The sequence below is a fragment of the Glaciecola sp. SC05 genome (genome assembly GCF_041380235.1).
In the GTDB taxonomy this organism is placed as follows: Bacteria; Pseudomonadota; Gammaproteobacteria; order Enterobacterales; family Alteromonadaceae; genus Glaciecola.
Genome location: NZ_JBGIYY010000016.1, coordinates 57672 through 109544, shown reverse-complemented (window position 1 = coordinate 109544; position 51873 = coordinate 57672). Strand labels below are relative to the sequence as shown.

Sequence of the window (51873 nt, the reverse complement as noted above, 5' to 3'; positions counted from 1 at the left end):
GAATGCGAAAAATGCCAAAAGCGCAATACAAGAATGTGGTAGCAAAAAACTAAAAGATTTACTGTAAACATATTTAGTCGCAACTAAGGGTTGTACTTTGAATAATCTCGGCGGTCTTGTACACCTTGAACAATTCGAGGCTTTGGTCAGGTTTCAGGCGCTTAGCGGACATTAAACGATACTTTTTTGAGGGTCTCTTTTGTGCCATAGGCCGCCGTTTCAGTTCCATTCAAATTTGCTCGATTGAATAAAGCGGACGTTTCTCGCCGCTCATTTGAAGGGCATATATGGCTACTGGTAGCCGTTGCGAATTCTCGGGATAATTCTATCGAAAATGTATTGGTATAACGCCTATCACAAGATATTGTCATATCTAGACAAGCAAGGCTCACCCATCACTGCCCTCAAATACAGCTGTGACAATGACTAGTACATAGTGTTAATTCGTTATACTCCATCATGCCCAGTTACTAGTGGCTTAGGGTTTCACCTGCAAATCCAGTAAGTGAAAATATACATGTTTGTTATCACCGTAATAGGCCGCTTCCCAAGCGCATGAATACTGCGATTAAATTAATTAAGACGGGTTTAAATGGTGAGCATTAAAAATGCTGAATAAGAACATCCCGAAACTAAGCAGTGGGTAATGCATAATTCTACGCTCTTAGACAATGGCGAAGATTTATGCTTCCTTTTTTGTCACTCTTTTTTCAAAAACTCCTTTGCTAACGAGCACCACACCGTAATCCCTGTTTCCAGAATATTGTCGTTGAAATCATAGTCTGGAGTGTGCAGTGATGCACTATTCACCCCGTTTCCTATGCCAAAATAGCAGCCGGGTTTGACCTCTAGAAAGTATGAAAAGTCTTCCGAGCCCATAAGTGGTGAAAACTCAGTTATCATTTCAACTGACGGCAAATGTCTTTCTATTGCATTTACAAATTTTTGAGTGGCTTTCTCATCGTTTATAACAGCCGGATATAGCGTTTTATAATTACACTTAACAGACACGTCGTATGCTTTACCTATCCCTTCACAAATATTGCTTATTTGTTGTTGCAATATTGCTTGTACTTCGCCGTTAAACGACCGGCACGATCCCATTAAGTGAGCAGAGTTTGGGATAACATTATAGGTCTCCCCCGACGATATCTTACCCATAGACACAACCGCGCTTTCAAGCGGGCTTACCTTCCTAGACACTATTGTATTTAGTGCTTGTACTAATGCACTAGCGGCTAAAATTGGGTCTTGGGTTAACTCAGGAATAGCACCATGACCACCTTTACCTAATACCTCTATCTCAAATGTATCGAAAGCCGCCGATATTGGCCCAGGTTGAGCTAATATTGTACCAGCAGGAATATTGGGAAGATTGTGTAAAGCATAAATATAGTCAACGTCAAATTTAGTAAATAGCCCTTCTTCAACCATCTGCTTAGCACCGCCCTCATTTTCTTCAGCCGGTTGAAATATAAATGTTATCTTGCCCTGTAAGCCTTCTGTTTTAGCTAACATTGCAGCTGCGCCGAGCAACATTGTTGTATGACCGTCGTGGCCACAAGCATGCATAACGCCGGGCACGTTTGAACAATACGCTAGTTCATTGTCTTCATGTATTGGCAGGGCATCCATATCGGCGCGCAAGCCTAAGCGAGGACCTTCTCCACGATCGAGCACCCCAACAACACCTGTAGAGGCGATGTTGGTAGTCACTGTTAAACCATAACTTTCTAAAAGTGTGCTAACTTGTTTGGCCGTTTGAACTTCTTTGTAGGCCATTTCTGGATGCCTATGGAACTCTCTGCGTAAGGCTTTCATGTTTGCAACGGTTTTTTCAAGCAATTCTATGTCGTGTTCCATCATTTTTCCTTGTTAAAACAGCTATGCGCAAATGTCAAAATATACTGATTGAAAACTATTGGCTGTTCTAAAAATGGAGAATGGCCGGCATTTCTTACTGACAGTATTTTATTCTTCCACAAATTTTTCCATATCAAGTTAGTTAGGTAGTCTAGGTTAACAAACTGGTCATTTTCACCGTGTATTACCGCAATCGGTCTGTCCCAACTGGCAATAAGAGCTTTTTCATCTACACCATCTACTCCAGCGCTCCAATGGGCAACCATCGCCTCTCGTGCAATTGGGTCGGTTCGTTGGGCTGCTATCACAAAGTTATTTATGATACTGGTCGAATATAATGCGGATAAATACTTAGCGGCGTCGTCATCGGTAAATGCTTGCTTGCCAGTCAATGCCATAACTTCGTTAGCTTGGAATGCATGTTCAAAATCGCTTAAGCCTCTGCCAATCGGCGGTGTTCCGGTTATTAGTAACCCGCAAGCTGAATAACCTTGTCCCACCATTTCAAGTGCAACATGACCGCCTAAAGACCATCCCATAATTATCGGATTCACCACCTTTATTGACTGTAAAAGACTGATACAAGCAACTGCGTATCCTGGAATAGTATAGTCTTGCATTGGCTCATTCGAGTTACTCGATTCACCATGCCCAGGTAAATCTAGTAATATTAGTCTATATTCATCGCTTAGTGCTTCAATTTGCTGCTCGAAGACTTCTTTACATGCGCTGTTGCCGTGAATAAATACGATAGTTTGTTTTCGTATTTCTGTATGCTGGTAGGCAATTTTTGTACTTCTGTGCGAGTAAAATAGAGTCTCACTAAGCAATTTTTCAGATTTACGGGTAAACATATTCAGCCTCCCTTACTCAAACCGAAATCGTAGAGTCATGCCATACATGCGAGGTGCACCAAAGCTTTCAGTTGTTGGCACAAAAATACCGCTACGATCGTCAGCAAAGTTCACATACTCCTCGTCCAATATATTATTTGCCCATAAGAACACATCCCACGCGCCCACATCATCAGTCAGACCGACTCGTACATTCAATAAACTTCTAGATTCACCCGACAAACGAGTCTCGTTTTGAGGTTCAAAGAACACTTCTGAGCGATAATTCCAGTCGGCTCTAACGACTAGGTCCATTTCTAGATCGGTTAGGGGATATACCATTTGAGCGCCAAATGCGGTGGTCCATTCAGGTGCTAAATTTAAGAAATTGCCACTACAATTTTCTTTGGGTGGCATTTCAATAGCGCCCGCAGCAGGACAGCCAGGAAAGTCGTCATAGGTAGCGTCAAGAAAACCAACTGACCCATAAATATCAAAATAGTCACCTAACAATGCAGAAAAGTCAGCTTCAATACCGCTAATGTCTGCTTGTGCAGCGTTATTTAAAGACACGCCTGCCCCCACAATTTGTGCTAATTGTAAATTATCATACTGGGTATTAAACACCGCTAAATTCACCCGTAAAGCACGGTTAAGAAGCATTGTTTTTACGCCCGCTTCTACCGAAGTCGCCGTTTCTGGCTCAACTTCTAAATTGGCACCTTGTGACACAAAGTCAGTGTTAAACCCTGCACTTTTGAATCCTTCTGCGTATCGCGCATAGGCAGTTAATGTAGGGGATACCTCATATGACAATGAAACAATAGGTGAAAAATCGCTATCGGTGCGGTCTATTTGAAAGTCGGTAGAGCCAAAGATACCCGTCATGTCATCTTGTTTGTGAAATGCCGACTTTTCTTCGCTTACATAACGACCACCTATCTCTAGCGCTAATTGCGCTGTAAGTTGTGTGTCGGTGTTAAAAAAGAGCGCTATACTATCGGTGTCAACCGAACTAGTTAAATCAATAGGCGGCTCGACACCTGGCACGCCAGTTAAAAAATCGCCTAGCGCAAAATTCGATATATTGTTAGCATCTTGTGAGAACCAATACAAACCCACTTGATAATCGGTATTGTTAAGCGAGCCACTAAAGCGGGTTTCAGCAGATGTAAAATTAGCGTCGCTCGCAAACTCGTCAATAAAGAATCTGAACGGGAGTTTATCGTCGTCAATGCCTGCTTCAAATGAAGTATCTCTTATCGCTACCACGGTTTCCCATAGGCCGCTTTGTAGTTGCACATTAGACTGCAATGATGCCCCCCAAATGTCTCTATTTAAGAAGTTGGGTTGGTCAGAATTTACGGTGAAGGGAGTACTTTCTGTTGGATCGTCGATAAAGGCTGCATCTCGTACTTCAAAGAATGCAGGCTTGCTCCGGTCTCTTAAAACATCAGCCGCAAATACAAATTCAATATTATCCGCCGCTTTAAATAGTAGCTTGGTGCGTGCAGAGACTAAATCAGCATCATCAAGGTCGTCGCCACCTGGGAAGCTATTTTTCACTACGCCGTCGCGGGCAAAGTAGCTGCCTGACACACTACCGAATATGTTTTCGCTTAATTCGCCACTGATACTAGCCTTTAATCGAGTGTGCCCGAAGTTTCCGTATTGCGCTTCAATTGTCGCTTTGGTATCTTCGGTCGGCGTATTGGTTATAATGTTAATAGCACCGGCAATCGTATTTTTACCAAATACCGCGCCTTGCGGGCCTCGCAACACTTCTACCCTGTCTACATCCATCAAGTCCTGATTGAAGTTTTCTGGTCGGCCAACATAAACGCCGTCTACATAGTACCCAACGCCAGTCTCCAAACCTACAAATCGCACTAGTGTAGATATACCTCGAATACTCACTAAGCCTTGCAAACCGCCTCCAATACCACCTGATTGGCTAGCATTAGGGACTGTAGCCAACACATTTTCAAAGCCGTCAACGCCCGCCCGCTCTAGTGACAATCCGTTGAGTACCGATACTGAAAGGGGAGCTGATTGCGCTGTTTCAGTGCGTTTTCGCGCGGTTATTTCAATAACCTCTATTTGGCGATTGTCAGCGCTTTGTGATTCGCTCTGTTCCTGAGAGAAGCTTGTGCTTACGGGAAAAAGCCCAGTGATAAGAAGCGATGTAGCGATTTTTGATAACTTCATAATTGCCTCAAGATAATGTTATTTAAAAATAGGAAATAATGTATTTGCATTATCAGAATGGTTTATTAACAAATAATTTACTTTTGTTGAGAGCATTTTTTGTTTTGCGCAACACATTAATTAACAAAAAACTATGCTCTAAATAGCGTATGCTTATGTAAGTATATTGACGTGTTTTGGCAAAAGGATTATATGATTATGGCAAAGCAAGCAAGCCGTAATAGTAAAAAAGTTAAGTTTGATTGGACCAATTTAGAAGTAGTAAATGCTCAGTTATTTCAGGCTGCGAGTGATTCTCAATTACGCTGTGAAAGTACTTTAGGAAGCTCACTAATTAACCATTATGATAATGATATTTTAAGTGGTCGTATCGAATTTTTCGAATTATTAGCAGACCTAAAATTACTCATAATGGATTGTCATTGGAAAAAAGACCAGACTTTCATTACTTGCGATAATGACTGGATAAGATTCAATTTTAGCCTGTCGATCGATATGGATATGGCAGTGTCAGCGAAAAACACTATTTCTGCTTTGTCGCCTTCTTGGCGAGTCATTAATAACCCACGTGACTCTCAAATAGAGGAACATGTAAAAGCAGATACTACTTCTGTTTGGGCAACACTGTGTTGCAAACCCGCGTTACTAGAGAAAATCACGGGCTTACAACTCGATAACATGCCCGAGCTATTGCAAGATGCGCTTATTGGCTATGAGATAGATTCTTTTCACCGATACTTTTCGTTTTCTCAAGATTTAAATGCAATGACAAACGACCTGATTCATTCAGAAATGTCGGGACCTATGCGTATCGCACTTATGAACGCAAAGTGCACTGAGATTTTATGTAAATCAATTAATGAGGTTCAGAAGTTACGCTTAAAGCCGTCTTTAGTAAAGCTCACCGACGCCGACGTGGAAGCGATTAACAAAGCCCATTATATATTACTAAATGATATAAAAGCATCTCCAACTATCGCAGAGTTAGCCTCTCGAATTGGAATAAATCGAAATAAATTGTTTTATGGGTTTAAAGAACTTTTTGGACTAAGTATATCTGAGTTAATTCAAGACAAACGCTTAGAACTTGGTTATCAACTGTTGACACAATCAGACTTGCCTATTATTGAAATAGCTGACCAAGCAGGTTTCAAACATCAATGTAATTTCTCTACCGCCATAAAGCGTAAATTCGGTTTGTCGCCTAGCAAAATAAGAGTACAAATACGTTGTTAATTACAGTAGGAGTATAAGGAGAATTAAAGCTATTTACTACCCCCCTTAACAGCTGTACTTTTGATAAGGTTGGTTTGTTTAAATGTTTGGTTGAGGACGTTTTGCATGGCATTTGAATCTTCAAATTCATACGTAGATAGGCCTTTGGTACAGAAAATTGGTGAGCAGCATGTCAAAACTCCTACCATGAAATACTTAGTTTCGTAGTAATGTTGACTTGTTGTCTATGCACCAAAGTTGAAGTCGCGTTGGATTTTGAAATCTTTTGCATACCCTTCGTTAGGTGGAGCACGCAAAGGTGGTAATAGCGATGCTTGTATAGAAATGGGGTGTTTTTTATCTAAATGCGCCATTATTTTTTGAATTACGACGGTGTCAATAATGCAGGCAATGATGGTCACATTGTGCTTTTGACATTTTTCGCACTCGGTAATGTCAATATTGAATACTCGCCTCAAACGCTGGGCCCACGTCATCCCCCTCGCATGATAGGGCTTATCTGATTGCGCATTTCCCTCGTTAATCAGCCTTGGACTATTCTTCCCTCGCTGCGATGCAGTAACTTGAGCTCTTAAATTACTGTTTGGTGCGAAAACACCAAAAAATCGAGTGAGGTTGAGTCGCGGTGGTGGAACTAGAGCGGCCAGCGAAATAAACCGTATCGTGTTTACACGCTAAAAAAATGAGTCAAAAACATTTATGTTAACCCAACAACGAGCGCATCATAAATACATTACTAAAACGGCGACTCTCTGTAATAGAAATCGACTTAAAAAACTTTAACCTCGGTTAAAACAAATCACTTTTGACTGAGTCATTTCTTGTAATGCATAGCGTACACCTTCTCGCCCTAAACTACCGCGCTTATAACCACCAAAAGGCATCGCGTCAAAACGAAAGTCTGACGAATCGTTAATCATCACACCACTTGCCTCTATGCGATCAGCTGCTTTTAACGCCGTTTCTAAATCCCGCGTAAAGATACCTGCGTGCAAACTGTAATCTACGCAATTTGCCCAAGAAATCACCTCATCAAAACTATCAAACGGTTCAAGAATTACAACTGGAGCAAAGACTTCTTGCATACATAACGCTGATGTACCTGGCACATTAGTGAGTACCGTTGGGGTATACATATTCTCGTTACGTTGATGTCCCGTTAACAATGTCGCCCCTTGGTTAATAGCATTCGCTACCCAAGATTGAATACGCGTAGACTGCGCGGGTGTGATCATCGGCCCTACATCTGTCACATCATCCATCGGGTCGCCTACGCTAAGCGCTTGTGTTTGAGCAACAAACTCCGCCGAAAACTGGTCGAACACACTACGCTCAATAAAAATACGCTGCGTGCCAATACAGTTCTGTCCCGATGCCCAAAAAGCACCTGAAACCGTTGCACTTACCGCCTCATCAAGATCACTATCGGCCATCACAATTACGGGGGCATTGCCGCCTAAATCCATTGTCATTTTTTTTAAGCCTGCAGTACGTGTAATTGCCTCACCGGTTTCCATACCACCGGTAAAAGACACCATACGAATATCATCAGCAGATACCAATGCGTCCCCTATTTTTGCATCGCCGATCACCACAGAAATAATCTGTTCATCTAATCCCGCACGAAAAAACGCATCAACCAGTTTAATAGCCGATAATGGCGCAAGCTCTGACGGTTTTAGAATGACGGAATTACCGCCTGCAATTGCGGGTCCTAATTTATGTGCAACCAAATTAAGAGGATCGTTAAACGGAGTGATCGCCAAAATAATACCAAGAGGATCACAGTGAGTGTAACCCTGCCTCCCCATAGCGCCCTCGTAAGAATCAAACGGAATCACCTCACCACTTAATCGCTTCGCTTCTTGGGCCGACAACTCCAGAGTGTTAACACAACGAGAGACTTCTTTGCGCGCCTGCACAATGGTTTTTCCTGCTTCGCTCACAATCAATATGGCAAATTTTTCTAGCTCCTCACGCACAATAGCTGCTGTTGCCGCCAAGATGTTAGCGCGCTGATAGCGTGCTAATTTGCGGCATACCTCAAGACCACGCTTAGCATTGACCAATGCGGTTTCCACATCGGCCATTGTTGCTGCGGGAATGGAGTCCACGATGTCATGTGTAAATGGGTTGATCACATCAATCATTTGCTGATGCTGTTCATTTTGCTTGGGCGATATAACCTGTAAAGATTCCATGCTATCCCTCCTTGCGTTGATGAATCGCAATAATGTCTGACAAAATAGCGTAGGCCGTTTCAATACGCCCCGCACCAGGACCAGAAACCGTCACATCACCTAACATGCCCGAAGTAAAAGTAATCGCATTGACCGCACCACCGATACCCGCAAGTGGATGCTCTATCGGTAATTTTTCTGGTGACACACTAGCAACAATAGAGCCATCGTCTTGCTTGCTCGCCTTACCTATTAACTTCCAATGACAACCTTCTGCCACGGCTTCTTTCACCATCGTTTCAGTCAAACCAGTAATGCCTTCGCACTGAACATTATCTTGTGTCAAATTCGCATTCCATAAACGATTCGCTAAAACAATCACCTTTAGCATCACATCTTTGCCTTCAATATCTGCACTAGGATCAGCCTCTGCATAGCCTTGCTGCTGTGCAGACGTAATGGCATCAGCAAAACTCTGGCCCTGTTCAACCAAACCTAAAACATAGTTCGCTGTACCGTTCACAATACCGGCGAATCGATTAATGTTACTGCCCTTTAGTAATTTATCTGCAAAACGTAGTACCGGCGTGCCACTCATCACCACACCTTCGTACTCAAAACCAACATTATTGTTAAGCGCTAAATCTATTAACTCCTTCTCGGCAAAAGCAAGAGGGCCTTTATTGGTTGTCGACACATGCTTACCACTAGACAATGCCCAACGACAATGAGAAGTAGCAGGCTGACCCGTCACCGAATTAGTCACCGTTGCTTCAACAACAATATCCGCATTACTGTTTTTAATAATATCTTCATTATCTGCAGTTGCTTTGCCATTGGGTAAATTAGCACAAGCGCCTTGAGCTGCTGGCAATCCGATTAGCAGAGCCATATCGATACCTTCTGGCGAATACACTGAGCCCAAAAACATATCTGAAACCGCGATAATACGTAAGTTAAAGCCCATTTCATGATAGAACGCTTCTGGATCTGTCGCAATAATGTTAGCCAGTGCTCGGTTTACACCACCAAAACCAATAAGTGCAATGTTGTAACTTGTGCTGACATTCGTGTTGTCATTCATAGCGCCATCCTCGATAAGTTATTTTCAACACTAGTATTACAAATGAGGATGTCAGTCTATATACACGCATTCACCAAAGGCGTGGTTAAAATGACGATACATGCGGGCAATATGCATAGATAAAATGGATGCAAAAAAGAAAGCGCTTTAGCTACAGATACAAATACAAAAGGAGGAAAAAGGAAAAAAAGTGAGGAACAAACAGATCAGAAAAAACAGTTACATTTTTACCGTAGATAAAGCAAAGGTCGTATGCGTATCATCAACGCTTTTCAAACTACTCACTGCTTGCCATATTTCGTGAATACGCTCATGGGAGCGCGCCTGTACATTCAGTATCACATCATAATCGCCACTCATAACGTAACACGATACGATTTCGGGCACCTTCGCTGCATACTTAATGACCTCGGTATCTCGCATACGGTCTTTACGATAGACCATCATAATGGCAACTACCTTGTCATTAACTGGCAAGCCATCACCCAAGATCACTTGATAACCGTTAATAACGCCAGACTTTTCTAGCTTACTCATACGATGAGTAACCGCATTGCGTGACAAATTAACATGGCGAGATAAGTCGCTCACCGATATACGCGCATTGCCTGTTAATGCTTGGATAATCTTATTATCAACATCATCTAATTCTATGTGCACAACGATAATCCACCTGAGAAACGAATATATTATGCTGAGTATCACGCAATAAATAAGTAAGTACAAGAGTACGAGACTAGCAACAATCACCGGAAAAAGTAATGGTATCGCTTACTTTCAATAGAGCTAGCACAGACTCAAACAAGCGCGTAACGATATTTAGTATAGATTACAATACACTGCCTACAAAACTATTAAAAATACCTTACAAGGTCGAGAAGCTAGACCGAAAGTCGATAGCATTAATTTGTCCTATATTCATTTATGGCTCTCTCAAAAGAGTAATTGACCAAAGATAGGGATAATCGTCAAGATATTTTGTATCTTGGTCTAGAAATTAATTTATCATCAGTTATTACATTTGGGCTGCTGATTGGATTCAAACTTACACCTAGTACTTCGTTATTTACTTTTATAGTTTAAATCGCCCCACTATGGATGCCAGTTGACTGTTCACATTGGTAATTTCTCCTGCATCAAGTAATACTTGATGACCATTCGTATCTAGTTCAACTACAATACCGTTGATAGCTGTCATATTACGATTAAGCTCTTTAGTTACGCTACTTTGCTCTTCAGCAGAAGCCGCAATTCGACCACTTAGAACGTTAATTTCATCAACAAAGTTTGTCATAGTTTTCAAACTAGTCGCCACTTCAGTGGAACCATCGGCGGTTTCCTGACATCGAATTTTGGTACTATTTATCGCCGTTACAACCATCTTCGTTATACTCAAGAGACTATCTAGCCCCGCCTCAACCTCTTCAGTACTGTTTTTAGTTCTGCTAGAAAGGTTGCGAACTTCATCAGCTACCACGGCAAAGCCTCTTCCCTGTTCGCCAGCGCGAGCTGCTTCAATAGCGGCATTGAGTGCTAACAGATTCGTTTGTTCTGCAATCGCATCTATCACTTGCAAAATGGTGTTGATATTTTCTGTCTCACTGTTCATATCGTTAACATTAGATGAAACCTGATCTACTTCATCTATCAACGTAGAAACTGTCTGTTGAGATTGTTCAACGATTCGACGAGAATCAATGCTAAGAGTATAGGATAAATTAACGCTATCGACTAGCCTCGGTGACAGCTGCATTTGAGGGTAGTTTTGTGTCTACTCATTTGTGGTGTTGAAGAAGTTAGCGAAATATTTGTAGTTGGGGTGAACGAGTAAGCTGGCTGTTAGTACTGAAATCTTGATAGTGAGATGCTAAGGGCCTTGCCTCAGAATATGGAATATTCAAGCCCCTTATGCTCCTCGTGTGTTAAGCGCCAAAGTCAAAATCTCTTTGGATGGTGAAATCATCAAACCTAACCGTTTGCTCGAAAGCTTCAAGTGGCGGTGCTCTGGTATTGTTGCCAGTGATGGGTGAGCATTGTTTGTCTAAATACGACAATATCTTGTGTATGATGGCAGGTTCGATTATGCAGGAAATTATCGTCACATTGTGCTTTTGGCATTTCTCACATTCAATAATGTCTATGTTGAAGACACGTTCTTACTAGCCGGTTACCGGACTTTGTGCCCAACTCATGCTCCTAGCGTGATAAGGCTTGTCAGACTGGCTATTTTCTTGATTGTTTAGTTTAGGACTATTTTTTCCTCTCTGTGACGACGTCACTTGTGCGCGAAGATTGCTATTGGGAGCAAACACGCCAAAAAATCTAGTCAAATTTAGTCGTGGTGGCGGAATAAGAGCGGCTAACTTGCCAATAAAATCGATGGTGTCGAAGAATACATGAGTTGTTCCATCACGATATGGGGTCTTCAATTCATATCGCACTTTTCCATGGTCAGTCGTGCTCAAACGCCGCTCACTTATAGCAGGGCGACTAATGTAACGGCAAAGTCTTTCTAGTTTTTCAGGCTCGTGTGCATTGGCGAATACGCCTGCATGTAGAGAAAATCCACTTGTATTGGCTAACTGACCATATTCACCTTTGTTGCTCGCAGGCAGGGTTTGTAAGGTAAAGACCTTTTGCCCTTGTTGAGGCCCCATGGCGATGCGATAGCTGACGGAGGCGCCTTGCAGTTGCAGTAGACTATCTTCATCATCGAGTGGTAGATTAAGGTAGCTATTTCCCATATCGCGTTGTACTAAACCGACTTTTTCTAAATATCGAGCAATGCGTTGGCTGACGGTATGGACTAGCTCGACCATGTCGTCATGAGATGGCGCTTTAATGCGGGTAAATGTGGTGCCACCCCATGGATTTTCACTTATTGCGCCTTCCAAAAACAGCATATGGAAGTGGATATTCAAATTGAGTGCGCTGCCAAAACGCTGAATCAGCGTAACAGCGCCTGTTTTCGCTTGTTTATTGGAAAAACCGCCTTTGCTAACAATGTGAGTAGAAATAGCGCGGTGAATAATCCCCATCACCTTGCTTAACTCACTTGGGTATCTTGCCAATAGCAATCGAAGTGGAATGGGTAAGCTCAGCACCCATTGGCGAACTGGATAGCCGCGTAGCACATCATCTACCAACAATGCTGCACTTTCAGCCATTCTTCTAGCACCACAGCTCGGGCAGAAGCCCCTACGTTTGCAGCTAAACGCGACTAACTTTTCATGTTTGCAGTCGCCGCATACCACTCGTAAAAAACCATGTTCAAGCCGGCCGCAGCGCAAGAATTCATCAAACTCACGCTCAACATATTTGGGTAAGTACTTGCCTTGCTCGGCTAAGTTTGCAGTAAACTCAGGGTAATAACGTTCTACCAACTGATACAGTAAGGTAGTTTCAGGGCGATGTCGTTTGTACTTTTGTTCTTGCTGTATTGCCAGCACATCCTTCATCCTTGAATAGTGGCATTCTAGGATGTCAAACAATCGCTTCGAAAACGACTGAACAATGAGCCTGATTTTGGGTGTGTAGTATTGCCGCTTTACCTTGAACGTCCGCTCCAGGGAGTGACAACTCAAAATTTCAATATGACCCCTTATCGAGGGCTATGCGGTCATTTCAACTGACAGAGAAAGAGCTTAAAAGCATCTTTATTGATCGACTTGGTATTCGTTTGTAGAGGTTTTTTTCAAAGCTTGCATAAAGTCTAGATGCACTTTAAATGTCTCGGAGAAGGTACTTTGACGTCTTGCTACATTTTCTAGTACTACCAAATGTAGTTTGTCTGTTGGGTAGTAATATAACGCTGACACAAAGCCAGGCGCATAGCCAAGTGCACCAATTTCTATTTCAGCTTCACATTTCTTGAAAAGCACACCATAACCGTATTCGACACTGTACTGCGAATATTTTTGGCACCATTTTTGACATTAATAATATCCAACATAGCCTAACGCACCACGCTTTCAAATATCTATTTTTTGTAATAAGCAGCCTTGCTTTTTGGCTCTGCCTGCAGACTAAAATCCTGATAAGTAATTGACTGACCATTGCCAATATAGGCATCCACTAATTCACCTGTTGGCCTAACGCTAATCACAGCAAACCTACCAACAAAAGACAGCCCTATTTCTGTGTTCTTGTATTCATCATCAATAGATTCTTGCAGCAATACATATTGAGTAAGTGATTTACCATCTACCTTAGCAAGTACTTTCAGCCCTTTAAACACATCATTATGCATGATTCGTTCAACTGATTGCACTGCTGCCATGTTGCTTTCTTGCTGTGTATAAGATTCATAAACCACCGCAAAAGGATTGGTCCATGCGTCCCCCTTTCGTCTCAATATAAAAGTCGGTAACGGTTTTTGATTATAAGGCGCTTTAGCCGCGGTAGAATTTGGGGCATTTACTTGTGAAATTTGCATGTTTTCACCCGCCGGAATAAGCGCGCGCATCACAACAGGGAAGTCACCCAAGTGGTTCGCAGTAAAAGTAGCTTCATATCCATGTGTTGATATTTTGCTGCTCATTACGTCTTCGAAAAAGTGCCAGCCGGGGTGCTTATAGGTTTTATGCTTCACCCATTCTAAATTATCTGAATTCTGGTAGCGCTTAGGATCGTCCTTCATCACGGCTGGCTTGCCATTTGTGCTAATGTCGAGTGAATCGCCAATGTTATGATAAACATAATCGTGAAACTGCTCTGGGGTTTGCGAGCGCGCACGGAATATATCAAGGTAATAACCTTGTTCATCATTTAGTCTAATCAACCCGATGGTACGCTCGTGTTGGGCCGGCGCTACTAGGTTAAACTCGTCATAAAAAGTACTGGTTACGAACGAATGATGGTTTGAAACGCCATCTTCACCAGCCTCAGGCTCAAGCGCGACAGGAGTGACCTGATTAATCCCCATGTTTATCCAGCCTCCATTGGAGCCAGATGCGCCATTACTGATAACCGTATTATGCGCAGCAAATAGACGATAATAGTTTTCATGCTTGTCGGTGCGATAGGTGCCTTTTCCGCCATCTATGCCTAGAACAAAACCCTGTCCATAAAGTTCCATATCCATACCTGAAGCATGGGCATGAATATAACTTCCGCCCGCCATCCATGCCATTAAGCTATGTTGATTTGGATTGTTTTGACTAATATTACGCTGAATGGTCATGCCTGCGTGAGGTAAATAATTGGTTCGTGGGCGCGCCGGCGCAACATTTTGTGCGCTATTCACTTCCCCTTTCTCTACCGAATTAATTTCAGCATTTTCAACAGACCATAGCAGTGCTAATGGCGTAACATACGGTGTAGGCTCGTACGCTCTTGGTTTTAATTCTCCTCTTTTGTATTCTCCGTTGCCAAGACTCGATGATAAAAAGTCAGAGAATTGCTGTATCTGGGCATCGTTGCGATTAATTTTCGCTAGTTGCAAAGCCATCTCGTAAGCTTGGTAATCTACCTTCATTATGCGGTTGGTATCACCAATGTATGGATAGCCATTATTTGGAAATTGCAAATTATACATTGCGGTAAGTGACTGCGGGATATTCTGATATCGAGTGCCCACTTTATATTGTGGATAAATACGATCTATAAGGGTCATTAAATACACGCTTAAACTCGTCACATGCCTCGAGTAGCTAATCGATTCAGGCCAAATATCACCGGGCTGTTGAAACATGTCAGCAATCATATTTAATGAAGCTTGATTTTTTGTATTGGTATTTAAGTAATAAGGCAAATAAGAAGCTACTTTTTCGGGGTCATCAAGCGCATGCATATTGTGCAACAGGCTAGCCGACTCTAGCACTGGCCAATTTGAGTCAAGTAGCCCTCTGTTAAGCGCCAAATTAACATAAGTTTCAAATACCTGCTGAGCAGCTTCGAAATCAAAATCAACTAGGGAATTGGATGCTAAATCTAGTACTTGGCCGCCATCTTTAAGATACGAATACACAAAGTCATAAATAATGGGGAGTTGTGCGCCTAACACTCGCGCCTCTAGTAAATGATCATCAGCATACAACCAACCACTATTCATAAAATCGTTGTCGTTAATTGGGGTTTGCACAAGCGCATTTACAAAAGTAGAAAGCATGTCAGCGGCACATTGGGCGTAGCTATTCTGTTCGGTTAAATAATACATAACCGAACAATCAACGCCGTCTTGCAGTCCGTTTAGCATTTTTTCTTGCGGCGCTCGAGGGTAACCCCATTTCAGCTTATCGTCGGTATGATTCCCGAGTCCTTTTTTATAGACTACCAAGGTAGGCTTTTTGCCTTTGGTTTGCGGATTTTCTTCAGGCCATACTAATGGTAATTTGAGTAATTTTTCTCTGCGCGCTTCTACGGTGCTAGATATGGCCCCATCCGCACGACTTTTTAAACTCAGGAACAACGAATTAGCCCATTCATTTTTGTTTATTTGATAGAGAATGTCGTCGCGTTGTGCTGCGTTAACCCAAATGGCCGGTCTTGTTGCTTGATTAGAAGCGACTAAAACATCGCGGTTTACTGCGGAAGTAGCATACTTGTCGGCAAGAGGCTGCTTGGCAGACAATTCGACATCAGGCTTGGGGTCGGCACATGCGCTCACAATACAAGCCCCAACAACTAAAATCGTGGTCTGGAAAATTCGGTTCATAATAATTACCTTCTATTTAGGGTAGATAAATTTTATATTTTACGTTTTATAGCGAGGATATTTTATATAGTGCTAACGTCACGCCAATGCCTTGGCTCATAGAATTCCTATCGATTATTTTTTAGAATGACTCAGCAACCATTCAACAAGGTCGACCGAACCGAAAAAAGCCGCATTTGCTTGAGGGTGATTCGCACCAGGAAACGCTGTGTAGCCCACCTGTTTGTGCCCCGCTTTTTTAAGATCTGTAGCAAATCCATAAACGTCCGAAGGTCGCATCCCATCTTCTGCGCCCACCATCAGCCAGATGGGAAGCTCAAGTAATCTATCAATATCTTCAAGTTTTGACCGAAGACGAAAGCCACTAGGAGATATTGCAGCAAATCGCTCAGGGTTGGCCAAAGCCCAGGCTAATGTACCTGTTCCACCCATACTATGACCAATAAGATACATGCGTTTTGTATCAACGTGCGGGTGTTGCTTTAAAAAATAGTCTAGCGCGAGGTTGAGCGTGACCGGATCCCAATTATCAGATGAATTGGGAGCAAACAACACAAGTTCGCGATTGGCTTTTTCGGCCAAAGCCAAGCCTTTCACCTTGGCCGACCTTGCCAACTGCTCTGCCACTGTCCAGTTTTTTCCACCGCCACCATGCAGACTTATCAGTAGGGGGAGTTTTTTAGTTGATGCATTAATGGGCATGGCTACAAATGCCGTCGTTTTAATAGCCCCTAGTTCTGAAGCTAATGAAGCAGGAAAATCAAAAGCCTCGACTTGCAAATACTGAAGGTCAGCATTTATTTGTTTTACGGTCGCGTCTAGTGGAGTAGAGGCAAACGTTGTACCAACGTGCATAATTAGCGCGAGCACAGTCACCAGCGAAAACTCTGATTTTACTAAAAATAATTGACGCAAGATAAAAGTAAACATAACTATCCTTGGTATTAACTGCGACCCTTTACTTCCCATTATTAAAAACACTATCACAGCGTTTGGCAAGCTAGATTTTATATTTACCCGGTATTGTCAACTTGTCGAACCCATCCTCAACCTATGACATAATTTCCCGATGAACAGAAATAAAATCTACGCTGGCTATCGTTATCCAGCTCAAATCATTAGTCATGCAGTTTGGCTTTATCATCGTTTTACTCTGAGCTTTCGTGATGTTGAAGAATTGCTTGCTTATCGTGGCATTAATGTAAGCTATGAAGCTATACGAAAATGGTGCCTTAAGTTTGGTCAGCAATATTGTGGGCAGCTTAAAAAGAGACGTGGCACAGTCGGCGACATTTGGTTTTTGGATGAAGTGTTTATCAAAATTAATGGGCAGTTGCATTACCTTTGGCGTGCGGTTGACCAAGATGGTGAAGAGCTGGATATCCTCGTTCAAAAGCGAAGAAATAAAGCCGCTGCCACCAAGTTTTTTAAGAAGTTATTGAAGGGCCAGCAGGCAACGCCATTAAAGATAATTACTGATAAACTGCGGAGTTATTCGGCTGCGAAAAGAGAGCTTATACCTAGTGTTTTCCATTCAACGCAGCAGTATGAAAACAACCGGTGTGAAGTGTCACACCAGCCTACTCGACAACAAGAACGGCAGATGCGGAAATTCAAGTCACAGGGCCAAGCCCAGCGATTTTTAAGTTGCCACGGGGTAGTAAATAACTTATTTCGTTTTGGCCGTCATTTAATGCAAGCGAAACACTATCGTCTTTTCCGTGAACGATCATTTATAGAATGGAATAGGGTTAGTTGTGTCCAAAATTTAGCTTAAGTAGAATTTGCTCAATATTATTCGGCTCAGGTTGATAAGTTGACAATACCACCTATGTATATTATCGCCATACTATCCTTATTCTTTAGGGCTTGAGTTTATCGTCTGGGCAATAGATATAGGTGCCGCGATTTGGTATATAACGGATGCCTGCGTGTCTTTGTTACCTGTACTTAGAAGTAAAAGTAGCAGTTTCTTTATTAGCGATATTATTTGCTAAGTGCTCGCTAGTACACTTCAAATAAATTGTTACCCTATAACCGAACTTTAAGTTAACTTAACATAATAATCTTCGTTGTCTTTTAACGTGGTTTCTGCAAAATAATCCATGGCATCAAAGTAGTGTTTTGCCATGCCTTTTTGATATGTCTCATAGATATCAACAACTACTTTGTCTTTTCTCCCGCCTTCGTTTGTGCCCTTTAAAAACTCATAGTTAGCGCCTTTAAAATTATCAATAGTCTTGTATAGCATGCTATTCATCATTAAGTATGCCTCCTTCATAAGAGCTTGCACTTTTGTATCACTCACGGGTAAGTGGGTAACTTTCATATAATTCAAGGTCCACTGGTCAGCATCATGTTTATAGTCATGAATTTCGTTGTCTGATATTTTACCGTAAGCTTCGAAGACGTCTTCGCCATTTTCATCCTGCTTAATTTCAGACTTCCACCCATCTACTTTCTCTTGTGGCAATCCTTTCAATATTACGTCAAAATTTTCTTCACCTTTTGCCATCATAATTGATACCTCGATTCGTTTAATCATTTCGTCAGTGTTTTAGTCGAGAGCGAACACTGGTTTACTGAACTTCGAAACTGGAGTCTCTAATACAAATCCATTTGATACCCCTACAGAAATCTAGCGTACCATATCATCATATTGATAAACTCATCAGCTCCATGATGAAGACTATGATGAAGAAGATGACGAAAAAAATGATAGGAGAACATCGTGTCGCTCGGCGGAGCTTCTCGACAGGCCCAGTGGCAGCGGCTTATAAACTCAAGGTGGACGCGGGGGAGGTGCGACGAGATAACGCACAAATTGCTCTGGCAGCAAAATTTGATGCCTTGCATGAGTCTCTTGCCTCACTCCCACCAGTGCCCGTGCGCGCCGACGACCCCACACAGAGCAACTGTAAAAGCAGCAGTCCACTGTTACTGGCGCGACCAATGGCATCCGCCCAGTCCTTGCTTCGAAAGAAGCTCCATTTGTGGTCTTTTGGCCCACCACCGCGAGGCATGTACATTCATGGACCGGTCGGGGTCGGCAAGAGCTTTCTAATGGATCTCTTTTACGCGTCGGTTACTGGTGCTGATGATGATTCTTGCTGTAATAATGACAGCCACAGCCAAAAACACGCAACGATTACCAAACGCCGCGTCCACTTTCATGAATTCATGCTAGACGTTCATCACCGAATCTTTGTTTACAACCAGAAGCACCCACGAAGTGATGCAATACCTATCATTGCACACCAATTGGCACAAGAAGCCCAACTCCTGTGTTTCGATGAATTCCAAGTGACAGACGTTGCCGATGCCATGATTTTGAAGCGACTATTTTTATTATTATTGGATAACAATGTCGTGGTGGTGGTCACCTCTAATCGCCCCCCCGATGCCTTGTATGAGGGCGGCATTAACCGCTCCCTCTTTTTGCCATTCATCGATATGTTGAAAGACACGTCCGACATTATTTCCATGGAGGATTCCCCCAAGGATTATCGACTCGAAACTCGAGCGGATGGTCAATCCTATTTTTGGTCAAACAAGGATGTTCATGGCGATAATACTAGTTATAACAAGATACAGGCGCAGTTGGAGGAAATGTTCGGTGGCACAGCATCCACAACTGAGGCCGAGAGCATTCCCGTCCTCTTTGGTCGCAGCGTTCAGGTCGCCCGATTGAATGACCGGTGCGCCTGGTTTGACTTTTGTGAGTTGTGCGACCAAGCGCTCGGGGCGGCCGATTATATTTCCCTCTGCGACCGATTTTCGGTCCTCATTCTGGACCGCGTTCCCCAACTGGACGCCAATCGCCTCAACGAAGCGCGACGATTCGTGACCCTCATTGACGCGTGTTATGAATCTCGCACCCGCTTGGTACTGGCGGCACAAGTTCCGCTCGACGAATTGTTTGTCGATTTTGAAGCGCAAGTGCAAAGCAGTGATGGAGATGAAGAATTAATTGTCAATGACAAGGGGGGAAACTCGAGTTCCTTTGCGACGACTATGATTCGCACCAAAGAGGGGGAATATTATGAGTGGTCGGCGACGGGTCTAGTTGGCGTGTCACTGGCACAATTATCGTCCGCCAATGATTTGGCCTTTTCCTTTCGACGAGCCGCGTCTCGGTTGGTAGAAATGGGTGGAAAGGAATGGGGACGGCAATAACGACTTACGGTAAGGTGCCCTAATAACTAAAAAGTGCCTTACATCAGTTGCAGAGACATCAACCTAATTTGCTAAAACGTAGGCTTCTTGCTCCTGAATCGCTATGACCACGAACGTCTGCAATTGGCTCAGCTTGTGTAAAAACTTCAACAACTCAATTAATTCCACAATGCTACGAAAAATGTAAGTTTTCTTAGTTATGAAACTTGGTCAGATTTTAATGTAAGACATATATTTACATCTATTTTTGTTCAAACAATGGGCTGAAAATAGTTTTTACACAGCCTGCGCACGTGGCCGACGGATAGAGGATGTTGAAGGGTTTTAGCAGCAAAATACACCTACTCTATATGTCCGCTATGGTTTAGAGCCGACCAACAAAGCTAACCACACGGACGTCAGGTAATGGCATAAAAGTACTAGTACGAATTGCCTAAATCTTATCACCTGCATCCGTTGTGAGTGCAACCCAAAAAGGCCTGTTCCAACCTTAGAATTGCAAATAGCCATTATAAAATACATTATCCACTGCTATTTCGCGCTGATTAAAATCAGCGAGGGTTAGATCACTAGGAAGGCCATCGCATTAAAAATGCTGCTGCCTTAGAGTTTGGATTACAATCCCACAAACTTTTATTCCACCATAGCAATCGTTTTTGGGCTGCTTTTGGTATCATACCCATAGTTTCCAAATTAAAGGCTAAAAAACCCATGCAAGACATTTTATTGGGTGTCAATATTGACCACATTGCGACACTTCGCAACGCAAGAGGTACTAACTACCCATCACCGGTTCATGCAGCAGATGTTGCTGAGAGAGCAGGGGCCGACGGTATCACCGTGCATTTGCGTGAAGACCGCCGTCACATTCGCGATCAAGATGTTTATTTACTCAAACAAACCATCAATACCCGCATGAATTTAGAAATGGCGGTGACCGATGAAATGTTGGCTATCGCTGCCAAGGTATTGCCTGAGTTTTGCTGCTTGGTGCCTGAAAAACGTGAGGAGTTAACTACCGAAGGCGGTTTAGATGTAGCCGGTAACCTAGCAAAAATAAAAGCAGCTTGTGAGCAGCTAGCCGCACAAAACACCCAGGCCTCTTTGTTTATCGATGCCGACGAGGCGCAAATAGAGGCCGTGGTTGAAGCGGGCGCACCTTACATTGAAATTCATACCGGCCAATATGCCGAAGCGAAAAATGAACACGAAGCCGCATTTGAACTAAACAAGCTTATTGCTGGCATCGAATATGCGCATCGCTTGGGCCTAAAAGTCAATGCTGGGCACGGTTTGCATTATCATAATGTCAAAGCCATTGCGGCAATTCCGCAGCTCATTGAGTTGAATATTGGCCATGCCATTATTGCTCGCGCTGCCTTTGACGGGCTGGATAAAGCCGTTCGCGATATGCGTTTATTAATGCAAGAGGCACGCACTCAATTTTTGCACTCCAGTCATAGAGACTAAGTAAATGATAATAGGGATTGGCACAGACCTTGTCGATATCAAGCGAATTGAAACCGCTTTGCAAAAATCTGACGCCTTAGCAAAGCGCGTGTTAACTGAACATGAGTGGCAAGAGTTTGTGCAATCTAAAGAGCAAGCTCGTTATTTGGCGAAAAAATTCGCTAGTAAAGAAGCCACCGTTAAGGCCATTGGAACAGGCATTGGTAATGGTATGAGTTGGCAACATATTGAAATTACTCACGACACATTAGGCAAGCCCTTGCTGAAACCCATGGGTGCTTTTTTAGATTGGTGCAATACGCATGAGGTAAGCAATCTGCACATCAGTATTGCGGACGAAAAAGGCTATGCCAGCGCGTTTGTCATCCTTGAGTCTGTCAAACAAGAGCGCAGTTCATAGTGGTACAATTTTACAAAGCGCCCGGCTCTGCGAAAGGAAAACAGTCGAAAAAGCATCAAGCCAATCATTCTATCGAATCATCTGTATACATTGACGTGCTAGATCAGCATGGCCATGGTATTGCACTTTCAACACAGCCAATTACTATCGTTGAAGGGGCGTTGCCGAAAGAAACGGTGAGCGTTAGCATTAGCTCTGCTTCAAAAAGTGTGCGTCGGGGTAAGGTGGTAAAAGTCCATTCTGCCTCCGAGCATCGCATAAAAGCACGATGTCCGGTCTATGACAGTTGCGGCGGTTGCAGCTTGCAAAACATCAATGCGCAAATGGGCTTAGCATTTAAACGTGATGCACTGATGCGCTATTTTGATACCCAGCTCGATATCGACAAACACGCTTGGAAGCCCTCTATTTTGTCAGACATTGACTATTCAAACACTCAGCAAAATATTGGCTATCGCCGTAAAGTACGCCTCGCAGTAGATGCGCGAAATATCAACCACGTGAAAATTGGCTATCGCCAACATCAGTCAAACAAAGTCGTCGATATAAATAGCTGCCCGATTTTGCAGCCCAAGTTGGCACAAAAGCTAGGGCAGTTGTTTCCTAAGCTGAAAGCCCTCGCTTGCATTCAGCGAGTTGGACACTTTGAGTGCACTCAAACCTTCGACGGTCTTGTATTGCTGGTGAATTTATCAAAACCAATTACAGCTCAAGATTTAAGCGACTTCAAAGCACTCGGTGAAATAAGCAATGTGCGCATACTGTGCCGCTATAAAGATAACATTGTCGGTAGTTTTTCAGAGAGCTCTGCCAGTTTGGCTATTGAAGACCTACCTTCGCTTCGTTTGGATATTGCAGAGCATCATTTTATTCAAGTGAATGCGTTTGTGAATCGACAGATGATTGTTCAAGCATTGGCGTGGCTAGCGCCAAATGCGCAAAGTGTGGTCCGAGACTTTTTTTGTGGTATTGGTAATTTTTCGTTGCCACTGGCAAAACAATCTGCCCAAGTAATTGGCTACGAAGTGAGTGAGAGTATGGTAGCGCAAGCTCAGCATAACGCGAGGCTCAACGGGATTGAAAACACGCTTTTTGAAGCAATTGATTTATCTGACCAAACGCAGTTGCTCAATCTGCATATAAACCCATCTGATTTAGTCTTGCTCGACCCATCCCGAGAGGGCGCACAGGGACTTTGTGAATTGTTAATTAAACAGGCGCCCGCTAAGATTGTTTATGTCTCTTGTAACCCAAATACTTTGGCAAGAGATTTGAAAATACTCAGTACCCGCTATAATGTGAATGCGGTAAACGTAATTGATATGTTTCCGTTCACCCAGCATCTTGAAACAATGACTATGTTAGAGCTTAAGTAAAGGAAAACGGTTTAATGGTTTCTATTCGCAGTGTGCATCAGTCGACCCGCCCAGCTTTTGAAGAATGGCTAGTGGCTTTGCCGGTGTCTGATATGACGAAGGACAAGCTGCGAAGTATTTCCGATCAACCCGACATATTGTTGATTGGCCAAGAAATGGTTGAGATCCTGCACGAGCTGCATATGGATGATGAGACCCTTCAAACCGCTCTGGTTTATCCCTACTGTGAGATTCATTCGTTAAGCGCCGAGGTGGTTGAGGAGAAGTTTGGCAAGGGCATTGCTGAGCTGATTTCGGGTGTACGTAAAATGGACGCTATTAAAACGCTCCAATCCAGACAACAAACCGATGCCGGTCAAATTGAAAACCTCCGTAATATGCTGCTGACGATGGTTGAAGATGTCAGGGCAGTGGTGATTAAAATGGCTGAGAGGATTTGCTCGCTTCATCAGGTCAAAGATAAAGATGAAGAAACTCGCGTCATGGTGGCGCGAGAGTGCGCGACCATATATGCTCCATTAGCAAATCGTTTAGGTATTGGTCAATTAAAGTGGGAGTTAGAGGATTTATCTTTTCGATACCTGCATCCGCAAACCTACAAACGCATCGCCGCGATGCTTAAAGAAAAACGCAGCGACAGAGAGCTATACATCAGCGATTTTGTAGAGGATTTACAAGGACTGCTAGATAACGAAAATATAAAAGCCCAGGTTATTGGGCGCCCTAAGCATATCTATAGTATTTATAAGAAAATGCAGAAGAAACGCTTAGATTTTGAGCAATTATACGATATTCGTGCACTGCGAATAATCGCTGACCGTTTGCAAGATTGTTATGCCGCGCTTGGCATTGTACATTCTCATTTTAGGCATATCCCTAAAGAGTTTGATGACTATATTGCTACTCCGAAGCAGAATGGCTACCAAAGTATTCATACTGTTGTGGTAGGGCCGCAGGGCAAATCAATCGAAATACAAATACGCACGTCACAAATGCATCAAGATGCAGAGTTAGGCGTGGCAGCTCATTGGAAATATAAAGAGGGCGCAAATAGCAAACAAGCCACCGCTGACGACCGTGTTAACTGGTTGCGTAAAATACTGCAGTGGCAAGAGGAAATGGCTGAGTCGGGCAACTTAATCGAAGAGTTTCGTAGCCAGGTCTTTGAGGATAGAGTTTACGTATTCACGCCAAAGGGTGATGTTATTGACTTACCTAAAGGCGCCACGCCCCTAGATTTCGCGTACTATATTCATAGTAATGTCGGGCATCGGTGCACGGGCGCGAAAGTTAGTGATCGAATAGTGCCTTTTACTTACAAATTACAAACTGGTGATCAGGTCAGTGTTCTCACCAGCAAAAATGCAACACCTTCAAGAGATTGGATGCATCCCGGCCTTGGCTATGTGCACACGGCAAGAGCGCGCGCAACGATACACTCTTACTTTAAGAAGCAAGACAAAGATAAAAACGGTGAAGCAGGTAAAGAGCTGTTAGAAAGAGAGCTGAATAAATTTAATATTCCTCTAAAGCACGCTGCGGAGCTGCTCGATAAATACAATGTAAAAACCATCGACGACTTATATGCGGCGATTGGCACGGGTGATGTTCGCGTAATGGCTGTAGTCAACACGCTGCAGCAAAAGTATGCCCCTCCAGAACCAGAGCCGATTGTCCCTAAAACGGTAAAACGCAGAGCAAATAATTCAAATCAGCCCATCATCGCCGAAGGAGTCGGTAATCTATTAAGTACCTTAGCGAAGTGCTGTCAGCCGGTGGCAGGAGACGATATCATTGGTTACATTACTTTGGGTAAGGGTGTAAGCGTACATAAAGAGAATTGCTCTCAGTTAGAAAACTTACTCAAAATTCATCCTGAACGTGAAATTGAAGTCTCTTGGGCCGACAATGATACAGCCACTTCATTTTCAACCACGCTTGATGTGCATGCGTATGACCGAGATGGTCTGTTGCGCGATATGACAACTGAGCTGTCAAATGAAAAGATTGGCTTGTTGGGTGTAAATAGTTTGTCCAATACCAAAGACAACACAGCATTGATTAAGCTAACGGTAGAGGTGGCTAATGCTTCGGTCTTAAATAAACTGATTGTGCGCCTTAGAAATATTAGCGGTGTGCTTGACATTAATCGCCATTAGGTAGGTACATTATTTCTGACATAAAACAGAACTGCTGCGTTTTATTATCTGCGCAAGATATTCAGCGTGATGCCAAAGCGCTCGGTTTCGATTGGCCAAACTCGCCGCCAGTGTTTGATAAGGTCGCAGAAGAGCTTGATGAAGTGAAAGAAGCTCTTCTATTGAAAAACAAAGCAGCGGTAGAGGAAGAGCTAGGTGACCTGCTATTTGCCGTGGTAAACCTGTCGCGTCACCTTGAGGTTTGCCCGCAACATGCATTGAGTATGGCGAGCAGTAAGTTTAATCAGCGTTTTGATAAGGTAAAGTCATTGGCCAAACTACGTAATATTGATATGACGAATGCCCATATCGATACCCTCGAAGCCCTATGGACCGAAATAAAACAAGGTTGAAGCTCTTGTGTTTATTGCAAAGAGTTACGCTTATTTAGATAAAACACTTCGTTTTTCCAACAAAGTCTGTATAATTCGCGACCTGCCCAGTTACACCCACCATTGGGATGGTGGAAGATCGATCGGCTCGAAGGGGTCAAGTGATTGATAAACATATACTTTATTTTATAATTTTTTGGGTGAATATTAATGAAAACTTTTGTTGCAAAACCAGAAAGCGTACAGCGCGACTGGTATGTGGTTGACGCCGCAGACAAAACGTTAGGTCGCTTAGCGGCAGAAATCGCACTAAGACTGCGTGGCAAGCATAAACCGGAGTTTACACCACACGTAGACACTGGCGATTACATTGTAGTTGTGAATGCTGAGAAGATTACGGTTACTGGCAACAAAGCCTTAGGCAAAATCTATTACTCACATTCTGGTTACCCTGGTGGCTTGAAAGAAGCGACATTTGAAAAAATGATCGAAAAGAAGCCAGCGATGGTGCTAGAGAAAGCGGTTAAAGGTATGTTACCTAAAGGCCCTCTAGGACGTGCAATGTTCCGCAAACTTAAAGTGTTTGTTGGCCCAGAGCATACTCATCAGGCACAGCAGCCTCAAGCATTGGATATATAAGGAGCGAGCAACATGGCAGATACTCAATATTACGGCACAGGCCGTCGCAAAAGCTCTACCGCTCGTGTTTTCCTTCGTCCAGGTAGCGGTAACATCGTAGTTAACAAACGTCCTTTAGACGTATTCTTTGGTCGCGAAACAGCTCGTATGATTGTTAAGCAGCCACTAGAATTAGTTGAAATGACTGAAAAGTTTGACCTGTACGTCACCGTCTCTGGTGGTGGTATTTCTGGTCAGGCTGGCGCAATTCGCCACGGTATCACTCGTGCGCTTATGGAGTATGACGAAACACTTCGTCCAGCACTTCGTAAAGCAGGTTTTGTTACTCGTGATGCGCGTAAAGTTGAGCGTAAGAAAGTGGGTCTACATAAAGCGCGTAAGCGTCCACAGTTCTCAAAACGTTAATCTTTTATACGTTATTCGAAAACCCTGCTTTTGCAGGGTTTTTTTTGCTTTCACGTCTTGTTAGACCTTTTCATAGCGCATGATTTATCTAGGCAGCATTTCCCCTGCTATAACAATTATAGGTTTTGCCCTTCGGACCGTTTCACTTTATCTGTGTAACGGCTGAGTATTGTAAGTGAAAGGAGTGCACTAATGCTCAAGTGTGCTATGTTTAATAGAGTAAGCTCAAGACACTAAGGCTTTGTTTGTAGACGAAGTTGCGTTGATAGAGGCGCACGGTGTTTAATGAGTAAGTATTTAAAAAAATCATGTAGGCAGATGTGAAAAGACCAAGGTCGAATTGGAAATTATAGGCCTGTGTGCAAAATAGTTGACTGAAAACAGCAAGAACATGAGATTTTTACCAGTAATTCCTTGTGTTTAGTAAGTGTTTTCTTTTACCATACGCGATGAAAATTTTAGCGTGAAGTCTGTTTGGTATGTTTACTATGCTGCGTTTTTAACGCAGACGGTCGATAGCCTTGTACAGATGACTAAATAGCAGGTCAAAGCACCTGTCTAAACCCTCGGAGAACAGTTGATGAGCGATGTATCAGTCGATGCCAATAAATCAGCGCAACAGCCCCCAACGGCACCCAGTAATGGTCGTCGTAAGTTCCTTACTGTAGCGACATCTGTCGTTGGCGCAGTAGGTGTAGCGGGCGCTGCGGTGCCATTTATTGCATCATGGCAACCAAGCGCGAGAGCAAAAGCGGCTGGTGCCGATGTTGAAGTAGATATTAGTGGCATCCAAGATGGCCAATTAATTCGTGTAATGTGGCGCAGTAAGCCAGTTTGGGTAGTAAAAAGAACCCCGGACGTATTGGCAACGCTTGCTAAACACGACAATCTGCTCAAAGACCCCACTTCAAGTGATGAACAGCAGCCAGCTTACGCACAAAATCCATTTCGCTCGATTAAAGAAGAACTCTTAGTGCTTGTGGGAATTTGTACTCATCTTGGGTGTTCTCCACAGTTTCTTGCTGAAGGTGCTTTCACTGAATATGAAGAAGGCATTGAAAACGGTTTCTTTTGCCCGTGTCACGGTTCCAAATTTGACATGTCAGGCCGCGTTTTCAAAAACGTCCCCGCTGGATTGAACCTAGTAGTTCCTCCGTATTATTTCATCGATGACAATACCATATTGATTGGTTCTGATGAGGTGGTCGCATGATAGCTAATTTTATGAACTGGATTGAACAACGCATACCAATGATGCGTGTTGCCAATCAGCACGCAATTCAATATCCCGCTCCGCGCAACATGAACGTATGGTATGTGTTTGGCTTTATGGCCACCATTGTGCTTGTTAATCAGATTATCACCGGTATCTGGCTTACAATGAACTTTGAACCGTCTGCAGAACGTGCGTTTGCGTCGGTAGAATATATTATGCGCGAAGTTGACTACGGCTGGCTGATTCGCTACATGCACAGCACCGGTGCGTCAGCGTTCTTTGTTGTGGTTTACCTGCACATGTTCCGAGGCATGATGTATGGCTCTTATCAAAAGCCCCGCGAGTTGCTTTGGGTTTTCGGCATGCTAATTTATTTGGCGCTAATGGCCGAAGCTTTCATGGGCTATGTATTACCATGGGGACAAATGAGTTATTGGGGGGCCCAAGTAATTGTATCCCTATTTAGTGCCATCCCTATTATCGGGCCTGATTTAGTCGAATGGATTCAGGGCGACTACGTCATATCGGGCGCGACATTAAACCGCTTCTTTGCTCTGCACGTAATCGCATTGCCACTGGTAATTGTTATTTTAGTATTCTTGCACATTGTTGCTTTGCACGAAGTCGGTTCAAACAACCCAGACGGTGTAAATATCAAGCACAAGAAGGGCAGTTTGTCGGAAGAGGAAAAAACAAAGTTCCATATCCATGAGTACTATACTAATAAATATGATATTGCAGACGACGTTGTGCCGTTCTTCCCGCACATTGTATTAAAAGATTTGGTAGCTTTTGCTGTGTTCTTATTTGTATTCTGCTACATCTTGTTCTTTGCCCCAGAGATGGACGGTAAGTTTTTAGAGCATCCTAACTTTGAAATCGCCAACCCGTTGAAGACCCCTGAACATATATTCCCTGTTTGGTACTTCACACCGTTTTATGCAATTTTAAAAGCGGTTCCGGATAAGCTGTTTGGTGTTTTAACCATGTTTGCAGCAATTGCAGTGTTGTTTGCGCTGCCATGGTTTGACCGCAGTAACGTTCGCTCATGGCGCTACAGAAGTGGTTTACATAAAACCAATCTAATTGTCTTTGCAATCGTTTTTGTATTCTTAGGTTACCTAGGTGGTACACCTCAAGAAAACTGGAAGATAACGGCATCACAGATTGCGACGGTAATGTATTTTGGCTTCTTCATACTACTGCTGATTTACTCGAAGAATGAAAAAACCAAACCTGTGCCAGAGAGGATCCCCAGATGAGAAAATGGCTAGCACTTTTATTATTAGTTCCGGGTATCTCATTTGCAGCAGGTTCTAATCATCCGCTCGACGCTGTCGACATTGATTTAAGAGATCAAGCCTCGTTACAAAACGGTGCAAAGATTTTTATGAATTATTGTTTGGGTTGCCATCAAATGCAGTATCAGCGCTATCAGCGTACGTTTAATGACTTAGGCATACCTGAAGAGTTAGGCGTTGAATACTTGCAGTTTACAGGTGAGAAGGTGTCTGACTATATCACCTCGCCTATGCCGGCAACTGATAGTGCGACTTGGTTTGGTGCTCCGCCTCCTGACCTGACATTGGTTGCGCGTGTACGAGGTCCTGAATGGATTTACACTTACATGCGAACCTTCTACGCGGAAGAAGGGAAAACGTTTGGGGTTAATAATTTAGTATTCCCGAATGTTGGGATGCCGCACGTATTAGAAAGCCTTCAGGGAACACCCACAAAGGTTTATCGCGAAAAAATGGTCGACGGCTTCATTCAGAAAACGGAAGTGTTTGATTTGCAAACTCCGGGCAATGGTAAGTTATCGGCTGATGAATATGATGCCACTATCCGTGATTTAGTGAACTTCTTAGAATACACTGGTGAGCCATCACGCTTGCAGTCAGAATCGATTGGTAAAAAAGTACTTATATTCTTAGTTATCTTCTTTGTCTTTGCGTACCTTCTGAAGAAAGAGTACTGGCGAGACATCAAGTAATACACTATAATCGCGAGTCGTTTTTAGAGGGGCACATGTTGCCCCTTTTTATGCATAAATTTATTTAGTTTCAATTCTTTGACAAAAAGAATGCGGAGGTTTTAATGGCAGTGGCCACCAACAAACGTTCTATCATGACCTTATTTTCGGACAATATAGATATCTACAGCCATCAAGTACGTATTGTCCTTGCTGAAAAGGGAGTCGGCGTTGAGATCATTTTTACTGATCCAACCCAGCTAAATGAAGAACTTCTTGAGCTAAATCCTTACGGTACGGTGCCTACGCTCGTTGATCGAGAGCTTGTTTTATATAAATCCCATATCATCATGGAATATCTTGATGAGCGCTTTCCTCATCCACCATTAATGCCTGTATATCCTGTATCGCGTGGTACAAGTCGTTTAATGATGCATAGAATTGAGCAAGATTGGTATAGTTTAGCAGGTCGTATCTTTAGAAAAGAAGAGGGCGCTGATGACGCTCGCACAGAGCTCAAAGAAGCGATTCTTAGTTTAGCACCTGTATTTAACGAAACACCTTACTTTATGAGTGAAGAGTTTAGTTTAGTCGATTGTTATTTGGCGCCGCTGTTGTGGCGTTTACCTGCACTAAGTATTTCGCTCAGTGGAACGGGTTCTCGGGAAGTGAACGCGTATATGAAACGTATATTTGAACGCGGTTCATTCAAGGCATCATTGACTGACCAAGAGCGTGAAATACACAACCCGTTATAGTACATCGCAAGACTTTTTATATAAGGAATTAACTGCATGCAAGGTATGTCATCAAATCAGCCTTATTTGTTGAAGGCTTTTTTCGATTGGATTATCGACAATGGCATGACACCTTATATGGTAATTGATACCAGCAGATCTGGGGTAGAAGTACCCCATGATTTTGTTAAAGATAACCAAATTGTGCTGAACGTATCACCTAACGCATGCGTAAACTTTTATATGGACCTGACACAAATCACTTTTCAAGCGCGATTTGGTGGTCAGCCTATGCTGATAAAATTTCCTAGCGTTGCGGTTACGGCCATTTACGCCAAAGAAAATGGTGCGGGTACGGTGTTTACCCCGGCTATGATGGGCACTGAAGAACCTGAACCAAATAAGCCTGAGTCACCAAAGCCTAAAGCAAATGGGCCGGGTAAAAAAGCGAGTTTACGCGTCGTAAAGTAACAATTTAGTCAACGAGCTCCATCACTCGAACAACCTTTGTGACGCCTACTACATTTCTTGCCACTTCAACTGCTGCCGTTGCTTCTTGCTTAGTTAACTGACCCATTATAAACACCTCACTATCTTCAACTATTAAGTCGAGTTTAAGTAGCGGTACCTTTTCATTGGTGGTCATTAGTGTACGTATTTTAGTGCTAAGCCAAACGTCGTTCATCGTCGCAGATGCCGGAATGGGGTTACCTAATCGGATCTGATTGTGAACTTTGTTCACATGAGCAACTCGTGTCGCTGCATTAGTCGCAGCATCAATAATACTTTGTTGTTTTGCCTGACCGGTTAAGAGTACTTGCCCATTGTAAACATGGATGCTGATAGACGCGTTTTCGTCGACCTTAGCGATAGCATTGACCGCTGAATTAACACGCGCTTCCATGGTTTTATCGTCAATTTGCGTACCAACTGTTCGACGATCACTGGCTGACGCTGCTGCCGTTCCGGCTGCTCCAACGGCAACTACTGAAACACACGCGCTTAACTGTGAACATATTAAAAGCAATACAATAGATCTGCGCACTGCTGCTAGTCCTCTGAATGAATGTTAGGAAACAAAGTGTTGTCAATAGATTCACACAAATTGTGGATCACTAACAAATGCACTTCTTGTATACGAATTGATTTGGAAGATGGCACACGAATTTCGACATCATTTTCGCCGATAAGTCCTGCCATTTCACCGCCATCTTTACCTGTTAAAGCAACGATGGTCATATCTCGGGTTAAAGCCGCTTGCATTGCGTTAATAACATTTACCGAATTACCACTGCTTGAAATCGCTAGTAGAATGTCGCCTGGTTGACCTAAGGCTTTTACTTGCTTTGAGAACACTTCATCATAAGAGAAGTCATTGGCAATAGAGGTAATGGTTGAGCTGTCTGTAGTTAAGGCAATTGCGGGTAATGGCGGGCGATTGCGTTCGTAACGATTTAACAGCTTGGATGAAAAATGTTGAGCGTCGCCTGCTGAACCACCGTTGCCGCAGCTTAGTATTTTATTCCCCGATATGAGCGCGTCAATCATCATCTGAGCGGCTTTTTCAATTGGCTCTGGCAATTCTTCTAAGGCAGCAATTTTGGTTTGAATGCTTTCTGTAAAGTTCTTTTTGATGCTTTCAAGCATTTAAGCACCGCTCCTGTTGCGGGTTTATACATTTTTGATCCAATTGAGCTCTTCCCCGTCTATAGCGACTAAGTCTATTCGCATATTTGTATGGTGGCAGTTTAAATCAAGTAACTGCAGATAGCACATGATCGCCTTTGTTAGTTTACTTCTTTTTGAACTAGTAAACATTTCAGCTGCATGGCCATGGCTACTGCTGGCTCGGTATTTGACTTCAACAAACACCCATTGTTGCATGTCTTTAAAAATAAGATCGATTTCACCGCTTTTTACAGAAAAATTTTGTTCAATAAAGTCCAAGCCTTGTGCAATCAAATACTCTTTTGCCTTATGTTCAGCTTGATTCCCTGTTTGTGTTGCATTCCATTGCGGTATTGCCATTTAGGTCCCTGTATTAATCGCCAAAGTACTCAGCTTTCTTTCTACATTGCCATTGTCATCGATTGATAAGCTCCCGGTGAGGCCATTTATGCTAATTTGATTAAATACGCTCAGTTTGACAATTTGTTGAGTAAGCAAAACGGCATCGTAGCCGAACGCGAAAAGGCGTAAATAAGTGCTCGATGGCTGATTAAATAGCGTATCGACTTCTTGAGCCAATTGACTGTCTCTGCCATCGGGCAAAACAAAAGGCATATCTACAAAAATAAGATTTCGAAGATCCCTTAGACTGTTCTTATTTTGTTTATGATTATAGCTCAGCGAGGTTGCATATACCGGTATCTGCTGTCCAGTAAACAAGCTCATACTGCTCTCAATAATTGGGTTAATTAACTCGAGCTCATTGGGGCGGGCAAATACCACAAAGGCGTCTACGTCTCGCCTATTTCGCGTTACGCTAAATACGGTTTCGTTTACTAAGTTAGACAATTGGTTGATACGCTGTTGGCTTTGCAAAACATCTAATGCTGAGGTAATGCCTACTCGCATTGATTTGTTATCCGCATACCTGACCAAACTTGGCGCAATTGTATTGTGCTGAGTTTGCTGATTTTTCCATGTCTCTAAAAATGCATCAGCCATGCGTTGGGTAACAGCTGAGTCATCGTGGATCAGTATTGGATGTTTAATGTCTTGGGTAAACATCTGTCTCGCTAACGCTTGAGCCTCTTGCTCTGGGGACAATGCAAAGAAGTTGACTAATGCTTGTGAAATTGGCTCGCTAGTTAGGCCGTTTAGGCTATTGCCGTCTAAGTGGTTTAGATATATTCGCAAAGCGCCTACAGGCAGAATGGCTTGCGTTGCCTCAATGTGCGATTTTAAAAGCGGTCCGATGATGGTTGTGTAATTTTGCATCGATTCTTGATTGATAGACTCCGTTAATTCGTTTTCAGAGCCCGTGTCAATAAATACAAGGTTGTTTGTCGGGAATTCATCTGTGCTCAGCCCCTCTGACATATCGTTAGAGGCGCTCAGCATCTGTTGATAGTAAGCTGCTAACATTCCCTGCTTTATGGCTTCACCTTGGCTAGCGAGTCTTCCTGACAATGGCAAAAGCACGGCGGTTTGTTGTTGTTTATTGACATCAAGCGATAAAAACAGGCTAAGCTGTTCCGGTAAGCGATTAAATTCACCCTTAGTTTGTGCATTCTCGATTAATCTAAGCAACCTTTGTTGGCGTTGAGTGTCATTAATGCTGGGGTCTTCAATGATACTGAACAGGGCTTGATATCTAAGCAAGTTAGGGTGAGCATCCATCATGCTCTTTCTTTGCGTGACGTTTAAGCGGCTCAGCCAGTCAAAACTCAATTTTGGTAACAGGGCTTCTGACAGGGCAGAAGCAGAAGAAGTGTTAAGAAGCCTATTTAGTGCAGTTTGATAGTCTCCTTGCATGCTGTGTAAATAGGCCTGAGTAAATGCTAGCCTCGCGCTCCAACTGTCATCTAAGGTACTTTCATCGATATCCCCTAGCCAATTAGCCAATAAACGCGAAACTGCAGCAGGGATGGGAACAGACACCGCTGAGGTGTCTGTGTTTAGCTGCAAGGGACCTTGCTGATTTTCAATTTGTATAATTATACACTCGCTGCGTATGACATTGGCTTTTGCCAGCGGCTCAACGCTGCTCAATAGCGGCATTGCATGCTTAATTACGGTATTTGATGATGCACACTGATTTTGCGCTTGGTATTGAGCGGCTAAGGCAATTAATGACTGCTGAAGATTTTGTTCATTTTGAGTGCTTGCAAATTCGGCCATAACTGTACTGATTTCACTTGAAGTATTTTCGGTACTTTCTTTCGCTTCAGGCTGAATAACAGTAACTTGCTGTTTTTTTTCTGTTGGTGTGCTGGAGCAGCCCCAGATGCTGGCAGCAATTACAACTAACCCTATAAATCGATAAATTTTCACAACATCCCCTGCTTGTCGCTATCGCCTGTGCCTATCTAGTTTATCGCGGTCTGGATAAATTTCTAGCGTCTAGCGCAGATTCTATACCAAAGGTCATGTAGAATATCAGCTTTGTTGTTATAAGAGTGAAGAAAATGTTGCAAACTGGATGCTTATATATCGTGCCAACGCCGATTGGCAATCTCTCTGATATAAGTGCCAGAGCCTTAGAGGTGCTGCAGCAAGTTGATTTAATTGCTGCAGAAGATACGCGGCATTCATCTAGATTGCTTGGGCACTATCAAATATCTACCCGCACCATCAGTATGCATGCTCATAACGAACATCAGCGCACAGGTCTGCTCATTGAAAAATTAAAACAAGGGATGGCGATTGCGCTGATATCAGACGCAGGCACGCCCCTGATTAGCGATCCAGGATATGAATTTGTAAACACCTGCAGAGCTGAAGGGCTAAATGTTATTGCTCTGCCTGGACCTTGTGCTTTGACCACCGCGCTTAGCGCGTCAGGACTGCCAACCGATACCTTTACATTTTTTGGATTCTTACCGGTTAAGCAGCAAGCTAAGACAGAACAACTGCTCAAAGCAGCACAAGCAGGGCATACCTGCGTATTTTATGAAGCACCAAGGCGCATTACAGATACCCTAAAGCTTTGTAAAGAAGCTCTGCCAGAGCACACTCATTATGTACTGGCAAAAGAACTAAGCAAAACATTTGAAACCTATGTTTCCGGTAACATCGATACCTTGTTGGCTTACTTAAGTGCAGATCCTGGCCATGTAAAAGGTGAATTTGTACTGATGCTGCATTGCAAGACTTTGCAAGCAGCAGGCTTGCCAGAATCCGCCATTAGTCTGCTCAAAGACCTATTGCCTCTGCTGCCGCCTAAACAAGCGTCTGCTGCGGTAGCGAAGCACTATGCAGTCAATAAAAAACAGTTGTATGAATTGAGCTTATCTTTGAAAACACCTGAATAACACTTAGACGTTATCAAAAAGGTCTTGAACGCGCTGGCGTAAATCTTCGATTTTATTAATATTAGCCGGCGCAATAAAAATGGTGTCGTCTCCCGCAATTGTGCCCAATACGCCGTCGGTATGGCTCAGTGAATCCAATAAACGAGCGATAAGTTGCGCTGCACCTGGGCTGGTGCGAATGATCACCATTACATTGTTATGCACAATATCCAATACGAGTTGTTTAAGCGGGCTTTTGGCGGTAGGCATCCCCAGCTCTGGTGGCAAGCAATAGACCATATCGCCGCGAGCATCTCTTGCTCTTACTGCACCAAATTTGCTGAGCATTCGAGATACTTTTGACTGACTAATATTGTCAAAGCCTAGGGATTTTAAAGCGTTTACAATTTCACCTTGAGAGCCGTAACTTTCAGTGGTCAATATTTCGCGGAATGCTTTTACTAGCGCGTCTTGCTTATTTGAAGTCATGCAATAGGATTCATTGAGTAGTCATGATTGGCATTGTGCAATATGCGATGCTGATTATCAATTTATCTCGAGCAGCACTTAACATAAATAAATTGATTAAAAAAGCTATCAGACTATTGTTTGATTGAGATATCGCCCTATATAGATTATTCTCACGCTCGAATTTAATACCCTCAAACAGGAGATTGAACATGAAAGTAGCCGTATTAGGCGCTGCCGGTGGTATTGGACAAGCATTGTCACTACTACTCAAAACTCAGTTACCAGCAGGTTCTGAACTATCTTTATATGACGTTGCACCCGTAGTACCGGGTGTCGCTGTTGACCTTAGCCACATTCCTACCGATGTTGATGTAAAAGGTTATGGTAAAGATGATTTAGCAGGCGCGTTAACAGGTTGCGATATCGTATTAATTCCAGCCGGTGTCCCCAGAAAGCCAGGAATGGACCGTTCTGATTTATTCAATATTAACGCTGGGATCGTTAGAAACTTAATTGATGCATGCGCAGATAATTGTCCAACAGCTTGCATTGGCGTGATCACTAACCCTGTGAATACCACCGTTGCAATTGCCGCAGAAGCACTGAAAGCAAAAGGTGTTTATGATAAAAACAAACTGTTTGGTGTTACCACGCTAGATGTGATCCGCTCTGAAACTTTCGTTGCTCAGCTTAAAGGTAAGAGCACCGCTGAGGTTCACGTTCCGGTCATCGGTGGGCACTCAGGCACGACGATCCTTCCCTTACTTTCTCAAGTTGCAGGTGTAAGCTTTACAGATGACGAAATTGCTAGCCTTACTACTCGTATTCAAAATGCGGGAACCGAGGTCGTTGAGGCAAAGGCTGGCGGTGGTTCTGCTACATTGTCTATGGGCCAAGCCGCTGCTCGTTTTTGTTTATCTCTAGTAAAAGCAATGCAGGGCGAAGATGTTACTGAGTACACCTATGTGCAGGTAGACGGATCTGATGATGCGCCATTCTTTGCTCACCCGGTTAGATTGGGTAAAAACGGCGTTGAAGAAATTTTATCATATGGTGCTTTAAGCGCGTTTGAAGAAAAAGCTAAGAACGATATGTTAGATGGCCTGCGCGGTGATATTCAGTTAGGTGTTGAGTTTGTTAACGGTAAATAATCTGTAGCCGGCAGATCAAGTTTCATCCAAGAATATGCGCTTCGACAAGGATGTCGAATCCTATTCTATATGCTCAATACTATAAGCTTAGACAACGCTCGAATTCACCTGATTTCGGCCTTTTCGTTTGCTCAAATATAGCTGCTCATCAGCCAGTGTAACCAGTTCTTTCATTTCTAGCGTAAAGTCATTTTGAACTCGAATAACCCCACAGCTAATCGTCAGGTCGATCATTTTGCCATTGTATAGTGGTTTGTGAAGCCCAATTGCGCGATGAATTAATTCAATGTGATCTAGATGTAATTCTGGTTTGTCGCAGGCCAGAAGTAGTACAAATTCTTCACCGCCGTAGCGAGCAAAAATATCAGTGTCTCGTCGACATTTGCTGGTAATAATATCTGCCACGTCGACTATGCAAAGGTCTCCTGCAGTATGCCCATAGGTGTCGTTAATTTTTTTAAAGAAGTCGATGTCAAAAAGCGCTAAAGAAAAAGATTTTTTATGACGTTGGCAGTATCGGTGAGTTTTATCAGCTAATTGGTCAAATGCCCGCCTATTGTACAAGCCGGTCAATGAATCGGTTTGCGATACCGTCAATAGCTGAGCGTTAACATCTTGCAGCTCTTGTGTTTTTTCTTCTACTTCTTTTTTTAGCTGTAGTTGAAAGTCCTTTGAAAGCGTTTGTGTCGTGATGACATTTTCAGTGACTTTGATCATTTCTTGGCTGATTTTTGCAGCAGACAATATCTCAGTCGACGTTTTGCTTCCCTGAATAAACTCTTCGAGATTACGCAGTGGTCGAGTAATCTTTGCCGCTAAACCTTTCGATAGCAGGGTAATTAAGATCATGCTGAGCAAAACGGTGATACTTACAAATACAAAATAAGTGTTTGTTCCTACAAACACCCTACTGGGTGGGGTAAGCGTATATATTTTCCATGCTTGCTCTGTCAAATGCTCTTGGTATAAATACGACTTCCCTAATATTCCGATTTCGGGCATGTTAAATGTGGAAGGTTGAGAGCCCGAATCTTGTTGAAACTTATCGAGCTTATTGAAAGTAAATTCTGGCGAGCTATAAATAATTGAGCCAGCGGAGTCGATCAAAATAATATAAATTTGGTTATTTTGGATGGCGTTAATTAAACTGATGTCAATTAGGCTTTCTAATTTAATTGCGGCTTGTACTAAGCCTTTGAATTCATTATTTTTCAAAATTGGCGCAGTCAGAGCGACAATATCTAATGAACCTAAGCCGCGGCCTTCTAACGCGTCTGAAACCACCGGTTTTTTTAGTGCTTTTGTTAGCTGAAAGTAGCTGCGATGGGAAATGTTAACGTTAGATAAATCTGGCAACATGGCTGCGTAGCGTTCAGGTGCGGCAAACTGCAGGTTAGCGTTTTCGTCGGTTATCACCATACTTTCGATATTGATACTCGCATTGGCTACAGTATCTAATATTTTGGCGTGCTCATGAGGATCTGTCGTGTTGGCAATTAAAACCGCGCTTGCGTTGAGCGCATGAATTTTATCGTTAATCAGACCATTTATACTGCGATCTAATTCACTTGCCGCTTTTTCCAATTCAAGATTAACGGTTGTGGCAGCGTCATTTGTAGTCCGCCAAGTAAAAAATAAGGCCACTAGAAATACCGGCAATAACACGCTTATTAGATTAAGCTCAAACACTAGCTTCGAAAATTTAGGAGGCGCCTCAAAATACCTCAGCTGACTATTGTTGGGCAATAACCAGTAAATTAACAGCGCAATTAAACCGCATATGTAGCTATTTAGTACAAATGTTAAGGCAAGAAAAATCGATGTTTGGATAGTTAGAGACAGTTCAAGATAAACTAAAGTGCTCGTGATGGGTAGCCCAATAACCAGCCAAAATATGGAAAGCGCAGTAACAAAGCGGATCCCCGCATACATCATTGCCGTAATCAGCAAAAATTCCGCAATCGCTAACCAAGCAATAGTTAGCGATGTGGACAATATGAACAGCGGAGCAACGCTTGCTAGCAAAACAAAGCTGGCAAAACGCGCGGGTAATATCAATAGAGCTAGCAGCACCGCGGCGCTGCCAAAATAAAGTTCGACCTTTCCGTAGGCATCGATCACTAATGTGCAATTTAAAATAAACGCAAACACTCCTAGCAAAAAGCCGAATAGGAACGGGCGATACTTGCTGAACAGTTGTGATTGAGAATGGGTTTGCATCATATGATTAAGTATAAACCAGTGTCTTTTGTGCGCCTTCAACACCTTGGTTATCGGCATTTAGGTCGCTAACATGAAATTTAAGCAGGAGGGGTTTACACGTGCTCATATCATTCTTTCTCATTTTTATGGTGTTAAGATATCAACGGACGCTACCGTTATTCTGGGCCGATAATAACAAACGTCAATATTACCCGTTCCTTTGTATTGATAGAATTCATTTTTAAGGGTGCGGGCATCGCTCAGACGCTTTTGAAAAGCTTCACTATCAGCTGCATTTCGAGATAGCAGCATTTGCTCAGTCATGTCCACTTGAGTACCAAGCTTTGCCCAGATGATTTTACTGCGCGGTTTGCCCTCATCAATGACGCCGCTGTTGACATTAGGATTACCCCTGATCATCGACTGCAGGTTTTCTAGGCCGTAAACTACCTGTGCGAACACCGACATATTGCGGTCTAAATGCCTAGGTGCTTGCCCTATAACAACATAAAAATCAGTAGTAGCTGAATCAGCCTCATTGTTTCTAGCCATTCCCACTGCACCCGGGCAATGCAATAACCATTCAAGATGTTCCGTTTTGCTTTTTCCAGCAGGAAAACCTTCAATAAAACCCGTTTGCTCGGCTAAAAACTCCGGGGACTGAACCATTGTAAATGTAGACTCGGTAATTACTTCTCTGGTGAATTCAGCTGCTAGTGGCTGGCGGTGTTGAGACTTTTTTTGCTCACTTTGATCGCCGCCCTGTGCAGCAAAACCATCAATAACTCGATAGAAATCTAAGCCGTCATAAAAGCCTTCCGCTACTAAGGCTTTAAATCTGGCTACATGCTTAGGCGCAATTAAAGGGGCCATTTCAAAAATAACTAAACCTTCATCAGTGCTTAGATAAACCAGATTTTCTTGTGAAAGGCTCTGCGCTGATAGTTTCTCGGAGGCATTAACTTTTATGCTCAGCAGTAGCCAAGCGGCGATGATTAAGGTACTGGGTTTTTGCATATGAACTTCCTGAGTGTTAACGCTTTTTCATTCTTTCGCTTTGCGCAATGCGTTTTTCGGTACGCTTTTCTTTTCGATCTTTTTTATCTGGCGTTAAGGAGCCGTCTTTAAACTTTTGTTTACGCTTATCTTTCTCGGTGGCTTTATTTGCTGCAGCCTCTGCCATTTCTAATTTTTCTTTGATCAGCATGCTTGGGGTTTCAAGGGTTATTCGGCCTAGTTTGCCTAAGCGAAGCTCGTTGATTAGCACTTCACATATTTTATGTAAATTAACCCGCCCGCCTGCCATCAATGCGCCTCGCTTTGCAGCGGCAAGTTCTAAAAATTCAATCTCCGTATCGGGGATACTGTCGAGCTTAAATCGAGCCTTCATTAATTCTGGATAAGCCTTTATCAGATAGTCGGCCGTATAAAATCCAACGTCGTCATACTCCATAGCCGTGTCTTTGACTGCTCCGGATGCTGCCAGTCGATATCCGGTGTTAGGGTTCTCAAGCTTGGGCCATAATACGCCTGGGGTATCAAGCAGCACAATGCCGCTGCCTAAATTAATTCGTTGCTGCGACTTGGTTACGGCTGGCTCGTTGCCTGTTTTGGCAATTACGCGTTCGGCTAAGATATTGATGAGCGTCGATTTACCTACATTGGGAATGCCAATAATCATTGCGTTAATGGTCTTTATAGAGGCTTCTTTGTGGGCACAGGTCTTGCGAATAAGTTCGATGATTTGTTTGGATTTCGCAATATTATCAGTAGACGTCGTGAAGGTTTTTACGCCCACCTCAGACTCTAAATGAGCTTGCCACTCGGCAGTAATATCAGGGTCGGCTAAATCTGATTTGTTGAGGATTTTTAGGCAGGGTTTATTACCTCTTATTTTTGCTATTTCAGGATTTTCGCTGGAATACGGAATACGTGCGTCGAGCACCTCAATTAGTATATCAACCTGACTAAGGACTTGCTTTATCTCTTTAAGAGCTTTGTGCATGTGCCCTGGGAACCAATGAACCGCCACAATAATTTTCCTATCTGGTGCAATATTAAGGCATGTTGCTGCCAACGACATGCGTAGCATACTAGATTCACGTAGAAAAAAGCAGTGCTACAGGTTGTTATTAATATCTCGACTGGCTCTAATAAATGCGTTCGAATGCTCGTAGTCACTTTTTGCTAAACGATCATACAGCACCACATTTGCAGTAGCGGCGAGGTTCATACTGCTAAACGTGGGGATATACACAGTGTACGCACACTGATCTACAATATCTTTTGGGATTGAACTGTCCTCGGGCCCAAAAATGTAAAAAGCATTTTCAGGGTGCACAAATTCAGGTAAGGGTATCGCGTCCTCTGCTAACTCTATCGCGATTCTCGTGGCACCAAGGGGTGTCATCGCCAACAGATCATCCACCCCAATTGTCGGAATCTTATGCCTTATACCCTTTGTGTCTTGGTTAAACTGTCGCGCATGCCTGAACCTCTCACCGGTGTAGAATACCGATGAGACGCCGTAACAGCCTGCTGCACGCAAAATCACGGCCACGTTTGTGGCAGATTTTGGATTGACCAAACCAATGCTGACGAATTTTTTAGTTACCAAGTGTGTGTGTCCCCATCAAAGGTGCATATCCCCATATTAACCGGTATTGCGAATGCCAACCGCTATCCCAGTAATGGCGACCATCATGGCGCGCTCAAGTGTCGCGACATCGTCATCGGTAAATGCGGATGCTTCAGCTTTGCGAATGCGATCTAGTAACTCGATTTGTAGGTAATGCAAGGGCTGCAGATAGCCTGCGCGAATGTTCATAGAGTTGCGTCCGAGTGGGTCATCTTCCATCATGTGCTCATGACCGGTAATGCTAAGCAATGACTGCATGCTTTGAGTCAATTCTTCGCGCAGTGCTTTTCCAAAATGCACTAAATGATCAGGTACTAAGCGCTTGTCATACGCTTCACTAATCGCAGGGTCTGCTTTTTTAAAGACCATATCTAACATCGACAAACGCGATGCAAAGAACGGCCATTGCTCAATCATTTGCTGCACTTCAGCTTTATTATCACTAGTGTTAACGGCTTCTACAGCGCGCATTACACCCAACCAAGACGGCAAAACTAAACGTGTTTGCGCCCATGCAAAAATCCATGGTATCGCGCGCAAGCTTTCAATTCCGCCACTTGGTTTACGTTTTGCTGGCCGGCTTCCTAGCGGCAATTTACCTAGCTCCTGTTCGGGCGTCGCGACTCTAAAATAGGGAACAAATTCTTCATCGTAACGCACGGTCTTACGATAATTTTCACAGGCAAGTTCGGCCATATCGCCTATTAGTTCTCGCCATCTTTGCTTGGGTTCAGGTGGTGGCGAAATAATCGCTTCAACGACAGCCGATGCATAAAGGGACAAACTGCGTTTGGCAAGTTGCGGCATGCCAAACTTATAACGAATCGTCTCACCTTGTTCCGTTACTCTGAATCCACCTTTAAGTGAGCCCGGTGGTTGGGAGTGAATCGCTGCTTTAGCTGGTAAGCCACCGCGTCCAATCGTGCCGCCACGACCATGAAACAAGGTCAATTTAATTTGATGCTCTTCGGCTATTTTCACCAAGGCTTCTTGGGAGCTATATTGCGCCCAACCAGCAGCGAGTGAACCGGCGTCTTTAGCCGAATCTGAATAGCCAATCATAACGTGCTGATGGCCGTTAATATAACCACGATACCAGTCAATATTGAGCAGTGCGTTCATCACATTTGGAGACTTATTAAGGTCGTCTAGGGTTTCAAAAAGAGGCGCGACAGGCATTGGCCAATCCACACCAGATTCTTTTAACAGAAGTTGTACGGCCAATACATCAGAGGGCTCGCTGGCCATCGATATGATATAAATCCCAAAGCCCGCCCGCCCATTGTTTGCGATCACTTGACAGGTGTCTAGTACTTCTTTGACCTCGTCGCTAGGCATCCAGTTTTTCGGGACTAGCGGTCTGCGAGAATTCAATTCACGTAATAAAAAGGCTTGCTTGTCTTCTTCAGACCATTGATTGTAATCTCCTAGGCCTAAGTAACGCGTAAGTTCACTAAAGACATCCGCATGACGCTGTGCGTCTTGGCGGATATCTAGTTTCAATAAGTGAACGCCAAAAGCATAAGCCCTGCGGATTGTGTTGAGCAGAGCGCCATTTGCAATTACCTGCATGCCGCAGTTTAGCAATGACTGGTAGCACACAATCAACGGGCCTAATAATTCATCGTTATTTTGTATCCATTTGCTGCTGGACTCTGTGCCGTCTCGGGTTGTTTCTAGTTTCAATATAAGAGGTTTTAATATCGTGCGGTAGGGCTCTTTAACTTCGCCTACTTCTGCTCGTAACTGCTCGCTACAGGCATTCATTGAAAGTTCGACGTAAAGTTCGTTAATGTCTTGTAAGAACAGTTTGGCCGATCTGCGTCTTGCTCTTAACAGGACTTCCTCGGTGACTTTGGAAGTTACAAAAGGATTGCCATCACGATCACCGCCCATCCAAGACCCAAATTGAACCGGTTTCGCGTCTAGCGGCAGGCTTGAATCAAATTTTGTTACTAAGAAATCATTTAAGTCTCTTAAAAAGTCCGGTACCGCCTCCCATAATGAACTCTCGATTACCGAAAAGCCCCAGCGTGCCTCATCTACAGGCGTAGGGCGTATAGAACGAATTTCTTCGGTATGCCAAGCTTGCGAAATCAAATCGGCAATACGGGCTTTGACTTTGCGCTCTTCGAGCTCGCTTAACTGCTCATTGTGCAGCAACTGCAGTTGCGAGGCTAGCGCACGATGCTTGTGGATTAAGGTGCGTCTTGTAACTTCTGTAGGGTGCGCAGTCAGCACCATGTCGATATGCAAAGATTCAATGGCACTTAACACTTCGGCACGAGAGATGGGTTTCTCATCATCTAACAGTTGCGTAAAATATTCAGAAAGGGGCATGTTCTGTTGAGCTTTGCTGTTAAATTCTTGTTCGGCAATGTTGGCTAAATTTAGAAATTGAGCAAAAGCTCTGCCAATAGTTAGCAAAGACTGATTGTCTAAACTCGCGATGGTGCTCGCCAAGCGAGTGGTACTATCGTCTTCGCCTTGGGAAGAGTGCCTGCCATCATGGCGAATTTGCTCTATGCGGGCTAGCCAATCGCTGCCCAATTCAGCTTCTATGGTTTCGCCTAGCGTTGCGCCTAAGTACTTAATGGTCTCTTTCAGCTGGCTAGCTAAGACTTCTTTCACATCATATTGGTCTTTCATTTAGGCAAAACTCTCTTTAGTGATTTAAATAAGATAGGCGCTTAGCAAGCAATGCCCGCCTTCTGTGCATAAACATACGCATATGAGAATAGGAAGTCTATGCCTGAAATCGAATAAAATAGTCTGTTTGTTTCATGAAAACATACAGACTGACTTACAGCTTTTACGCTTGTGCAGTAATGGGATAACAAGCGCACTTGCGCCGAAGCTCAAATTCACCATCGAGGTGTCTTTAATTTTAGGATTATGATAGCCTACGCGGCCTAAATTTAATGTGAATGTGGAGAAGTTGTGACAGATAAAATTACAGGTATAGAGCAGCAGGCGAGTTATGGTATTGGCTATCAAATGGGCGAGCAGCTTGCCTCAAATCCTTTTGATGGTTTGTCGTTAGATATTGTAGCCCAAGGCATCAAAGATGGCTTTGGTCATGCTGAGTCAGCCGTTAGTAATGATGAATTGCGCGTTGCGTTTAACGAGATTCACCAGCGCCTTCAGGCTGTTAAGCAAGAGCAGTTTGCAGCGGTCGTTGAGCAGGGCACCGCCTTTTTGGCTGAAAACGCGAAACGTGATGAAGTCACTGTAACCGCATCGGGTCTGCAGTATGAAGTTCTAAACAAAGGCGACGGCAGCGCTTCACCTACCGCTGCATCTACCGTGCGCACGCACTACCATGGTACTTTATTAGACGGCACTGTTTTTGACAGTAGCTACGACCGCGGTCAGCCAGCAGAGTTTCCAGTAGGCGGCGTGATTAAAGGTTGGACTGAAGCCCTTCAAATGATGAGTGTGGGCGAAAAATGGCGTTTATATGTTCCTTACGACTTAGCTTATGGTGAGCAGGGAGCAGGCGGCGCAATTGGTCCGTTTTCAACCCTTATTTTTGACGTTGAGTTGTTAGAAATTATTGCTTAGTTGCCCAATAGCAACACGCAACGCTGCGACTTCTGTTCGCAGCTTTTTTTTGCGTAAGTATAAGATATACAAGAATTTGAGTTCAAAGCAACTTGTGTCACAATAGACAAAGATAAAAACAACAATGAACCGCGATGCTCAAGCAAACCGCACATATTATTGACACTATCAATGGCCTATTGGGCAGAGTAATCAGTTACGCCACATTTGCCATGGCCCTGATCATGTTCGCCATTGTGGTGCTGCGCTATGGCTTTAATTTAGGCTGGATAGCCATGCAAGAATCGGTTATGTACTTACATGCCGCCGTCTTTCTGTTGGGAAGCGCCTTTACGTTTCAGCAAAACGGTCATGTGCGAGTGGATGTTTTTTATCGAAAATTCTCAGACAAACAGCAGGCCAAGGTAAACCTGTTTGGCAGTCTCGTCTTTATGCTGCCTGTTTCGCTTTATATTGGCATTATTTGCTATCAATATGTAATGGATTCATGGCAACTCTTTGAAGGCAGTCGTGAGCCTGGTGGTTTGCCTTTTGTGTATATTCTTAAGTCATTTTTACTGGTGTTTGCGATATCTATGACACTGCAGGCGCTGTCTGATATCGCTACCCAATCTTTAAAGTTACTTCAGCGGGAAGCGAAATAATGGAGTGGTTAGCACTGGTGCTATTTGCTGCGGTTTGCGGCACACTTTTGTTAGGTTATCCAGTTGCGCTTACCCTTGCGGGTGTATCGTTAATATTTGCTGGTGTCGGCGTGTTATTTGGCGTCTTTGACGCTAATTATTTGCTTACCGCTCCCTCCCGATTGTTTGGCATTATTAGCAATACTACCTTGATTGCAGTGCCGCTATTCGTATTCATGGGAGTGGTGCTCGAGCGCTCCAAAATTGCTGAAGATTTATTGGTTGCAATGTCAGCGGTTTTAGGACGATTCAGAAGCGGGCTAGGGGTATCGGTAATATTGGTGGGCATGCTATTGGCTGCCAGCACCGGAATTGTTGGTGCGACAGTTGTCACAATGGGCTTGTTATCGTTGCCGACGATGCTCAAAAGAGGCTACTCACCGGCACTTGCAACCGGCACAATATGTGCGACAGGCACTTTGGGCCAAATTATACCGCCTTCTATCGCCTTAGTTTTATTGGGCGATGTATTGTCCAGCGCTTATCAAAAGGCGCAGCTTGATATGGGTATATTTTCACCCGAGAGTGTGTCGGTAGGGGACTTATTTGTAGGTGCCCTTATTCCTGGATTGCTGCTAGTGATCTGCTATTTGCTCTATTTATGGGGCGTAAGCCGCTTTTCTCCCTCGCAAGTTCCCACAGAGGGACAAACAAATGACCATGCGTCTTTGTTATCGCTATTAACGGCTTTATTGCCTCCGCTGCTGCTTATTATCGCCGTGCTAGGCTCAATTTTGTTTGGATTTGCAACGCCTACAGAGGCCGCGGGCGTCGGTGCGGTGGGCGCACTAATTTTGGCTGGTATTAAACGTCAGCTGAACAGAGAGAATACCCGTTATATTGCCCACGAAACCACCAAAGTCACCTGCATGGTATTTTTAATCTTGATTGGCGCATCGATATTTTCATTAGTGTTCAGAGGTTTCGGCGGCGAAATATTACTAAAAGAGTTCTTCACATCTTTGCCCGGTGGTGTGTTTACCGCCATGCTGTTAGTAATGGCCGTGATGTTTTTGTTAGGGTTTATTTTGGACTTTATTGAGATAACCTTTGTTGTAGTGCCTATCGTCGCCCCCATTTTGATTGTAATGGGCGTAGATCCTATCTGGTTAGGTATTATGATTGCGGTTAATTTGCAAACTTCATTTTTAACCCCTCCATTCGGGTTTGCGCTATTTTATTTAAGAGGCGTTGCCAGCGAACTTGTGCGTACTGAAGAGATCTATAAAGGTGTGATACCCTTTATTTTAATTCAACTCGGGGTGTTAGTGGCAATGGCTATTTGGCCAGAGATTGTTACTTGGTTACCTCACACCATTTATAACTAGGAAGTTTTATGAAACAGCTACTTATCTTAGCCATTGCCGCCAGTTTTTTGTTATTGCAAGGTTGCGGGGGAGAAAGCACACCCCAAGCAGACGGCGCACAAGCGCCTGCCAAAGTTTACAAGTGGAAACTAACTACATCGTGGCCTAAAAACTTTCCTGGTCTTGGGCGTGCTCCTGAAACTTTTGCCACTTACGTAAATGAAATGTCGGGCGGCCGATTGCAAGTTACAGTATATGGTGCAGGCGAATTGGTGCCCGGTTTTGAAGTTTTTAATGCAGTTTCTGCCGGCAGTGCTGAGATGGGCCATGCAGGCGCATATTACTGGAAGGGCAAGATCCCCGCTGCGCCGATTTTTTCGGCTATTCCATTTGGTATGAATGTAACTGAGATGAATGCTTGGCTGCATTACGGTGGCGGTATGCAGTTGTGGCGTGAACTATACGAACCGTTTGGCGTTATTCCCTTCGCTGGCGGTAGCACTGGCGTTCAGATGGCAGGATGGTTTAATAGAGAAATCAACTCGGTGGATGATTTACAAAACCTGAAAATGCGCATACCCGGTCTGGGCGGTGAGGTATTTAAAGAGGTTGGCGGTATGCCGATCACCCTAACTGGTGGAGAGATTTTTACATCGTTACAAACCGGTGCGATTGATGCCACTGAATGGGTCGGTCCATATAACGATTTGGCGTTTGGATTGCACAAAGCGGCTAAATTTTATTACCATAGCGGTTGGCATGAGCCGGGCACTACCCTTGAGTTTTTAGTGAACGCTGAAGCTTATAACGAACTGCCTGCCGATTTACAAAAAATCATTGATGTAGCCACTCGAGCTGCTAGTCAAGACATGTTAGATGAGTACACTGCACGGAATCATGCTGCTATGCAGCAGTTGATTAATGACCATGGTATTGATGTTCGCCCCCTGCCTAAAGACGTGCTTGAAGCTTTAAAAGCGGCAACACTTAAAGTGATTGCAAGAGAGCGTACTCAGAATGAGGATTTTGACAGGATCTATGCATCATATGATGCATTTTATCAAAACGTAAAACGTTATCATGAGCTGTCAGAACAGGCGTACTATCAAAATAGGTAGGCTAAATTAGATAGCGTTCACTGGGATTTATCAGCTGGACTGATTTGTTTGTGGGAAACATCCCTATAGAATGCGCGCCATCTGACAAGTAGCAGTATCCGAAAACTCAATAAATAGCGGCTCTACGCATGAGCTGTTATTTGCCACAAGGAGCAATCATGGTTATTAAGCCGAAAGTAAGAGGTTTTATTTGTACTAACGCCCATCCAGTGGGCTGCGCGCAAAGCGTCGAAAACCAAATACAGTACATTCAATCGCAATCCTTTGAAAATAAAGGCCCTAAAAATGTCTTAGTAATTGGTTGCTCTACTGGCTATGGTTTAGCGTCCAGAATTACCGCTGCGTTTGGCTATGGGGCAAATACCATTGGCGTTTGCTTTGAGAAAGAACCCAGCGAGCGTAAAACAGGCACAGCTGGCTTTTACAATACGGCTGCGTTTCATGAAAAAGCGAAAGCAAAAGGACTGTATGCCCATAGCATCAATGGTGACGCGTTTTCAGATGAGATAAAGCAAGCCACAATTGACAAAATAAAAGCAGATTTAGGCACGGTTGATTTAGTTATTTATAGTTTGGCCTCTCCGCGACGCACGGATCCCGATACTGGAGAAGTGTATAAATCGACTCTGAAACCCGTCGGACAAGCCTACACCACCAAAACCTACGATACCGACAAAGACAAAGTCCATGAAATATCCTTAGAGCCGGCTAATGATGATGAAATCGCGCAAACAGTCAAGGTAATGGGGGGAGAAGATTGGGAACGTTGGTTAGTGCAGCTTGGCAACGCTGGCGTGCTGGCTGAAGGCTGTAAAACCACGGCCTACACATATATCGGTAAAGAACTCACTTGGCCGATATACGGTCAAGCTACCATCGGTAAAGCAAAAGAAGATCTTGACCGTGCAGCACAGGCAATTATGCAACAATTAAGCAATACGTCTGTGCAGGCAAATGTGTCTTCATTAAAAGCGCTGGTTACTCAAGCAAGTTCTGCTATACCTGTAATGCCACTTTACATTTCGTTAATCTACAAGGTTATGAAAGAAGAGGGGACACACCAAGGCTGTATTGAACAAATCGCGGGTTTGTTTAACGAGCGCTTGTTTGCTGCTTTTCCACCTACCGATGAGCTCAATCGCTATCGTATGGATGGTATTGAAACAAACGAAGATACACAGGCAAAAATAAAAGTACTTTGGGACGATGTCACTCAAGATAATTTTCATGAATTGTCTGATTATGCTGGTTATAACAAGGATTTTTTAAACCTATTCGGCTTTGAAATTCAAGGAGTTGATTACGAGGCCGATGTTGACCCTATGGTGAATTGGTCCTAGATCCTGCTATTTACAAATAATTTACGTATTGTGCCCTTCCAAAGCCTATATTGGCGGGCACCTTTGCTGGAATTATTTATTAACGATCAATCGTGATTAAATAAGCTTTTGGTATAATTACAATAGCCTTTTTATGGCGGTTAATGCTAAAATCTCGACCATTCAGATGTCCGGAGTGCCATAGCGTATTCAACATATTCATCAATGTGGGCATTGCAAACGAGAAAATATAATAATAATAACGCTGTAGATTAGGTTCCATGCACTGTTTAAAGGTAGCGCGGACGCTTATTTATTGGTTTTTGGTCATACCTAAGTTAGGTAGGGATTAATTCAAAAGTGCTTGCTTGGCCTGTCGCTAGATAGCCGCTTAGAACAGGCATATTTAAATTGGTTTCTAAATTAAGAGTTGTCAATTACATATGATAAAGATAAAAAAAGGTCTAGACCTTCCGATCCAAGGGGAGCCTGAGCAAACTATCGTGGAAACGATAAATGCGACTAAAGTGGCGATCCTTGGCGAAGAGTACATTGGTATGCGACCTACTATGCATGTGCAAGTAGGGGATACTGTCAAAAAAGGTCAGTTGTTGTTCGAGGATAAAAAAAATCCGGGTGTGAAGTTTGTTGCACCAGCAGCAGGTGAAGTGGTGGAAGTGAATCGCGGCGCAAAACGTGTTTTACAATCGGTGGTTATTGGCGTACAGGGTGATGACGCGATCAAGTTTACGTCTTTTACCGATGAAGCTTTGGCCTCTGCAGAACGCCAGACGCTGGTTGACGTATTAGTTGAGACCGCGCTTTGGACGACATTACGTACCCGCCCTTACAGCAAAGTTCCGGCATTAGATGCTGTTCCGCATTCGATTTTCGTTACGGCGATGGACACTAATCCTTTAGCGGTTGACCCACAGATAGTATTGGCCGAGAGAGAATCAGACTTCAATTTCGGCTTAAAAGTGTTGGCGAAGTTGACTGAAGGTAAGATATTCGTCAATAAGGCACCGGGTGCATCCATTCCTGCAAGCGGAGAGCGCGTTGAAGTTAACGAGTTTTCTGGACCGCATCCAGCAGGTTTGCCAGGCACACATATTCACTACCTCGACCCTGTCGGTCAAAAGAAACGGGTTTGGTACATTAATTACCAAGACCTAATTTCGATTGGCGCCACTTTAAAAACAGGTAATTTAGACGTCACTAAAGTCATCTCTATTGCTGGCCCAATGGCCAAATCTCCTAAGATTATTCGCACTCAGATCGGCGCAAGTGTAAACGAACTGGTGGCGGGGCAATTGTCGAATGAGCCAGTGCGTATTATTTCTGGTTCTGTGCTCAATGGCACAAATGCTTCTGGCCCGCATGCCTATTTGGGGCGTTACCATAATCAAGTGTCCTTGATTAAAGAAGATTCTGAAAAGAAACTTTTTGGCTGGATTATGCCTGGCTCTAATCAGCATTCAG

Annotated in this window: 45 protein-coding genes and 1 pseudogene (1 of these 46 cut by a window edge); 23 read left to right on the top strand and 23 right to left on the bottom strand. The window is 43.5% G+C overall.

What is annotated here, in order from left to right:
• Positions 1 to 699 precede the first annotated feature (699 nt).
• Genes AB9H30_RS14765 through AB9H30_RS14755 form a run of 3 tightly spaced genes read right to left on the bottom strand, consistent with a single transcriptional unit; the run spans position 700 to position 4904 of the window.
• Positions 700 to 1863 carry a M20 aminoacylase family protein gene (locus tag AB9H30_RS14765; RefSeq protein WP_371195469.1) on the bottom strand — a complete coding sequence of 388 codons (1164 nt, stop codon included), beginning with the start codon at positions 1861 to 1863 and terminating at the stop codon, positions 700 to 702.
• Positions 1863 to 2717: an alpha/beta fold hydrolase gene (locus tag AB9H30_RS14760; protein WP_371195468.1), complete on the bottom strand. Its 855-nt coding sequence runs from the start codon at positions 2715 to 2717 to the stop codon at positions 1863 to 1865. Before AB9H30_RS14760 ends, AB9H30_RS14765 begins: the two co-directional genes overlap by 1 nt.
• Positions 2718 to 2729: 12 nt before the next feature.
• Entirely contained in the window at positions 2730 to 4904 is a 2175-nt protein-coding gene (locus AB9H30_RS14755) for a TonB-dependent receptor (RefSeq protein WP_371195467.1), read from the bottom strand.
• Between the two features lie 198 nt (positions 4905 to 5102).
• Between AB9H30_RS14755 and AB9H30_RS14750 the strand changes: the two genes are divergently transcribed.
• Positions 5103 to 6140, top strand: coding sequence for a helix-turn-helix domain-containing protein (locus AB9H30_RS14750; RefSeq protein ID WP_371195466.1), 1038 nt, complete (start codon positions 5103 to 5105; stop codon positions 6138 to 6140).
• A gap of 224 nt (positions 6141 to 6364) precedes the next feature.
• Here the strand turns inward: AB9H30_RS14750 and AB9H30_RS14745 are convergent, their stop codons facing one another.
• The 9 genes and pseudogenes from AB9H30_RS14745 to AB9H30_RS14705 all read right to left on the bottom strand — a co-directional run bounded on the left by AB9H30_RS14745 (position 6365) and on the right by AB9H30_RS14705 (position 16989).
• The gene (locus AB9H30_RS14745) at positions 6365 to 6616 is read right to left on the bottom strand and encodes a hypothetical protein (RefSeq protein WP_371195465.1); all 252 of its coding nucleotides are present in this window, start codon (positions 6614 to 6616) and stop codon (positions 6365 to 6367) included.
• A 303-nt stretch (positions 6617 to 6919) separates the two neighbouring features.
• Positions 6920 to 8341, bottom strand: a complete 1422-nt coding sequence (locus AB9H30_RS14740; protein WP_371195464.1) for an aldehyde dehydrogenase family protein — start codon at positions 8339 to 8341, stop codon at positions 6920 to 6922.
• 1 nt (position 8342) lies between these two features.
• Positions 8343 to 9404 (bottom strand): homoserine dehydrogenase, encoded by a 1062-nt coding sequence (locus AB9H30_RS14735; protein WP_371195463.1) that lies wholly within the window; start codon positions 9402 to 9404, stop codon positions 8343 to 8345.
• 219 nt (positions 9405 to 9623) lie between these two features.
• Positions 9624 to 10064 carry an Lrp/AsnC family transcriptional regulator gene (locus AB9H30_RS14730; RefSeq protein WP_371195462.1) on the bottom strand — a complete coding sequence of 147 codons (441 nt, stop codon included), beginning with the start codon at positions 10062 to 10064 and terminating at the stop codon, positions 9624 to 9626.
• 412 nt (positions 10065 to 10476) lie between these two features.
• A complete protein-coding gene (locus AB9H30_RS14725; protein ID WP_371195461.1) occupies positions 10477 to 11157 on the bottom strand; it encodes a methyl-accepting chemotaxis protein in 681 nt (226 codons plus the stop codon).
• A gap of 169 nt (positions 11158 to 11326) precedes the next feature.
• Positions 11327 to 12862: pseudogene (locus AB9H30_RS14720) on the bottom strand (transposase).
• Positions 12863 to 13060: 198 nt separating this feature from the next.
• Complete coding sequence (locus AB9H30_RS14715; RefSeq protein ID WP_371195460.1) at positions 13061 to 13285, bottom strand: hypothetical protein; 225 nt, start codon at positions 13283 to 13285, stop codon at positions 13061 to 13063.
• Positions 13286 to 13383: 98 nt separating this feature from the next.
• Positions 13384 to 16059, bottom strand: a complete 2676-nt coding sequence (locus AB9H30_RS14710) for a heparinase II/III family protein (protein WP_371195459.1) — start codon at positions 16057 to 16059, stop codon at positions 13384 to 13386.
• 114 nt (positions 16060 to 16173) lie between these two features.
• Complete coding sequence (locus tag AB9H30_RS14705) at positions 16174 to 16989, bottom strand: alpha/beta hydrolase-fold protein (RefSeq protein WP_371195458.1); 816 nt, start codon at positions 16987 to 16989, stop codon at positions 16174 to 16176.
• Between the two features lie 139 nt (positions 16990 to 17128).
• Between AB9H30_RS14705 and AB9H30_RS14700 the strand changes: the two genes are divergently transcribed.
• Entirely contained in the window at positions 17129 to 17836 is a 708-nt protein-coding gene (locus tag AB9H30_RS14700) for an IS6 family transposase (RefSeq protein ID WP_371195457.1), read from the top strand.
• 267 nt (positions 17837 to 18103) lie between these two features.
• On the opposite strand, the gene AB9H30_RS14695 is transcribed toward AB9H30_RS14700, so the two are convergent.
• Positions 18104 to 18577 (bottom strand): hypothetical protein, encoded by a 474-nt coding sequence (locus tag AB9H30_RS14695; RefSeq protein WP_371195456.1) that lies wholly within the window; start codon positions 18575 to 18577, stop codon positions 18104 to 18106.
• 173 nt (positions 18578 to 18750) lie between these two features.
• On the opposite strand from AB9H30_RS14695, the gene zapE reads away from it, so the two are divergent.
• From zapE to AB9H30_RS14630, 13 genes are all read left to right on the top strand, one after another.
• Positions 18751 to 20235, top strand: a complete 1485-nt coding sequence (gene zapE / locus AB9H30_RS14690) for a cell division protein ZapE (RefSeq protein ID WP_371195455.1) — start codon at positions 18751 to 18753, stop codon at positions 20233 to 20235.
• A gap of 711 nt (positions 20236 to 20946) precedes the next feature.
• A complete protein-coding gene (gene pdxJ, locus AB9H30_RS14685; protein WP_371195454.1) occupies positions 20947 to 21705 on the top strand; it encodes a pyridoxine 5'-phosphate synthase in 759 nt (252 codons plus the stop codon).
• 4 nt (positions 21706 to 21709) lie between these two features.
• The gene (gene acpS / locus AB9H30_RS14680; protein WP_371195453.1) at positions 21710 to 22105 is read left to right on the top strand and encodes a holo-ACP synthase; all 396 of its coding nucleotides are present in this window, start codon (positions 21710 to 21712) and stop codon (positions 22103 to 22105) included.
• Positions 22105 to 23481, top strand: a complete 1377-nt coding sequence (rlmD, locus tag AB9H30_RS14675; RefSeq protein WP_371195452.1) for a 23S rRNA (uracil(1939)-C(5))-methyltransferase RlmD — start codon at positions 22105 to 22107, stop codon at positions 23479 to 23481. Before acpS ends, rlmD begins: the two co-directional genes overlap by 1 nt.
• A gap of 14 nt (positions 23482 to 23495) precedes the next feature.
• Complete coding sequence (gene relA, locus AB9H30_RS14670; RefSeq protein WP_371195451.1) at positions 23496 to 25640, top strand: GTP diphosphokinase; 2145 nt, start codon at positions 23496 to 23498, stop codon at positions 25638 to 25640.
• Between the two features lie 110 nt (positions 25641 to 25750).
• Positions 25751 to 26032 carry a MazG nucleotide pyrophosphohydrolase domain-containing protein gene (locus AB9H30_RS14665; protein ID WP_371195450.1) on the top strand — a complete coding sequence of 94 codons (282 nt, stop codon included), beginning with the start codon at positions 25751 to 25753 and terminating at the stop codon, positions 26030 to 26032.
• Positions 26033 to 26221: 189 nt separating this feature from the next.
• Complete coding sequence (gene rplM, locus AB9H30_RS14660) at positions 26222 to 26650, top strand: 50S ribosomal protein L13 (RefSeq protein ID WP_371195449.1); 429 nt, start codon at positions 26222 to 26224, stop codon at positions 26648 to 26650.
• Between the two features lie 12 nt (positions 26651 to 26662).
• On the top strand, positions 26663 to 27055 hold the full coding sequence (rpsI, locus tag AB9H30_RS14655) for a 30S ribosomal protein S9 (RefSeq protein WP_371195448.1): 393 nt from the start codon (positions 26663 to 26665) through the stop codon (positions 27053 to 27055).
• Between the two features lie 580 nt (positions 27056 to 27635).
• Complete coding sequence (petA, locus tag AB9H30_RS14650; protein ID WP_371195447.1) at positions 27636 to 28268, top strand: ubiquinol-cytochrome c reductase iron-sulfur subunit; 633 nt, start codon at positions 27636 to 27638, stop codon at positions 28266 to 28268.
• Positions 28265 to 29533, top strand: a complete 1269-nt coding sequence (locus AB9H30_RS14645; protein ID WP_371195446.1) for a cytochrome bc complex cytochrome b subunit — start codon at positions 28265 to 28267, stop codon at positions 29531 to 29533. The genes petA and AB9H30_RS14645 overlap by 4 nt, the downstream gene beginning before the upstream one ends.
• Entirely contained in the window at positions 29530 to 30264 is a 735-nt protein-coding gene (locus tag AB9H30_RS14640; RefSeq protein WP_371195445.1) for a cytochrome c1, read from the top strand. The genes AB9H30_RS14645 and AB9H30_RS14640 overlap by 4 nt, the downstream gene beginning before the upstream one ends.
• 104 nt (positions 30265 to 30368) lie before the next feature.
• The gene (gene sspA / locus AB9H30_RS14635) at positions 30369 to 31001 is read left to right on the top strand and encodes a stringent starvation protein SspA (protein WP_371195444.1); all 633 of its coding nucleotides are present in this window, start codon (positions 30369 to 30371) and stop codon (positions 30999 to 31001) included.
• 36 nt (positions 31002 to 31037) lie between these two features.
• On the top strand, positions 31038 to 31451 hold the full coding sequence (locus AB9H30_RS14630; RefSeq protein WP_371195443.1) for a ClpXP protease specificity-enhancing factor: 414 nt from the start codon (positions 31038 to 31040) through the stop codon (positions 31449 to 31451).
• Between the two features lie 4 nt (positions 31452 to 31455).
• Here the strand turns inward: AB9H30_RS14630 and AB9H30_RS14625 are convergent, their stop codons facing one another.
• Genes AB9H30_RS14625 through AB9H30_RS14610 form a run of 4 tightly spaced genes read right to left on the bottom strand, consistent with a single transcriptional unit; the run spans position 31456 to position 34979 of the window.
• Positions 31456 to 32025 carry a BON domain-containing protein gene (locus AB9H30_RS14625; protein WP_371195442.1) on the bottom strand — a complete coding sequence of 190 codons (570 nt, stop codon included), beginning with the start codon at positions 32023 to 32025 and terminating at the stop codon, positions 31456 to 31458.
• A gap of 5 nt (positions 32026 to 32030) precedes the next feature.
• The gene (locus tag AB9H30_RS14620; RefSeq protein ID WP_371195441.1) at positions 32031 to 32627 is read right to left on the bottom strand and encodes a phosphoheptose isomerase; all 597 of its coding nucleotides are present in this window, start codon (positions 32625 to 32627) and stop codon (positions 32031 to 32033) included.
• A 24-nt stretch (positions 32628 to 32651) separates the two neighbouring features.
• On the bottom strand, positions 32652 to 33008 hold the full coding sequence (locus tag AB9H30_RS14615) for a YraN family protein (protein WP_371195440.1): 357 nt from the start codon (positions 33006 to 33008) through the stop codon (positions 32652 to 32654).
• Positions 33009 to 34979 (bottom strand): penicillin-binding protein activator, encoded by a 1971-nt coding sequence (locus tag AB9H30_RS14610; RefSeq protein ID WP_371195439.1) that lies wholly within the window; start codon positions 34977 to 34979, stop codon positions 33009 to 33011.
• Positions 34980 to 35113: 134 nt separating this feature from the next.
• On the opposite strand from AB9H30_RS14610, the gene rsmI reads away from it, so the two are divergent.
• Complete coding sequence (gene rsmI / locus AB9H30_RS14605) at positions 35114 to 35959, top strand: 16S rRNA (cytidine(1402)-2'-O)-methyltransferase (protein ID WP_371195438.1); 846 nt, start codon at positions 35114 to 35116, stop codon at positions 35957 to 35959.
• A gap of 3 nt (positions 35960 to 35962) precedes the next feature.
• Here the strand turns inward: rsmI and argR are convergent, their stop codons facing one another.
• Positions 35963 to 36427, bottom strand: a complete 465-nt coding sequence (argR, locus tag AB9H30_RS14600; protein ID WP_371195437.1) for a transcriptional regulator ArgR — start codon at positions 36425 to 36427, stop codon at positions 35963 to 35965.
• Positions 36428 to 36618: 191 nt separating this feature from the next.
• Here argR and mdh point away from each other — a divergent pair, with 191 nt between their 5' ends.
• Entirely contained in the window at positions 36619 to 37560 is a 942-nt protein-coding gene (gene mdh / locus AB9H30_RS14595) for a malate dehydrogenase (protein WP_371195436.1), read from the top strand.
• A gap of 87 nt (positions 37561 to 37647) precedes the next feature.
• On the opposite strand, the gene AB9H30_RS14590 is transcribed toward mdh, so the two are convergent.
• From AB9H30_RS14590 to ppc, 5 genes are all read right to left on the bottom strand, one after another.
• Positions 37648 to 39840 carry a diguanylate cyclase gene (locus AB9H30_RS14590; RefSeq protein WP_371195435.1) on the bottom strand — a complete coding sequence of 731 codons (2193 nt, stop codon included), beginning with the start codon at positions 39838 to 39840 and terminating at the stop codon, positions 37648 to 37650.
• A 66-nt stretch (positions 39841 to 39906) separates the two neighbouring features.
• Positions 39907 to 40779, bottom strand: coding sequence for a peptidylprolyl isomerase (locus tag AB9H30_RS14585; RefSeq protein ID WP_371195434.1), 873 nt, complete (start codon positions 40777 to 40779; stop codon positions 39907 to 39909).
• A 16-nt stretch (positions 40780 to 40795) separates the two neighbouring features.
• Positions 40796 to 41794: a ribosome biogenesis GTPase YlqF gene (gene ylqF, locus AB9H30_RS14580; RefSeq protein WP_371195433.1), complete on the bottom strand. Its 999-nt coding sequence runs from the start codon at positions 41792 to 41794 to the stop codon at positions 40796 to 40798.
• An 87-nt stretch (positions 41795 to 41881) separates the two neighbouring features.
• Positions 41882 to 42379 (bottom strand): RNA methyltransferase, encoded by a 498-nt coding sequence (locus tag AB9H30_RS14575; protein ID WP_371195432.1) that lies wholly within the window; start codon positions 42377 to 42379, stop codon positions 41882 to 41884.
• A gap of 36 nt (positions 42380 to 42415) precedes the next feature.
• Complete coding sequence (ppc, locus tag AB9H30_RS14570) at positions 42416 to 45049, bottom strand: phosphoenolpyruvate carboxylase (protein ID WP_371195431.1); 2634 nt, start codon at positions 45047 to 45049, stop codon at positions 42416 to 42418.
• 291 nt (positions 45050 to 45340) lie between these two features.
• Between ppc and AB9H30_RS14565 the strand changes: the two genes are divergently transcribed.
• The 6 genes from AB9H30_RS14565 to AB9H30_RS14540 all read left to right on the top strand — a co-directional run.
• A complete protein-coding gene (locus AB9H30_RS14565; protein WP_371195430.1) occupies positions 45341 to 45964 on the top strand; it encodes an FKBP-type peptidyl-prolyl cis-trans isomerase in 624 nt (207 codons plus the stop codon).
• Between the two features lie 134 nt (positions 45965 to 46098).
• Positions 46099 to 46608 carry a TRAP transporter small permease subunit gene (locus AB9H30_RS14560; RefSeq protein ID WP_371195429.1) on the top strand — a complete coding sequence of 170 codons (510 nt, stop codon included), beginning with the start codon at positions 46099 to 46101 and terminating at the stop codon, positions 46606 to 46608.
• Complete coding sequence (locus AB9H30_RS14555) at positions 46608 to 47975, top strand: TRAP transporter large permease subunit (protein ID WP_371195428.1); 1368 nt, start codon at positions 46608 to 46610, stop codon at positions 47973 to 47975. Before AB9H30_RS14560 ends, AB9H30_RS14555 begins: the two co-directional genes overlap by 1 nt.
• A gap of 8 nt (positions 47976 to 47983) precedes the next feature.
• A complete protein-coding gene (locus tag AB9H30_RS14550; RefSeq protein ID WP_371195427.1) occupies positions 47984 to 49072 on the top strand; it encodes a TRAP transporter substrate-binding protein in 1089 nt (362 codons plus the stop codon).
• 158 nt (positions 49073 to 49230) lie between these two features.
• Complete coding sequence (gene fabV, locus AB9H30_RS14545; protein ID WP_371195426.1) at positions 49231 to 50412, top strand: enoyl-ACP reductase FabV; 1182 nt, start codon at positions 49231 to 49233, stop codon at positions 50410 to 50412.
• Between the two features lie 422 nt (positions 50413 to 50834).
• Positions 50835 to 51873 carry the 5' portion of a Na(+)-translocating NADH-quinone reductase subunit A gene (locus AB9H30_RS14540; protein ID WP_371195425.1) on the top strand. The gene runs 299 nt beyond the window's last position, so 1039 of the gene's 1338 nt are visible here — the first part of the coding sequence; the start codon lies at positions 50835 to 50837; its stop codon lies off the right edge, out of view.

Excerpts from the sequence above, each read along its gene's own strand:
- AB9H30_RS14765 (WP_371195469.1), bottom strand. The coding sequence starts at position 1,863 with ATGGAACACGACATAGAATTGCTTGAAAAAACCGTTGCAAACATGAAA.
- AB9H30_RS14760 (WP_371195468.1), bottom strand. The coding sequence starts at position 2,717 with ATGTTTACCCGTAAATCTGAAAAATTGCTTAGTGAGACTCTATTTTAC.
- AB9H30_RS14755 (WP_371195467.1), bottom strand. The coding sequence starts at position 4,904 with ATGAAGTTATCAAAAATCGCTACATCGCTTCTTATCACTGGGCTTTTT.
- AB9H30_RS14750 (WP_371195466.1), top strand. The coding sequence starts at position 5,103 with ATGGCAAAGCAAGCAAGCCGTAATAGTAAAAAAGTTAAGTTTGATTGG.
- AB9H30_RS14745 (WP_371195465.1), bottom strand. The coding sequence starts at position 6,616 with ATGACGTGGGCCCAGCGTTTGAGGCGAGTATTCAATATTGACATTACC.
- AB9H30_RS14740 (WP_371195464.1), bottom strand. The coding sequence starts at position 8,341 with ATGGAATCTTTACAGGTTATATCGCCCAAGCAAAATGAACAGCATCAG.
- AB9H30_RS14735 (WP_371195463.1), bottom strand. The coding sequence starts at position 9,404 with ATGAATGACAACACGAATGTCAGCACAAGTTACAACATTGCACTTATT.
- AB9H30_RS14725 (WP_371195461.1), bottom strand. The coding sequence starts at position 11,157 with ATGCAGCTGTCACCGAGGCTAGTCGATAGCGTTAATTTATCCTATACT.
- AB9H30_RS14710 (WP_371195459.1), bottom strand. The coding sequence starts at position 16,059 with ATGAACCGAATTTTCCAGACCACGATTTTAGTTGTTGGGGCTTGTATT.
- AB9H30_RS14705 (WP_371195458.1), bottom strand. The coding sequence starts at position 16,989 with ATGTTTACTTTTATCTTGCGTCAATTATTTTTAGTAAAATCAGAGTTT.
- AB9H30_RS14700 (WP_371195457.1), top strand. The coding sequence starts at position 17,129 with ATGAACAGAAATAAAATCTACGCTGGCTATCGTTATCCAGCTCAAATC.
- AB9H30_RS14695 (WP_371195456.1), bottom strand. The coding sequence starts at position 18,577 with ATGATGGCAAAAGGTGAAGAAAATTTTGACGTAATATTGAAAGGATTG.
- zapE (WP_371195455.1), top strand. The coding sequence starts at position 18,751 with ATGATGAAGAAGATGACGAAAAAAATGATAGGAGAACATCGTGTCGCT.
- pdxJ (WP_371195454.1), top strand. The coding sequence starts at position 20,947 with ATGCAAGACATTTTATTGGGTGTCAATATTGACCACATTGCGACACTT.
- acpS (WP_371195453.1), top strand. The coding sequence starts at position 21,710 with ATGATAATAGGGATTGGCACAGACCTTGTCGATATCAAGCGAATTGAA.
- relA (WP_371195451.1), top strand. The coding sequence starts at position 23,496 with ATGGTTTCTATTCGCAGTGTGCATCAGTCGACCCGCCCAGCTTTTGAA.
- rplM (WP_371195449.1), top strand. The coding sequence starts at position 26,222 with ATGAAAACTTTTGTTGCAAAACCAGAAAGCGTACAGCGCGACTGGTAT.
- rpsI (WP_371195448.1), top strand. The coding sequence starts at position 26,663 with ATGGCAGATACTCAATATTACGGCACAGGCCGTCGCAAAAGCTCTACC.
- petA (WP_371195447.1), top strand. The coding sequence starts at position 27,636 with ATGAGCGATGTATCAGTCGATGCCAATAAATCAGCGCAACAGCCCCCA.
- AB9H30_RS14645 (WP_371195446.1), top strand. The coding sequence starts at position 28,265 with ATGATAGCTAATTTTATGAACTGGATTGAACAACGCATACCAATGATG.
- AB9H30_RS14640 (WP_371195445.1), top strand. The coding sequence starts at position 29,530 with ATGAGAAAATGGCTAGCACTTTTATTATTAGTTCCGGGTATCTCATTT.
- sspA (WP_371195444.1), top strand. The coding sequence starts at position 30,369 with ATGGCAGTGGCCACCAACAAACGTTCTATCATGACCTTATTTTCGGAC.
- AB9H30_RS14630 (WP_371195443.1), top strand. The coding sequence starts at position 31,038 with ATGCAAGGTATGTCATCAAATCAGCCTTATTTGTTGAAGGCTTTTTTC.
- AB9H30_RS14620 (WP_371195441.1), bottom strand. The coding sequence starts at position 32,627 with ATGCTTGAAAGCATCAAAAAGAACTTTACAGAAAGCATTCAAACCAAA.
- AB9H30_RS14615 (WP_371195440.1), bottom strand. The coding sequence starts at position 33,008 with ATGGCAATACCGCAATGGAATGCAACACAAACAGGGAATCAAGCTGAA.
- rsmI (WP_371195438.1), top strand. The coding sequence starts at position 35,114 with ATGTTGCAAACTGGATGCTTATATATCGTGCCAACGCCGATTGGCAAT.
- argR (WP_371195437.1), bottom strand. The coding sequence starts at position 36,427 with ATGACTTCAAATAAGCAAGACGCGCTAGTAAAAGCATTCCGCGAAATA.
- mdh (WP_371195436.1), top strand. The coding sequence starts at position 36,619 with ATGAAAGTAGCCGTATTAGGCGCTGCCGGTGGTATTGGACAAGCATTG.
- AB9H30_RS14590 (WP_371195435.1), bottom strand. The coding sequence starts at position 39,840 with ATGCCGATAACCAAGGTGTTGAAGGCGCACAAAAGACACTGGTTTATA.
- AB9H30_RS14585 (WP_371195434.1), bottom strand. The coding sequence starts at position 40,779 with ATGCAAAAACCCAGTACCTTAATCATCGCCGCTTGGCTACTGCTGAGC.
- ppc (WP_371195431.1), bottom strand. The coding sequence starts at position 45,049 with ATGAAAGACCAATATGATGTGAAAGAAGTCTTAGCTAGCCAGCTGAAA.
- AB9H30_RS14560 (WP_371195429.1), top strand. The coding sequence starts at position 46,099 with ATGCTCAAGCAAACCGCACATATTATTGACACTATCAATGGCCTATTG.
- AB9H30_RS14555 (WP_371195428.1), top strand. The coding sequence starts at position 46,608 with ATGGAGTGGTTAGCACTGGTGCTATTTGCTGCGGTTTGCGGCACACTT.
- AB9H30_RS14550 (WP_371195427.1), top strand. The coding sequence starts at position 47,984 with ATGAAACAGCTACTTATCTTAGCCATTGCCGCCAGTTTTTTGTTATTG.
- fabV (WP_371195426.1), top strand. The coding sequence starts at position 49,231 with ATGGTTATTAAGCCGAAAGTAAGAGGTTTTATTTGTACTAACGCCCAT.